The following is a 54,143-nucleotide window of genomic DNA, read 5'->3' as shown; positions in this document are numbered from 1 at the left end:
CTTTTGCAACTGGCGCGCGCCAGGCCAGGGCAGCCGAGCAAGGGCCGCCCCGCAGCGAGGGCTGCGTCCCCCTTCCCGAATCGCGCCTGCGATTCGAGAGAAGGGGGAAGGCACGCAGTGCCTCAGGGGGATGTACCTTATCTCGGTGCCAGGATCGCCATCGTCAGCCGCGACACGCAGGTCAGCTCACCCGCTTCGTTGTGCATATCGATGTGCCACACATGCGTGGTGCGGCCAATGTGCACGGGCCGTGCCGTCCCGGTCACCCAGCCGCTGGTGGCAGAGCGCAGGTGGTTGGCGTTGATGTCCAGGCCCACGGCGCGGTAGCCCTCGGGCAGGGTGTAGTAGGCGCCGGTGGAGCCCAGCGACTCGGCCAGCACCACGCTGACCCCGCCGTGCAGCAGGCGAAAGGGTTGCACGGTGCGGTGGTCCACGGGCACCCGTGCACGCAGAAAATCGTCACCCACCTCGACAAATTCAATGCCCAGGTGCTCTACGGCGGTGTTGCGGTTGGCGGCCTCCAGCAGGGCCAGGTCGATGGGTTTTTTCCAGATGGGCATGGTGTTCAACGGGCGTCAGAGCCGGGTCAGTACGAGCCGCGATTGTGCCTATGGCCCGCGGTGAGCAGGTGGAGCTTCCTATGTACGCTCTCAGCTTTGCTGTATGCCCTCTGTCAGTGCGCTCACTACGCAAGCGGCGTTACCAGGGGCGGCCGATGACAAAACGCACGGGTTGGCGCACGGTCTCCATGTCTTCGTACAGCTCGGCCTGCAGTTCGCCGCGGGTAAAGGCTGTGTCGATATTCCACGTTTGCTGGTGTTCGTTGTTCATACGCGCCCATGCGCCGCGCTCGGCTTGCACCACTTGGCCGGAGGAGAGCTTGAAGGACAGTGTCTTGATGCGCAGCAGCGTGTCATTGCCCTGGAACTGGACGCTCTTTCCCTCCACCTTGAACTGCTTGATGTCTACCCCGCCCAGCTTGATGGGGCCTGGGCGGTCCGGGTCGAAAGCCTGGGCCGTTTTTGTGGTCCGCTTGGCCACGCTGAGGGGGACCGTCCCTTCGAAGATCAGTCCGGTCACCGCCTTGTCGGGCAGCCGGTTGAGGGTCAGTGCGAAGCTGCGTGAGCGAGCGTCGGTTGAAAATTTCGGAAAGCTGGCGATGTCCGCCTGACCCAGGCTCTGGGTGTTTTTGTCGGGGAACACCGCCGTCACTCGCACGTCGCCTTTGTCAAAGAACGAGTTCGTCCACTCGGTGAAAAGACCGGAGCGCGTGGTGGCAATAGCGTTGACCTCCACCTTTTCCATGTCGCCGGTGGCAGCAAACGGAACCAGATTTTTGTCTCTGCCAGGAGGGGCCTCGATAAAAGTCACGCCCAGGATTTTTACGTCAATGGGAGTCTGCGCATACGCCTGAAAGCTGCACGCCACCAGGGCGGCCCCAATCATCCGAGGCAAGGTCAACAATGCGAGATTTTTCATGCAATCGATCACTGAAGATGGTCGTGGCCTCGGCGGTGACACACCACAGAGGCTTGTGTGGAGCCGAAGTTTCTCCCTCTCTTCGGCCGGGGCATTGTGCAGTATGCGCAGCGGATAGATGCTGTGCATGCAGAAGCAATTGCCAGACAACAACCCTCTATAGTCGGTCCAAGGAAAGGGCGTTACAGACGCCTAGCACAGCTGACACGGCATGGTTCGGACGATCAATCCTCAGCCCACAAACTTGCCGTTGGCGCCCATCACCCCCAGGTCCAGAAAGCGCGAGCCCACATACGGCGCGCCGCCGGCGTAGTCGATGGACAGGCCACCCAGGTCGCTGCTGCGGATACCGGCCAGTGCGCTGCGCAACTTGGCGCGGGTGAGCTCACGTCCGGCGCGTTCCAGGCCTTCGGTGAGCACGCGGGCATTCACATAGCCTTCAAAGCTGCGGGCCGAAAACTCCTGGTAGCCCAGCGCGCGCATGGCCTTCTGGTAGTCGCGCACCACGGCCACACTCGTGCGGGCCGCGTCGGGCAGCACCATCGACAGCGCAATGCCCGAGGCCTTGCCGCCCAGCTGGCGCAGGTTGTCGCCCGACAGCGCCACGCTGGTGGCGGCCAGCGGCGTGCTGGACGACACCTTCTTGAACTCGTTGACCAGTGTGGCGGTAACGTCACCTGCGGTTCCGAGAAGCACAGCGGCGGCCTTGGCGGCCACGGCCTTGCCCACCACATCGGGCACCTGCGCGCCCTGTGCATCCAGCTTGAAAGCCTTGGGTGCTGGTTGCTTGGCGGCGGCCATGGCCTTGTTCACGTCCGCCAGAAACTCGCGGCCAAACGCCGTGTCTTGGTACACGATGGCCAGGTCGTTCATGCCCATGGACACCAGCTTTTGCGTCAGGCGCTGGGCTTCGTCGGCGTAGCTGGCGCGCACGTGGAACACCGAGCGGTACTCGGCCTTGCGCAGCGACGTGGCACCGCTCTGTGGGGCCACATAGGGGATCTGCGCCTCGTCCACCAGCGGCAGGATGCGCTGGTTGTTGGCCGTGCCCATGCAGGAGATCAGCGAGACCACGTTGGCGTCGGCAATCAGCTTTCGCACGTTGTCTTCGGAGCGCGCGGCGTCGTAGCCGTCGTCCAGTGCCAGCAGCTTGATCTCGCGGCCATGGATGCCCTTGGCGTTGGCCTGCGCAATGCCTGCGTCCAGCCCTTGTTTCAATTCCTTGCCCAGGCTGGCCAGTGCGCCGGTGGTGCCCAGCGAGCAGCCAATGGTCACGCTCTTGGCGTCCATGGGGTCCTGCACGCCCACGGCGCGCGAAGAGGTGGCAAGCAGCAGGCCGGTGCTTGCGGCCACAAGGGATTGGGTGAACTGACGGCGTTGCATGGTCAAAAAAACTCGCAGGCAAAAAAGCCACCAGCCCCGGATGGGGGCTGGTGGAGGGTGGACTGGGGGAGGTCGATAGACCTAGGGTTAACCCTGATTTTATCTGCCCAGGCTGGCAATTGGCTGTCAAAGGCCTGGCAGGCCTGGGGGTGTCCTCTTTACACCGTGCTGCCAGGGCCCGCTGGCGCGCGCATGCTGCCCGTCTCCACATACCGCTGGTGCCACGACAACGCCTCGTTCAGCAGGTGCGGTGTGTGCTGGCCCACGGCGCCCCGCTTGGCGCGGGCCACGTAGTCGTGCAGCGCAGGGCGGAAGTCGGGGTGCACGCAGCGGTCGATGATGATCTGCGCCCGTTGCGAGGGCGAGTGCCCACGCAGGTCGGCCAAACCCTGCTCGGTCACAAGGATCTGCACATCGTGCTCGGTGTGGTCCACATGCGAGGCCATGGGCACGATGCAGGAGATGCTGCCGTTCTTGGCCAGCGACGGCGTCATGAAGATCGACAGGTAGGCATTGCGCGCAAAGTCGCCCGAGCCGCCGATACCGTTCATGATGGCGGAGCCCATGATGTGGGTCGAGTTCACGTTGCCGTAGATGTCGGCCTCGATCATGCCGTTCATCGCGATCAGGCCCATGCGGCGGATCAGCTCGGGGTGGTTGCTGATCTCCTGCGGGCGCAGCACGATGCGCTGCTTGTAATAGTCGATGCGCTCGTTGAAGTCCTGCATGGCCGCAGGGCTCAGCGACAGCGCCGTGGCCGATGCGCTCGCCAGCGTGCCCGAGCGCAGCATGTCCAGCATGCCGTCCTGCAGCACCTCGGTGTAGGCCGTGAGGTTCTCGAACGGCCCGTTGTTCAGCCCCGCGAGCACCGCGTTGGCAATGTTGCCCACGCCCGACTGCAGCGGCAGCAGGTCTTTGGGCAGGCGGCCCTTCTTCACCTCGTGCTGCAGGAACTCGATGATGTGGCCTGCGATGCGGTTGGAGGTGTCGTCCGGCGCGGCATACACACTGTTGCGATCGGGCTGGTTGGTCATCACCACCGCGATCACCTTGGACGGGTCGCAGCGCAGGTAGGGTTCGCCGATGCGCTCGTCGGGCCGCGTCATGGGGATGGGCTTGCGGTGCGGCGGCACATCGGTGCCGTAGTAGATGTCGTGCATGCCCTCCAACCCCGGGTGGTGCCATGCGTTCACCTCCAGGATGATTTTGTCGGCCTGGTCCAGCCAGGTCTTGTTGTTGCCCACCGAAGACGAGGGGATCAGCCGCCCGTCGGGCAACACGCCCGCCACCTCGACCACGGCCACATCCAGCTTGCCCAGAAAACCGAACCACACAAACTGCGCCACGTGCGACAGGTGGATGTCCACATACTGCATTTGCCCCGCATTGATCTGGCGGCGCACCGTCGGGTCGGACTGGTAGGGCAGGCGCATCTCGATGCCGTCCACCTGGGCCAGCGCGCCGTCCAGCTCAGGCGCGGTGCTGGCCCCCGTCCACAGACCGATCTTGAAGCCATGGCCCTGCGCGTTCAGGCTTTCGATGCGGCGGGCCAGCGCGCCCGGCACAGCCTTGGGGTAGCCCGCGCCGGTGAATCCGCTCATGCCCACATGGGCGCCGGCAGGGATCAGGGCGGCCGCTTCATCGGCGGACATGGTGCGGGAGAGAAAGTCGGGGTACAGCACCCGATCGGCCAGGGACATGAACAAACTCCGCAAAAAGAAAAAGGCCACCCGCCCGGTGAGCGGATGGCCCTGTGGACAAAACCCAGGATGCTAGCCTTCGTTCCTTACAATTTAAGGGTTAACCCTTACAAATGCGGTCTGACGTCCCCATACCCGCAGATTACGCCGCTTTGCGGTTGAGCAGCGCGTACAGCAGGATCGCCCCGAACGTGGCGGTGCCGATGCCGCCCAGCGCAAACTGGCCGAACTTGAGCGTGAAGTCGCCCGTGCCCAGGATGAGGGTGATGGCCGCCACGATGAGGTTCTTGTTCTGCGAAAAGTCCACCTTGTTGTCCACCCAGATCTTGGCGCCCGCCACCGCGATCAGGCCAAACACCACGATGGACACGCCGCCCATCACCGGCAGCGGAATGGTCTGGATCAGCGCGCCGAACTTGGGGGAAAAGCCCAGCACCAGCGCAAACACGCCCGCCAGCAAGAACACGGCGGTGGAATAGATCTTGGTGGCGGCCATCACACCAATGTTTTCGGCGTAGGTGGTCACGCCTGTGCCGCCTGCAGCGCCGCTCACCATGGTGGCTACGCCGTCGCCAATGAACGCGCGGCCCATGTAGCGGTCCAGGTCCTGGCCCGTCATGGCCGTCACGGCCTTGATGTGGCCCAGGTTCTCGGCCACCAGGATGATGGCCACGGGCGCAATCAGCAGCATGGCATTGGCTTCGAACACCGGCGCAGCAAAGTTGGGCAAACCAAACCATGCGGCGTTGGCCAGTGCGGACAGGTCCATGGGCTTGCCCAGCCCCAGGCCGTTGGTCAGCACCGCGTAGATGATGCTCGCCACGATCAAGCCCACCAGAATCAGCAGGCGCTGCACCATGCCGCGCGTGAGCACGGCCACCAGGCCCACGCTCACAAAGGTCACCACCTGCATCCAGCTGTCAAAGTTGCTGGCCGCCATGTTCTTGATGGGAATGCCCGCGAGGTTCAGCCCGATCACCGCCACCACCGAGCCCGTGACCACGGGCGGCATGAAGCGCTCGATCCAGCCCGTGCCAATGGCCTGCACCAGCGCGCCGATGAGCGTGTAGACCAGGCCACACGCAATGATGCCGCCCAGCGCCACGGCAATGTTGGCGTTGGCCCCTTTGCCCGCGTAGCCCGTGGCCGCAATCACCACGCCAATGAACGCAAAGCTCGACCCCAGGTAGCTGGGCACCTTGCCGCCCGTGACCAGGAAGAAGATCAGCGTGCCCACGCCGCTCATCAAAATCGCCACGTTCGGGTCAAAGCCCATCAGGATGGGCGCCAGCACCGTGGCCCCAAACATCGCAATCACGTGCTGCACCCCCATCACCGCCGTCTGCGGCCAGGGCAGCCGCTCATCGGGCCCAATCACCCCACCTTGTTGCAGCACCTCAGCGCTTTTTGTGCGCCAGTTCATGAATCCCATCTTGTCGGTTCCTTGTTGTTGAGGCGCGAATGCTAGTGGATGGGTGAGGCAATGCCGCGAAGCTGCAACTCTTTCGCCGGGCGCCCGCCGTGCCCCGGGTTAGCATTTGGGCCTACCCCGCTCTGCCCCTTGTGGGCACCGCCGCCATGCACTCTCAGCCGTCCTGCCCCAACTGCCGCCAGCCCATGCAGGCCCACCGGTTCACCAGCAACCAGGGGCACTCGCTGGAGCTGGACATCTGTTTTGCCTGCCAGGGCCTGTGGTTTGACAGGCACGAAAACCTCAAGCTCGCGCCCCAGTCGGTGGTCGAGCTGTTCCGCCTGCTGCACGAACACCGCACCGACCAGCACCAGCCCCTGGCAGAACGCATGGCCTGCCCGCGCTGCAACACCAGCCTGGCCAAAGGTTTTGACGTGGTGCGCAGCGGCCGCTACATGATCTACCGCTGCGCCCGCCTGCATGGCCGCTTCAGCACCTTCTCGTCCTTCATGGTCGAAAAAGGCTTTGTGCGCCACATGACGCGCCCCGAGATCGACGACTTGGCCAAACGCGTGGGCGCCATCTACTGCACCAGCTGCGGCGCCCCCGTGGACATCCGCAAGGACCACGCCTGCCCCTACTGCCGCGCCGCGTTCTCCCTCATCGACCCCGACGCCGTGGTGCGCGCCATGGAAGGCTACGCCAAGGCCAGCAGCGAGCGCACCACCCACGCCACCCCCTCGGTGGACATCGGCGACGCCCTGGTGGCCCTGGAGCGCGACCGCAGCCGCGCCGAGCGCGAGCGGCAAAAGCGCGCGTTCACCAGCGCCAGTGATGCGAGCGACAGCTCATTCACGGGCGACCTGCTGACGGCCGGGGTGGAGTTGGTGTGGGCCTTGATCAACACCAGAAGCCATCACTGAGGGCTTCCAAGGTGGAGCATGACAACGCCTCCCACCACGCACACCAGACCCACTACTTTGATGACACCCACTGGCTCGCCAAACAGCGCCATCCCCACCACGGCTGCGGCCGCCGTGCCGCTGGCCGCCCAGACTGCATAGGTGAGGCCCATGTCGAGCTGGCGCATGGCCACGGCCATGAGCCAGATGGCGAGTGCGTAGCACGCAGCTGCCATGCCTGACGGGAGGAGTCTGGAGAAGCCATCGGAGTACTTGAGCGCGACGGTTCCGGCAACTTCTGCAATGACGCTGGCTGCGACGAGCAGCCAGGCCGATAGGTTTGGATTCATGGGGCACCTTGGCCGAACATGCCCGTTTGTCACTTGTACCGAGTGACACGGGCAGTACGATGAAGCGGTACCCAGATGGTGAAGGGCCGCAGTGTAGCCACGCCCTTGCGATCCATCAAGAACACCCCACGCAGGCTCTGGCGGCCACTTGCGTTTGCGCGGATCATGGAGCGTTGACACAGCGGCAGCGCCGGATGGAGGGCGTGATGGTGTCCCTTCACGCACCCAGCCCATCCCCCGCACCACACTCCAACCCGTTCACAATGGCGCAGGCCTGTGTTCTGGTGGGCCCCGTCGCAAACAACCAACCAGCCGTGGCACCCGGTGGCCACAGGAGGAGAGGACCTTGCAGCCGCATCCGCCCCCAACCCGACGCCGTGCCCGCACCGCCGCCGCCCCGGCGCAGCGCAACCCTGAGAACGCGGGGGATGGCGCCGCCGCCTCCGACTCCGCTACCCCCTGCCTGCTGCAGCGCGCCCACCTGCGGGCCGTGCCCAGCACCCTCCTGATCCCGCTGGCCGCGCGCGCGCGCGGGAGCCGTTACTTTCCCTGGCAGGCCTGCAACGACGTGGTGGCCACCAGCCTGGTGGAGCGCCTGGGTGCCGATGTGGAACCGTGCCTGGACGACTTGCCCACGGTGCTCAACGTACTGTGGCGCACGCGCGCCATCAAGGATGCGGGCCGCAGTTTCTTCCTTGCGCACCCGAAGGCTGGCGGCGTGAGCCTGGGCTGTGGCCTGTCGCACCACTTTCAGTGGCTCGATACGGGCGCCAACCAGTGGCTCGATGCTGATCTGCCCGAGGTCATGGACCTGCGCCGCGAGCTGCTGCCGGTGCGCTGCCCGCGCACGCGCCATGCCACGGTGGACATCACGCAGCCTGGCTGGTGGCAGCGGCTGGGGCTGCCAAAGGAGGAAGGGGAGGGCGATGGCGCGGGCGTGCAGCCGGTGTTCATCGTCTGCGAAGGGGTGCTCATGTACCTGCAGCCCGCGCAGGTGCAGGCCGTGCTGCGCGAGTTTGCGCAGTGCGCGCCGGAAGGCTCGCGCCTGGTGATTGATGTCATGACGCACCGTGCCGTGGGCCGCGCGGCGCAGCACGCCAGCGTGGGACCCACGGGGGCGGAGTTCCACTGGGGCGTGGGCAGCATGGACGAGCTGACCGCCGCACACCCGCGCCTGGCGCTGCTGCGCCAGCAGAGCGTGTCGGAGTGTTATGGCTGGCCGGGTGTGGTGCTGGAGACCCTGTGGTGGCCGTGGCTGGGGGCGCCGCTGTATGGCATGGCGACCCTCGGCGTGGGAGACGGCTCCCCCTGAGCCGCGACCCCCTCGGTGTCACCGCCGGAGGCGGCAACTCTTCGATGCCGTCCAAGCCTGCGCAGGCAGGCTTGGAGCCGCGGCATCTCAGCCCCGGAGGGGGACGCCACCGGTGGCCTGGCAAAGCCAGTTCCACGGTGGCGCTGGCGTTGGGCGCGCCGGTTGCAAAGGTTGTGCTAATGCCTGGGCGCCAGTGCTGGCATCCATCGTGGCGCCTTGCCCGTCAGCTGGCCCACGATTGCGGCCTGCAGCGGCGGCAGCCGCCGCGCGCCCTGCAGCACCAGCTGCCGCAGCAGGCGCGGCACGGGGCGCGTGTCGGTATACAGCCGCACGATGGCATTGGTGCCCTCGTACATCGGCCATGCGTGGCGGTGGTGCGCCCGTGCATAGGTGGCCAGGGCTTCGCCATTGCCGATGTCGTGGCCCTGGCTGCGGGCCGCCACCACGGCGGCTGTCAGGCGTTCCACACCGGCCAGACCCAGGTTGTAGCCATGCGCCGTCACGGGGTGCATGCCCACGGCGGCGTCGCCCAGCAGCGCGCAGCGGTGGTCTGCAAAACGCTGTGCATACACGGCCACCAGCGGGTAGGCGTGGCGTTCGCCCTCCAGCTGCAAAGGCCCCAGGCGGTCGCCCAGCTGGGCCTGCACCGTAGCGGCGAAGGCCTGCGGGCTCTGGGCCATCAGCGCACCTGCGTCGGCAGTGCCCGCCGTGACCACCACCGAGCACAGCGCATGCCCCTCTTGGGGGTCATTGGGCAAGGGCAGCACAGCCAGCGTGCGTTCGTAGCCAAAACACTCGTGCGCGACGCCGCCATGGGGTTGGGCATGGCGCATGCGGCAGACGATCACGGTGCGGCCGAAGTCCGTCATGCGTGCGCCAATGCCCAGCTGCCGCCGCGTGGCCGAGAAGCGACTGTCCGCCGCCACCAGCAGCGGGGCCTGCAGGCGCTGTGGCGGTGCCGCAGCGCCATCGGCGGAAGGCTGCGGCAGGTACTCCAGCTCGGCATGGGCGGCTTGCGTGGCCACGCGCACCACCTGGGCGCCGGTCACGATGCGGACACCCGGTGTGCGTGCCGCCACGGCATAGGCCGTGCGGCGCAGTGCGTGGTTGGGCACGATGAAGCCCAGAGCCTCCAGCCCCGTACCTTGGGTGTCCAGCTGCAGGGCGCTGCGCTGGCCCAGCGGGCCGTCGTGCACCTGCGCTTCGCGGATGGTGCCCACCTCGTGTGGCGCCAGGCCGGCCCAGGTGCCTAGCCGCTGTAGCGTGGCCACGCTGGGGTGGGTGAGCGCGATCTCGCGGCCATCGGGCGCGGGGTGGGCCAACGTGGCCTCAGACTGCTGTTCGACCACGGTGGTGGTGAACCCGGCCTGCGCCAGGGAAATGGCCAGCGACAGGCCCGCAGGGCCCGCGCCGACGATGAGAACGTCGCTGTGTGAGGAGGAGGTCATGGCAAGAAGACCGGGCGAAGCAGCCCGGCATCCACCCTGCAACCGTGGGGTGGGGCTTGCCATTGTGGGCGGGCACTCCGCGCGGCGGTTTGCCCTGCATCAAGGCAGTGTGCCTGAATGCTATAAATTAAATAGCTAAAAAATGATACGGGATAAGCGCTAGGGCCTTAAAACATCAAAAATTATGGTGCGTTACGAGCGTGCCGGTTTGCGCGCGCCCTTGGCGGGCTTCTTGCGGGCGCCACCCGCTGGCTTCCCGCGCAGGTGCAGCCCCCAGGTGACCAGCACCCACAGGTACGCCGCCAGCACGCTGTAGGCCGCCATGGCGGCCAGCGACAGCGGTGGTGCGGCGATGGAGCGCGGGCTGGCCATGGTCTCCAGCAGCTGGCGTGTGCCCGTGCCCAGCACCGGCATGGCCGCGCTGCCCGAACGTGCCATGCGTGCCGCCATGAAGATGAAGAACTCCATCAGCAACGCACCGATGACCCAGCAGGCCAGCAGGGCCAGGAGCTGCGCAAACGCCCTGCGGTCGCCCTTGGCCAGGAAGTAGATGGCCGACACCAGCACCAGGGCGGGCAGCAGCAGGGCCAGGGCAGGCCAGGCGGACATGAGGAGATGCATCGGAAGAATGTGGGGGCGGATCGGAGAGTGTGTCGGGCAGCGCCAGGGCTGCGGACTGCGAATGATAGAGGAGGCTCCCGGCACCCAGTGCCGCCCCAGGGCAGGGTCTGCCCGTACGGTGGCTATGGGTGCGTGTCGCCGTGCTGTCCCTGGCGGAAGGTGTTCGGTGTGCAGCCCAGCAGCGTGCGGAACGAGGCGATGTACGCGGCGGGGCTCTCGAACTGCAGGGCGTGAGCGATGCCCTTGACCGGGCGGCCCGAGGCCAGCAGATCGAGCGAGGCAATGATGCGCGCACGCTGGCGCCAGGCGCGAAAGCTCAGGCCCGCTTCCGCCGTGAAGCGCCGGGTGAAGGTGCGGTCGGACATCGCGGCCTCGGCCGCGAGTTCGTGCAGCGAGAGCTGCCACTGGTGGGCCTGCAGCAACAGCGCGAGCGCGCGCCGCAGCCCTTCGCTGGCAGGCATCGGCAGGTGGGTGGGCAGGCAGGGCGTGTGCTGCAGCGTATGCAGCAGCAGGGACACCATCAGCTGCCGCGTGGGGTGGTCGAACCCGCCGTTGAAGAGCCCCAGCACCAGCTGCTGGATCAGCGGCGACGCGATCACTGCGTGCACCTCGTCCCGGCGCGCAAACGATGCGCACTGCGCCACCAGCGCCGGCTGGCAGTACACCGTGCGCAGGTCGGTGGCAGAGAGGATTTCGATCGCATGGGCGTGGTGCGGGGGCACCCACAGCGCCCGCTGCGGCGGCACGGTCCAGCGCGCGTGGGGTGTCTCCACCAGCATCACGCCCCGCGTGGCAAACACCAGCTGGCCGCTGCGGTGCTGGTGCGCTGGCAAAAGTGTGCCGGCCGCGTGCGTTTTTGCCAGCGTGGCCCACAGGCCAGCGTCTTGGCGCCCTGGCGATGTTTGTTGGCGTTCTGGTGCTGACATGCCGTCCTATTATGAAACCACCTCCTCCCCACTCCTTCCCCGAAACTCGCCCCCAGCCCATGCACACCACCACCTTCCTTGTCCATTCGGGCCGCCAGACGGCCCGCGCCGTCCAGGCCATCAACCCGCCGCTGGTGCGGGCCTCGACCGTCGTGTTCGACACCCTGGCTGCCTACAAACACGCGCACCACCAGACCGTGTTCGACTCGCCGCGCTACGGCCGCTCGGGCACCTCCACCACGTTTGAGCTGCAGCGCTGCATGGCCGCGTTGTCGGGCGCAGAAACCTGCCTGGCCACAGCCAGCGGACTGGCGGCCATCGTGGCCGTGCATAGAACCTCTTCTCGGTCTCCCAGGGGCCGCGCAGCGGTCTTGGCGGGATGGGATGCAAGGCGCGGTGCGCAGTGGATAGCTTGGCTATCCACAAGCGCCGCAACGCCGCAGACCGCCCGCCAGGACCGCTGCCCGAAGGGTTGGAGCGAAATCGGGCGATTGAACGCCTCGACTGCTTGCATGGGCATGAGCCCATGTGGCGCATCCGAAGCATCCACTCATCCCGATTTCGCTCCAACGCGATCCCCTGCGAGATCGAGAAAAGGTTCTTGGCCCATGCCGGGCCGGGCCGCCACCTGCTGCTGAACCAGGGTGTGTACGGGCCCACGCGCATCTTCTGCGACCAGGAGCTGGTGCCGCAGGGCACCACCGTCGAGTACTTTCCGGAAGGCGTCGACATCGCGCCCTACCTGCGGGACACCACCAGCCTGGTCTACATCGAGACCCCCGCGTCGCTGACCATGGAGATGCTGGACGTGCGCGCCGTGTGCGCGGCGGCACGCCAGCGCCACATCCCGGTGGCGGTGGATGCCACCTGGGGCACTCCGGTGTTTTTTGACGCCCACGCCCTGGGTGTGCACATCGCCATCCATTCGGCCACCAAATACATCAACGGGCACTCCGACCTCATGCTGGGGCTCATCACGGGGTCGCACGCAGACCTGGCCAGCACCCGGCGCTTTTGCGACCGCAGCGGCGCCCATGCGGCGCCCGATGTGTGCTGGCTGGCGCTGCGCGGCCTGCGCACCCTGGCGGTGCGGCTCGAACGGCACCAGCAGACCGCGCTGGCGACGGCCCAGTGGCTGCAAGAGCAGCCGCAGGTCCGGCGTGTGCTGTTCCCCGCGCTCCCCTCCGACCCGGGCCATGCGCTCTGGCGCGCGCAGTTTTCGGGCGCCGCGGGTCCGTTCACCTTTGAGCTGGCGCCCTGCAGTGAAGCCGCATTTGCGGCGTTCATCGACGCGCTTGCGCTCTTTAGCCTGGGCACCAGCTGGGGCGGGTACGAAAGCCTGGTGTTGCCCGCTGTGCCCTATGACCAGCGCCACTTGGCAACGCTGCCGGATGAGGGTCGCCTTGTCCGCCTGCATGTGGGGCTGGAAGACGCCCGCGACCTGCGCGCGGACTTGGCACAAGCGCTCAGCGGTCTGGGCTGACCGGCACCAAGTGTCCCGAGTTGGAAGTTCGTTGATGAAATAAAGAGGTCGAAATCGTCGTCAGGCAAGGCGCAAACCACAGCGATAGCCGGTGCTATCGCGAGGATTTGCAACGCAGCATGGCGGCGATTCTCGACGTCTTTATGAAACGAATTTCCAATTCGGGACACTAGCTCGCCACGAAGTCCACCACCGACTGCAGCACCTCTGCCTGCTGCAGGATCTTGCGGTGCCCCAGCCCCTCGGTGGCCAGCAGCGTGGCGCCCGGGATGTGGTCGCGGTAGGCCTCGCCATCGGCAAAGCGGTTGATGCGGTCGCCCCGGTCGTGCACCACCAGCGTGGGCAGCGCGATGCGTGGGCCCACAGCCGGGGGCTCGAACTGGCGCATCAGGATGCCTTCTCGGGCTTCGATGCGCCGCTGCAGGGCGGCACGCGTGCGCTCCGACAGGCCGAACACCTGGGCGAACAGGCGCGTGTATTCGTGCGGCGACGCGGGCGGTGCCAGCAGCACCAGCCGCTGGGTGGCCAGGCCCCGGCTGGCGGCGTGCGCCGCTGCGTTGGCGGCCAGCGAATGGGCCACCACGGCATGGGGCGCCGAGTCCTGCGCGTGCAGGCGGGCGGTGGCGTACTCGATGGCGCGGGCGAACTGGGGCAGGTTGCTCACGCGGCCCCGGCTGCCACCGTGCGCAGGCAGGTCCACCAGCACCGGGCGCAGGCCGCGGGCAGTCAGGGCGTCGGCCAGCGGCAGCATCTGGCGCGCATGCCCGCCCCAGCCGTGCAGCAGGAGCACCGCGGGGCCGTGCGGCTGGGCCTGGGGCAGGTACAGCGTGATCTCGGCGTCTTCAAACGGCCAGCGCTCTGTGCGCCAGTGGCCGGGCGGGACGGCTTGGCGGCCGGGTTTGCGCAGGGGCAGGGGCGTGCCAAACAGGCGCGAGGCCACGCGCACAGCCAGCGCGGGCCACAGGCGCTCGGTGGTGCCCAGCGCCAGGCGCACAAGGCGCATGGCGGGGTGCTCGCCGTAGAAGCTGGACGTGGCCCGCAGGGCGGTGGATGAAGAGGAGGTGTTCATGGTGGGGTTCCTGAAGGGACGGAGTGAGGCGCGCGGCGCGCACCTCAGAAAAAGACCCAGTCCCGGTTGCTGCGCGGGAGGCTGGTGAGTGTGCTGCGCAGCGACCGGATGGCGCCCACTGCGGCCGCAATGGCGGCAATGCCCAGGATGATCAACATGGTGTTTCCTTTCTTCGCACGGTTGTGCGAAATTGAGTGAAAAAAAGGAGCTATTTCTGAGCAATATCCAAAGTCAGCGACTCAATGCTGGGTGCGCGGCCTGCAAAACGGGCGCTGCTCAGGCGAGGGACGCCGCGCAAGGGCCGCCCCGCCGCGCTGGCGTCGTCCCCCTGCCCGCATTGCGCAGCAATGCGAGAGCGGGGGGAAGCGGCGAAGCCGCTCAGGGGGGTGATCCATTGGTGTAGCTCTTGACGAGGCGCGCCCAGGACGCCTCGGTGCGTGACACTGCCTGCGGATCGCGCAGGAAGCGGACGTCGTGCAACAAGCCCATGATCATGGAATAGATCTCGCCCACCAGCTGGTCGGGCGGGGTGTCGGCGGGCAGGTGCCCGGCCTCGATGGACTGGATCACCGTGCGGCGCAGTGCCGCGCGCCAGCGTGTGATCTCTGAATGCAGCAGGTCGCGCAGCTCGCCTTCGCGGTCGTCCAGCTCGAAGGCCCCTGCGGTGTAAATGCAGCCGGTGAAAGCCTCCACATCGCGCGTGCGGGCAATCCAGCGGCGCACGATTTCTTGGAGGCGCGGCAGGCCCTTGGGGTGCTGCATGGCGGGCACAAACACATCGGCCAGAAAGCGGCGGCCAAACTCCTCGATCACCGCCTTCTGCAGCGCCTCGCGCGAGCCGGCACGCGAGAACACGCCGCTCTTGGACAGGCCCACGCGGTCGGCCACGGCCTGCAGCGTGATCGACTCCAGCCCCTCGGCCGCAGCCAGGTCCAGCGCCGCGCCGACGATGGCGGCACGGGTGAGTTCTGCTTTCTGGGTCTTGGCATCCATGGGGCGGAATTTAGCACGAATGTGCGAAATATGCATTTCACCCTGCTGTCAACCGGGTGACGGGGGTGGCTGGCCTGCACCCCGTGCCACTGGTACGCTGCGTCGCCATGGAGACAACACACCAAACCCCGCCCTACATCCCCCAGATCCGCCTGTACCAGAACTGGCTGCGCGACCAGCGCGGGCTGCAGTTCGACAGCTACGACGCGCTGTGGCGCTGGTCCACCACCGAGCTGGATGCGTTCTGGCAAAGCGTGTGGGACTACTTCCAGATCGAATCGCCCACGCCCCACACCGCCGTGCTGGGCAAGAACACCATGCCCGGTGCGTTGTGGTTCCCCGGTGCGCAGGTCAACTACGCGCGCCAGGCGCTGCGGCATGTGGATGCCGCCCACGCCGCAGGCCTGCCCGCCATCATCAGCCGCAACGAAAAAGGCCAGCACCGCGAGCTGAGCTGGCCCGAGCTGCGCCGCCAGGTCGCGTCGCTGGCGCTGCACCTCAAGGCCCAGGGCATCCAGCCCGGCGACCGCGTGGCCGCCTACCTGCCCAACGTGCCCGAGGCCATGATCGCCTTTCTGGCCACGGTGAGCATCGGCGGCGTGTGGAGCATCTGCGCGCCCGACATGGGCACGCACGCAGTGCTCGACCGCTTCCGCCAGATCGAGCCCAAGGTGCTGATCGCCGTGGACGGCGTGACCTACGGCGGGCGCGACCACGACCGCACTGGCGTGCTGGCCGAGCTGCGCGCCGACCTGCCCAGCGTGCAGCATGCGGTGCTGCTGGGCAATCTGGATGCTTCTGTTTCGATAGCTGGTTGCGCAAGCTGGACAAGCGCTACGGCACAAAATGATGCGGAAACCGCAGCGTTTGAACCGATGTGGCTGCCGTTTGACCACCCGCTATGGATCGTCTATTCCAGCGGCACCACGGGGCTCCCGAAGCCCATCGTGCACGGCCATGGCGGCACGGTGCTGGTGGCGCTGCAGCTCAAGGTGTTGCACAACGACATCGGCTGCAGCTACGAACCCAACAGTTTGGGCGAGCGCTACCACTGGTACAGCTCCACCGGCTGGGTGATGTGGAACGCGCAGCTCAGTGGCCTGCTCTCGGGCACCACCTGCGTGATCTACGACGGCAACCCCGGCGGCAGCAAGGACCACCCCGATTGGGGCGTGCTGTGGCGCTTTGCGGCCGAGACGGGGGTGACCTTTTTCGGCGCGGGCGCGGCGTTTTTTGCCAACTGCATGAAGGCGGGCATCACGCTGGCCGACTATGGCGACCTGACGCGCGTCCGCGCGCTGGGCACCACCGGCTCGCCGCTGTCGCCCGAGGTGCAGCAGTGGGGCACGGCCCAGTTCGAGGCCATCGGCACGCACGACATCTGGTGGAACAACATCTCGGGCGGCACCGACTTCTGCGGCGCCTTCATCGGCGGCAACCGCGAGATGCCGCAGGTGCCCGGCGAGATGCAATGCCGCATGCTGGGCGCGGCCGTGGAGTCCTGGGACGCCGAGGGTCGCCCCGTGCAGGACGCGGTGGGCGAGCTGGTCTGCGCGCAGCCGATTCCGTCGATGCCCCTCTACCTGTGGGGCGACAAGGATGGTTCGCGTTACCTGTCGAGCTACTTCGACATGTACCCCGCAGGCCACGGCCGCCAGCCCGGCGGTGGCGACGGCCCCGCGAGCATGGGCGCGGTGTGGCGACATGGCGACTGGCTCAAGATCGGCGCTAACGGCGGCTGCGTGATCTATGGCCGCAGCGACGCCACCATCAACCGCCACGGCCTGCGCATGGGCACGAGCGAGATCTACAGCGCGGTGGAGGCCTTGCCCGAAGTGCTCGACAGCCTCGTGGTGGACCTGGAGTACCTGGGCCGCGAGAGCTACATGCCGCTGTTTGTGGTGCTGCGCCCGGGCTACGCGCTGGACGACGCCCTGCGCGCGCGCATCAACGGTGCCGTGCGCACGGCGCTGAGCCCGCGTTTTGTGCCCGACGACATCTTTGCCGTGGCCGAGGTGCCGCGCACCTTGAGCGGCAAGAAGCAGGAGCTGCCCATCAAGAAACTGCTGCTGGGCCAGCCCATCGAAAAGGTAGTGAACAAGGACGCGATGGCGAATCCTGGGTGCCTGGACTGGTATGTGGCGTTTGCGGCGCAGCGGGCGAAGTCGATGCAAAAAACATAGCTACCTGCGCTTTGGGGAAAAGCGCAGGAGCCTGTTTTTATTTGAAATTGTCCTATCCGTGGGGTGCCTGGCCGTCCTTGGTTCCAGCCGCCCTGTTTCTCCTGACTGCTCGCCTCAGGGCGTGACGCCATGCCAGTGCCGCCGCGCAAGGGCCGCCCCGCCGCGCTGGCGGCGTCCTCCTTCAGGGGGAAGGCGCGCAGCGCCTCAGGGGGTTAGTCAAGTTTCGCGCCGGACGCCTTGATCAAGCGCTCCCACACCGGCCGTTCCTTCGCAATCGCGGCGGAAAACAGCGCGGGCGAGCTGTTCTGCACATCAAAGCCCATTGCCGCAATACGCTGGGCCACATCGGGCAGCTGCGTGGTCTTGCGCACCTCGTCGGCAATGCGCTCCAGGATGGCGGGCGGCGTGCCTGCGGGGGCACCAAACGCCAGCCAGCCCGCCACGCGGTAGGCCTCGTCGTTCAGGCCCTGTTCGGCCAGGCTGGGCACATTGGGCAGGGTGCCCATGCGGCGCTCGCCGCTCACGCCAATGGCTTTGAGCTTGCCCGCCTCGATGTGGGGCTTGGCCTGCAGCGCGCTGGCAAACGCGATCTGGATCTGGCCGCCGAGCAGGTCCTGCACCATGGGCGCCTCGCCCCGGTAGGCCACGTGGCTCATGTCGGCGTTTTGCGTGAGGCTCATGTAGGCCCCGGCCAGGTGCGGATACGCGCCCGTGCCGTACGAGCCATAGGCCACCTTGCCCTTGTTGGCCACCACGTATTTGAGCAGTTCGGGCCCCGTGGATGCGGTCACGCTCGGGTGCGCCACCAGCACCAGCGGCGCGATGGCGATCTGGTAGATGGGCGCGATGTCCTTCTCGGGGCTGTAGGGCAGCTTGGTATAGAGGAACTGGTTGGTGAGCATGGAGTTGCTCAGGCCCAGCAGCAGCGTGTAGCCGTCGGGCGCCGCCTTGGCCACCGCGTCGGTGCCGATGATGCCGGCCGCGCCGGGCTTGTTGTCGATGACCATGGGCTGGCCCATGCCTACGGCCATCTTCTCGGCCAGCACACGCGCCAGCACGTCGGTGGCGCCGCCTGCGGCAAAGGGCACCACGATCTTGATGGGCTTGTTGGGGTAGGTCTGCGCGAAGGCGGTCGTGCCAGTGCAGGCGGCGGCCAGCGCAGCGGCGCCGAGCCAGGTGCGGCGGGACATCAGGGGGTGGAAGGGCATGGGTTTGTCTCCTGTCATGGTTATAAAAATTCACTCAGCGGGCTCCGCGTGCATGGTGGCGGGTTGGGGCCTGGCTGTCACGCCATGGGCTTATGCGTTTTGGGGGCTCCCTGCGGCGGGGGCGGTGGTGATGCGCACGGTGATTGGCAGGGGCGCGAGCACCTCGCGCAGGCGGGCGGCCAGTGCGTCTGCCTGTGCGCAGGGGGCCACAGCCACACGCACCGCGTTGTCGCCTTCGGGCTGCACCTGGGGACGGAGGCCGTTCGTGACGGGTCCGCACACCCCATCGACCAGCGCTTGCACCGTGTGGCAGGCCGCGCGCTGGCGCAGCTCGGGCTTGTAGATCTTGCCCACATTCGTCACGGGCATGGTCTCGATCACCTGCACCCAGCGCGGGCGGGCCACGGCCTCGTCCACGCGTTCGGCGGTGAAGGCCAGCAGTTCGGCCTCAGTCGCCTGTGCACCGGGCACCAGCGTGGCGTAGACCACGGGTAGCTCGCCCGCATAGGCGTCGGGCGCACCCACGGCGGCGCACAGCTGCACGGCGGGGTGGGCGCCCAGCGCGTCTTCGATCACCTTGGGGTCGATGTTGTGGCCGCTGCGGATGATGAGGTCCTTGGAACGACCGCTCAGGTGCAGGCGACCCTGGTCGTCCACAAAGCCCAGGTCGCCCGTGGCCAGCCAGCCATCGGGCGTGAACGCCTTGGCCGTGTCGGCTGCGTCCAGAAAGCCGGAGAACAGGTTGGGCGACTGGAACAGCACCATGCCCGGCTGGCCGGGCGGCAGGTCCTGGTCGGACGCATTGCCCTGCGCATCCAGCGCCACCACGCGCAGCTGGGTGTACGGCAGCCGCCAGCCCACGCAGCCTGCGGGCGCGTTGACGCCGGGCGGGGTGATGGTGGAGATGCCCGCCATCTCCGTCATGCCCAGGCTTTCGTGGATGTGCAGGCCAAACAGGCGCTCAAACCGCGCCGCCAGCTCGGGCGCGAGGATGGCCGCACCCGTGCGGCAGTAACGCAGGGTAGAAATGTCAGCCCCGTCCAGCGGCACATTGGCCAGCGCCGCCAGCACCGTGGGCACGGCCGACAGGTAGGTGCAGCGGTAGCGCTCCACCAGCCGCCAGTAGTTGGCGATCACCTCGCGGTTGCGGAACAGGCCGGTGGTGGGGATGATGGTCTCCACCCCCGCCGACAGCGCCGCGAGCGAGCCCGGCAGCACGCCTGCCACATGGAACAGCGGGTAACCGTTGATGCCCACGTCCTCGGGCCGTATGCCCTGCATCTGCACGCTGCCCCAGGCGGTGAACACCTGCGCGCCGTGGCTGTGGCGCGCGAGCTTGGGCGCGCCCGTGGTGCCGCCGGTGTGAAAGTAGGCCGCAATGTCGGAGGCAGCAATGTGGCGACCGCTCACCAGGTGGTCGCCGGGGTGCTGTTGGCGCGCAGCCAGATCCACCACGCCAGCGGGCAGGGCAGGCGCTGCTTCGGGGGCTTCATCGTGCGGGGCCACGCGCAGCACGGTGGTCAACGTGGGCACCAGGGCGCGCAGGCGCAGCGCCTTGCTCCAGTAGCCCACATCACCTTCGCCGCCATAGGCAATCAGCACCTTGGCACCCGCCAGGGTCATCATGGCCGCGATCTTCTCGTCGGTGAGCATGGGGTTGAGCGGTTGCACGATGCCCGCCGCCTCGCCGCCCCACAGGGCCAGGTGGTATTCCAGGCAGCCGGGCAGCAGCACGGCCACGGCATCCTGCGGGCCCACGTCAAGGTGGTGCAGCAGGTTGGCTGTCTGGTGGATGCCGGTGAGCAGCTGCGCATACGACCAGCGGATGGGTTCGGCGGCCGGGTCGGCCGTGGGCAAAAAAGTCAGCGCCGTCTTGTCGCCAAACGCCGCCGCCGAATTCACAAAGATTTCGTAGGTGCTTTGCACTGGCAGCGCTTCGGCCAGGGGGCGGGCTTCATGCCGTTCTACATCCTGCAGGCTGCGCACCGGAGCACCGGGTGAGAAAGGCGTGTGGAGCGGGGGCATCTGTGGGAGGCGCATGGCGGGTCTCGGGTCTGATGGGGCTGCGGGTCGGTCACCGGCGGGGGGCGGATGCGGCATCGTCCTACCCGCCTGCGCCCGCCGCGTGGCCACAGTCTGTCTGTGTGCCAGCGCAAAAGCAGTCACGCAGATGTCAGAGAGGGTTCAGGACCCCCTGCGAGACCGTCCGCAAGCTCTCAGCGCCGGGTGGTGCTGCGGCACACCCATAATGGACCTTGTTGATTGCCACTGCGCGCCCCGCCGCGCGCCTTCCCTCCATGAACACTCCGCAGCCGCCCAAACGTTTTTCGATGATCCGTGAGTTCCACCTCGCCGACTGGTTCACGCTGGGCAATGCGGTCTGCGGCGTGGGCGCGCTGTTCTCGGTCATGTCGTACCTGGAAACGAACGACGTGCTGCATGTGTACTTTGCGTGCGCCCTGGTGCTGGCCGCGCTGATCTTTGATGTGCTGGACGGCCGCATCGCGCGCTGGCGCCAGAAGAGTTCGGCCATGGGCCGCGAGCTGGATTCATTGGCCGACGTGATCTCCTTCGGCGTAGCGCCCGCCATCATTGCCTACGGCTGCGGCATGCAGGGCCTGTATGACCGCATCGTGCTGGCCTACTTCGTGGCCTGTGGCGTGTCGCGCCTGGCGCGCTACAACGTGACGGCCGAAACCCTGTCGGGCGAGGACGGCAAGGTCAAATACTTTGAAGGCACGCCGATTCCCACCTCGATCATGCTGGTGGCGTTGATGGCCCTGGCCGCCTACCTGGGCGCTGTGCGCGAGAGCCTGTGGTTTGGCAAGGTAATCATTGGCGGCTTTACGCTGCACCCGCTGGTGCTGCTGTTTGCGGTGTCGGGTTCGTTGATGATCAGCCGGATTCGCATTCCCAAGCTCTGAGCCACTCGACACTCGGCACGGCGCTGAGCCCCGCACTTTTCCATGGTGGCAATCCATGAAGCCGACTGCCAAAAGAGCCAAGCATGTCCCCAATCGTTTTCGCCGTGAGCACCTGGTACGGAATGCGGCGCTCGCGATGTGCCTTGTCGCATCGGGTGCGGCTGCGGTCTATTCCAACCAGCTGAAGCTTTCTGCAGGCCGAGGCAGATCGCTGGTTGTGCTGAGCGATGGCCCTATGTGGCTCGCACTAGGGGCCATGGTTTGTGGGGTGCTGGGGCTTCTGGCCGTCGTGGTGGACCATCTGGATCGTCGTGACAATGAGCGCGCGTACGAGGCGTTTCAGTGGATATCGTTGCGTTTGGGTGGGGTGTTATTGGCCTCTGCGCTCATTGTTCATTTTTGCGTCACGATGCTGCGCTGAGCGCTGTTGCAGCGGTTGGGCCGTTTGACAAATCCATCTTCTCCCTTGCTTCATCACCATGTCTCTTCAAAAAATCGCAGCGTTTTCCGACGGCGCGCAGGGCGGCAACCCCGCCGGTGTGTGGATCGGTGACGAGCTGCCCGCCCCCGCTGATATGCAGCGCATCGCTGCCGAGGTCGGCTTTTCTGAAACCGCGTTTGCCGCCCCACTGGGCGATGGCCGTTGGCGCGTGCGCTACTTTGCGCCCGAGAGCGAGGTGCCCTTTTGTGGCCACGCCACCATTGCCTTGGGCGCAGCACTGGCGCAGCGCGAGGGCGACGGCGTGTTTGCGCTGTCGCTGAGCCAGGCCGAGATCACGGTCGAAGGCCGCCGCCAGGGCGATCTGGTGCAGGCGGCGCTGCAGTCGCCCCCCACACGCAGCGGGCCTGTGCCTGCCATGTTGCTGGCCGACGCGCTCGCCCTGTTTGGCCTCAGCGCGGCCGATCTGGACCCGCGCATCCCGCCCGCGCTCATCCATGGCGGTGCCGACCACTTGGTGCTGGCCCTGCGCAGCCGTGCGGCGCTGGCGGCCATGCACTACGCGCTGGACGCCGGCCGCACGCTGATGGTGAACGCCAAGCTGGTGACCATCGTGCTGGTGTGGGTGGAGTCGGACCGGCTGCTGCACACCCGCAATGCCTTTGCCTCGGGCGGCGTGCTGGAAGACCCGGCCACGGGCGCCGCCAAGGCCGCACTGGCGGGCTACCTGCGCGACCTGGGCTGGCCGCATGGCGGCGCCATCGATGTGGTACAGGGCGAGGACATGGGCATGCGCTCGCGCCTGCGCGCCGAGATCGGGCCGGTGGCGGGCAGCTCCATCCGCGTGTCGGGCACGGCACGGTGGATGAGCGACGGCGAATAACGTTTTTTGCTACAAATAATATAGCTTTTAGCGCTTGATGGTAAAGCGCTAGGGCTTGTTTTGACTTGAATGTTGCGCTGTGCGCCCCGGCCCTGACGGCGGCAGCGCACCTGGCAGCGCGTCCATCTCTTGCCGAAGCCATTGCACCAGACACAGCGTCTCCGGCGACGGGTCAGGGGCCGTGCCGAAGTAGTGCCGCGTCAGCGGCAGCCGCAAGCTGGGCAGGGGCGACACCAGCCGCCCCGAGGCCAGGTCGTGGGTGATCAGCGACACCGGGGCCATCGCAAAGCCCAGCCCATCCACGGCCGCCTGCAGCACAAAGTGCAGGTGGTCAAACTGCAGGCAGCTGGCGGGCTGGAGCGTTGGCAGGTTCACCTGCTTCTTCCAGCTTTCCCAGTCCTTGCTGCGCGACTTGGACAGCAGCAGCACGTGGGACGACAACGCCTCGGGCCGCGTGACCGGGCGCTGGGCGAACAGCGTCGGCGACCCCACCACCAGCGCCTCGTCTTCCAGAAACGGGTGGACCTGCATGCCCGGCGGCCACCCGCGCGGGCCGCGCCGCAGGGCCAGGTCGAAGGCCTCGGCCGCGTGGTCGGGTGCCAGCGTGCTGGTGATGACCTGGGGCTCGATGTCCGGGTGCTGGGCCACAAAACCCGGCAGCCTGGGGATCAGCCAGCGCACCGCAAAGCTGGGCCGCACGTTGATCTTGACGCTGCGCAGCCCGGCATCGCCCCGCAGCGACTGGGCGGCGGCGCCGATCTGCGCGAGTGCAGGCCCGACCTGCGCGTGAAACTGATGCCCTGCCGCCGTGAGCAGCACCTGCCGCGTCTTGCGCTCGAACAGCTCCACACCCAGGTGCTCCTCCAGCGCCTTGATCTGGCGGCTGATGGCGCTGTGGGTGACGTGCAGCTCCAGCGCGGCGCGGGTAAAGCTCTGGTGGCGCGCCGCCGCTGCAAAGGCGCGGACGGCATTCAGCGGGGGCAGGCGGGGTGACATGCGTGCAATTTTGTCACGCATGGCGCGCAGCAATATCGTTTGTCGCGCCGGGCACCGCCGCGCACCATGCGGGCCATGCCACAGCCTTCAGCCACTCCCTCTGCCTCAGACCTCCACTCGCGCCGCGCCGCCTTGGCGCTGGGCCTGTCACTCCCCGGGGATACGGTGCTCTACCTGCTGCTGCCGATGTTTGCCCCGGCGTTTGGCGTCACCCTGTTTGAAGCGGGCATTCTGCTGGCCGCAAATCGCCTCGTGCGCATTGCGGGCTACGGGGCGGTGGCGCGGTTCTATGCCCGCCATGGCGAGCGCCTCACCTGCTCGCTGGCCGTGCTGGCCGCCGCCGGGTGCGCGCTGGGGTACGCCACTCTCAGCGGGTTCATCGCCCTGTTGGGCCTGCGGCTGTTGTGGGGCCTGGCCTTTGCGGCGCTGAACCTCGCGACGCAGGCGCTGGCCACAGCCGAGCCTCTGGGCGCAGCGCGACGCGCCGGGCAGTCGCGCGCCTTTGCAGCGCTGGGGCCCATGCTGGCCCTGCCCGCTGGCGGTGTCTGCGCGCTCTGGTGGGAGCCCCGGGCCATCTTCTTTGCATTTGCGGCTGTTGCGTTGTGCGCCTTGCTGGCCACGCGGCACTTGCCCGCCCAGCCGCATGCCCTGCCGCCACCGCCCAAGCGCTGGGGCAAGTTGCCGGGCCGCCTGGACCGCTTTTCGTTCGTTGAGGGGTTGGTGCTGGACGGCCTGTTCATCATCGGCCTGTCGTACCTGGGCCGCGATGTGCTGCCGGGCCATCCGGTAGTCGTGGCGGGGCTGTTGCTGTCGGTCCGCTACCTGGCCGAGATCGCGCTGAGTGTGGTGGGTGGCGACCTGGCCGAACGCTATGGCGCCGAAGTGCTGCTCGTGGGTTTCGCGGTGCTCACGTCGCTGGCCCTGGTGGGTTTTGGCCTGAGGTGGCTGTGGACCAGCGCACTGGCCATCGTGATTTTGCGAGCCCTGTTGCTGCCGCTGTTGCCGCCGCTGGTCGCGCGCCGCACACCGGGGCCGGGGCGCATCCAGGCGCTGGCGACGCGGTCGGTCTGGCGGGACCTGGGCGCCGGTGCGGGCCCGGTGCTGGCGGGTGTGCTGCTGCCCATTGCGCCGTCCGCCTGGGTGTATGGCGTCGCAGCCTTGCTGCTGTCGGCCACGGCCATCGCCTGCTGGGCGCCTCGCGGCGATGGATAAGCCACGCAGCGGCCACCGCCCCCTTTTCACAAACCTCTGCTTTGGAGAATTGCCCTTGAACATTCACACCACCCTGATCCGCTGTGCCGGTGGCACGGTCGACCTGCCCGCGCGGCCCATGAACCACCGCAGCGATGGCGGGCATGTGCTGGTCCACCCGCCGCGCCCCGTCTGGGAACGCAGCGAGCTGACGCCCGAAGAGCTGGCGCATTGGTCGTGTCTGGTGGCCGCAACGGGCAGGGCCATGCTCGACACCTTGCCGCAGCTTGCCGGTGGCTGCCTGAACTATTGGGAGGCGGGCAACAACGCGCTGAACCCACTGGCCCACCCCCAGGGGCCCAAAACCCCCGCGCTGCACCGCAAGATGCACCTGCATGTGTTTGGCCGAAGCCCCCGGGCCACCCACCCGGACTGGCTGTGGGGCGAACCACCCCGGTTCCCGAATTTTGCGCAGTCTGAGGCTTGGACCCAGCAGTTCACACGGCTGGAGGACGATGAAGGCGCCGCGCTGGGTGCGCGCATTCAGGTGTTGCTGGATACGCGGTACGCACTGAGTCTGGTGGGCTGACGACACCCGCCTGCAAAAGAATTGCTATAAAAATAGTAGCTTTAAGTGCTTGTTAATAAAGCGCTAGGCCGTATTTTTATGCAAACCCTTTTGTCACGGGTACTACGCCACCGCAGGCCGCCGGTTCACCAGCACGATGCCCGCCGCCACCAGCACCAGTGCCGCCACCAGCCCCGGCGTGACCGGTTCGCCCAGCCACAGCGCGCCAAACAGCAGCGCAAACACGGGTGTGAGAAACACAAACACCGAGATCTTGGTCGCCGGGTAGTGCGCCAGCATCCACATCCAGGCCAGGTAGCTCACAAATGCGCCCACCAGGGCCTGCACCAGCAGCGAGCCCCAGGCAAACGCGCTGAACTGCCAGACCCAGGCCTCGCCCAGGCCCAGCGACAGCACCGGCAGCACCGCCGTGCTCACGCTCACCTGGTAGAACAGTTGCTTGGCCGGGGCCACGCGCGCCAGCGGTGTGGTGCGGATGACCACCGTGGTCAGCGCCCACAAAAGGCCCGCGGCCAGCCCGAGCAGATCGCCCAGCCATGCCTGGGGCAGGGCGGCATTGGCAGGGCCCAGCAACCCGTCCCCCAGCGCCAGCCCCACGCCCACAAACGCGGCAGCCAGGCCCAGCCACTGCCAGCCCTGCAGCCGCTCGCCGGGGATGAAGCGCGGCAGCAGCAACGCCACCCAGAACGGCGAGGCATACAAAAACACCGTGAGCCGAGAGGCGGTGGTGTACTGCAGGCCCAGGTAGATACACGCAAACTCGCCCGCAAACAGCGCCCCGGCCAACAGCCCGGCGCGGGCAGCCCCGGCGGGCTCGGCCGCTGCCGACAGCCGCACGCCGCGCCACAGGCACCAGGCCGCCACCGCCACCGTGGCCAGTGCAAAGCGCACAAAGGCCTGGAACACGGGCGCCACCTCGGCCACTGTGGCCTTGACCAGCACCTGCTGGAAGCCCCAGAACATGCAACACGCGAGCAGCAGGGAGATGGCGAGGGAGTCGAGGTGGGGCTTGCGAGAGAGGGCCATGGCGCGGTGGGTCGTTGGGGTCGCGGTCAGGGGCAGGGCCAGGCGCCGCCGCTGCGCGTGAACATCGCGCCCCCTAAGAACAGCGCATTGCCGTCGCTGGCCAGGGCCCAGGGCGTCCAGGGCAGTGCGCGGGGCATGACCGCCTGCCCTTGGAGTTGCCATGTGCCGCCTGCGCGCGACAGCAGCGCAATGCGCTGGGTTTCGGTGCTGCCCGGCCCTGCGGCGCCGCACACCCCCTGCCCCGCCACGTTGGCGGTGTTGACGGCGAGGGTGCTGCCGTCGCTGGACAGCGCCATGGCCCCGTACTCGGGTCCTCCCGAGATGGGCGGCGAGTAGATGGACAGGGTGGCTGGAATTCGCCCCTGCTGGGTCCAGGCGCCACCGCCATTTTGCGAAAACACCAGCACCAGGGGCGTGGCGGAAGTTCGCAGCAAATCGCGGTCGGTCACGGCCAGGGTGCTGCCGTCTCCTGACAGGGCCAGCGACGCAATAAAGGTGCCTTCCGCATTCAGGGCGGCCTGTGGCGCCCAGGTGGTCCTGGTGCGGGCGTAGGTGAACACGGCGCTGGACGCAGAGGCACCACCGCCGCTGCCTGCGGCGGGGATGACCGCCGAGACGGCCAGCAGGTTGCCATCGGTCGACAGCGCCATGTGATCGGCGATTTCGGCCTGGCAGGGTTGCGGGCAGCCCGCCGGCGCACCGGCCGCGTCCAGGCGGGCTTGCTGGCTCCAGGCACCCGCGCTGCGCTGGTAGACGTAGACCGCATCGGCGACGACGCGGGAGCCCAGATCGCCCCAGACCTGCTTCATGGACCGAACCGCCAGAGTGCCGCCGTCAGCCGACAGCAGCATTTGGTCGACGAAATAGGTGCCGGACTGCAACGACGCCTGCTGCTGCCAGGGGTGGCTGGTGCTGCTGCGTGCGAAGACGAGCGTGGTGGTGGTCGCGCCCAAACTCGCGCCGCGCAGCGCCAGGGTGAGCCCATCCCTGGACACCATCGCGTAGCGTCCGTAGGCGCTGGCCGAGGTGAGGAGCGGTGCGCGCCCGGAGGGGAACTCGTAGCTGATGCCCTTGGCGATGTCAAAGGGCGTGGCATCCGTGAACCCACCGCATCCGCCGGCATTGCACGCGCGCAGGCGGTAGATGGCGTTGAGGCGCGCCGATACGGGGACGGGGGTGTTTGCCAGAGCACCGACGAAATTTTGCGATGTGTCTTGCTGGTAACGGAAGCCAGCCCGGGACGTCTCGTTGTAATCGTCCACCTTCGCTTCGGGCAGGGGGCCTTGTCCGTCCGGGTCTTCATGCAGTTCGTAGCGGGTCGCCCCCGGCGTGGGGCTCCAGCGGAACTGGGGGCTGCCATATTCCACCGCGATCGCGAAGTTCGCGGGCGCTGCCACGGGGGCGGAGGGAGGAGGGGGCGGTGTGGTGTCGTCGGAGCCTCCGCCGCAGCCAACCAGGGCCATCGTGGCGCAGCCCAGTAACCAAGCGGTTTGCAGAGGATTCATGGCGCGGAATAGTCCAGGAAAGTTCCTGGAGGCTGGGGACGTATCAAACATTCGGCTCTCCATTTCAAACGAGGGCGCGCGCGGTGTGACGGGCTGGGCTGGAGATCGTCGACAGGCTCTTACAGCGCTGCGATTACACCATCCAGTTGCGGATCTGATGTGTCATCGTTGTCCTACAACAGCCAGGGTGGGGCGGCTGGCGGCGTCCGGGCGCCATGCAACGCCCTTTAGAGCACTGCCGCGCTGGGGTTGCTGATGGTGTGGCCGCCGCCGACAGCCGCACTCCGCGCCACAGGCATCAGACCGCCACGGCAACGGTGGCCAGCGCAAAGCGCACAAAGGCCTGCAACACGGGCGCCACCTCGGCCACCGTGGCTTTCACCAGCACCTGCTGGAATCCCCAGAAAATGCAGCGCGCGGGCAGCAGCGAGATGGCGAGGGCGTCGATATGGGTTTTGCGGGTAGACAGGGACATCGGTCGATTCTGAAAGGCAAGCCTTGCGCTTCAGGTCGCCTGTGTGCCGTGACCTTCTGGCCCTGCGCAGCGCCGCGGCGACGACAGGAAACGCTAAGCGTGGGTAGTTGGTCCTACAGCGGTTGCGCTTTTGGCGGACGCTGCCAGGCGGGTGATCTGGTTAGTGTGTGGCTTTCGGGTACGCACCAACTCTGCACCACCCTGCGGCGAAAGCCCTTGCCTTTGCCCTTCAAAGATCCAACATGAACGTATCCCACACAGATCCGGACCGCGCCGAGCCAAGGAGCGAAGGGCAAAGGCATGGACGGCACAAGGACCGGCTGCTGTCCGGCGCTGCACTGCTGGTTTTGGTTGTCCTGCTGCTGGGGTTTATGCGGCTGTGGCCAGCGATGCAGCAGCCATCGCAGACCACAGCAGCGCTGTTCTTGGGCGCCGGCTTGGCGAACCCTGTAGACACATCACCCGCGAAGGTCGCGTCGCCAGCGCCGGAGCCAACCCAGGTGCCGCGCAGGGCACAGTTCGGTAAGGAGCCCGCCTCGGCCGAAGCCCGCCAGATCGCGGCGTGGGCCTTGCACTCGGGTGACAACCAGAACCGCGCGGTCGTGGTGGTCGACAAAATGCACGCAAAGGTCTATGTGTTTGACCGCGACGGTGCGCTCCAGGGCGCGGCCCCGGCGCTGATGGGGTCGGCCATCGGCGACCACACCGTTCCCGGCGTGGGGGACAAGCCCGTCGGCCAGGTACTGCCCGAAGAGCGCACCACCCCCGCAGGCCGGTTCGTTGCCGAAACCGGTTTGAACGCCAATGGCGAAGACGTGGTTTGGGTGGACTACGACGCGGCGGTCTCCATGCACCGAGTGCGGGCCAACGTCAAAGCCGAGCGTCGGTTGGAGCGGCTGGCCTCCAGCACCGCCGCAGACAACCGTATCTCCTTCGGTTGCATCAACCTTCCCGTCTCTTTCTACGAAAAAGTGCTGAGCCCCCTGGTGCGTGGCACGGGCGCTGTGGTGTACGTGCTGCCCGAGACACAACCGGCCGCCGCACTTTTTGGCGCCTATGACCTGCCTGCGCAGTGATGCCCATTGACCCACGGTGTGTGCGGGCTTGTTGAACAGGGTGTTTTCGGAGTGCGATGGCAAGACCCACACCGTGCAGGCCCGTCCCTGTCCGACATGCGCTCCGGTCTCAAGCTGACGTGGCGCCAGCCGCAAACAACTAGTCTGGGTACAGCTGGCGATGTTGCTGGCGATTTCCAAATTCACCACACACCAAGGAGTCTCCACATGACTGCATCGAACACACTCAAGACATTGCTCGCGGGCCTGGCTACCGTCGCCGTTGTTGGCACCGCTATGGCGCAGGGCACACCACCCACCACCGCAAGCCCCAACGCTGCCACGGGCGCCGGCCAGCAAAGCTCGCAAGGCACGCCGATGGGCACCACGGGCGTTGGCGGTGGGGGCGCCGCGACGGCGACCACGCAAGCCGCTCCAGCACCTGCCGCTGCAGCCCCCGTAACCACAGACAGGACCATGTCGGGCTCCGGCGGTGCGACAACCCGCCCCATGCGCGCTGACCGCAACTAAGCCGGGGAACCCTGGCAATAGCAAGAATGCCGGGTACGCCCGGCTTTTTTGTGGGTGAGGGCGCGCGAACAGTGCAAACACGCCGTGAACAAGCGCTTACGTGGCCCCACGGTACACTTTGCGCCTTCTGAAACGGTTCCCGCGCTCCTTTCCACACCCCATTCATGGCCCTTACGACGGCGGCGCAGTCCCGCACCAGCTTTGACCTCAAGAGCGCCTCGCTGCCCGTGGTGGCCGTGGTGCTCAAGACCACCGACGCCGCGCAGTTCGCCGCCGACCTGGCCGAGCGCGTGGCCGACGCCCCGGGCTTTTTTGACAACGACCCCGTGCTGATCGACCTGGTTGCCGTGCGCGAGGCCGAGGCACCCATCGACTTTGCCGCCATCGTGGCCGAGCTGCGCAGCCGCAGCACCCTGCCCGTGGCCGTGCGCGGCGGCAACCCCGCCCAGATGGACGCTGCGCGCGCCGCAGGGCTGGCGGTAGCGCCCGATGCACCGCCTGCCCGTGCGGAGGCCCTCGCCCCCGAGGTGCGCGAGGTCATCCGCGAAGTCGTGCGCGAGGTGGAGGTCGTTCGCGAAGTGCCCCTGCCAGGCCCCGGCACCGTGGTGGTGGACAAGCCCCTGCGCTCCGGCCAGCAGGTGTATGCGCGCGGCGCCGACCTGGTGGTGATGGCCGTGGTGAGTTTTGGCGCCGAGGTCATTGCCGACGGCAACATCCACGTCTATGCCCCGCTGCGCGGCCGTGCGATTGCCGGCGCGCGGGGCAACACCGAAGCACGTATTTTTTCGACCTGCCTGGAGCCGCAGCTGGTCTCCATCGCGGGCATCTACCGCACCACCGAGACCGAGTTGCCCGCCGATGTGCGTGGCAAGCCCGCCCAGGTGCGGCTCGACGGCGAGAAGCTCATCATCGAGCCGCTGGCCTGAGTTCCCATTTCATTCGTACCAACCCCACAGAGAATCAGCAACACATGGCCAAAATCGTCGTCGTGACCTCCGGCAAGGGTGGCGTGGGCAAGACCACCACCAGTGCCAGCTTTGCCACCGGCCTCGCCCTGCGCGGCCACAAGACCGCTGTGATCGACTTTGACGTCGGCCTGCGCAACCTCGACCTCATCATGGGCTGCGAACGCCGCGTGGTGTATGACCTCATCAACGTGATCCACGGTGAGGCCAACCTGAACCAGGCGCTCATCAAGGACAAGCAGTGCGACAACCTGTTCGTGCTGGCCGCCAGCCAGACCCGCGACAAGGATGCGCTCACGCAAGACGGCGTGGAAAAGGTGCTCAAGGACCTGGCCGAGATGGGCTTTGAGTACATCGTCTGCGATTCGCCTGCCGGCATCGAAAGCGGCGCGCTCATGGCCATGCACTTTGCCGACGAGGCGCTGCTGGTGACCAACCCCGAAGTCTCGTCGGTGCGCGACTCTGACCGCATCCTGGGCATGCTGGGCAGCAAGACCAAGCGTGCGATTGAAGGCGGTGAGCCCATCAAGGAGCACCTGCTCATCACGCGCTACAACCCCAGCCGCGTGCAGGACGGCCAGATGCTGAGCCTGGAAGACATCCAGGACATCCTGCGCATCAAGCTGATCGGCGTGATCCCCGAGTCGGAAGTGGTGCTGCAGTCGTCCAACCAGGGCACGCCCGCCATCCATGCCCAGGGCACTGATGTGTCCGAGGCCTACAAGGATGTGATCGACCGCTTCCTGGGTGCCACCGACAAGCCGCTGCGTTTCATCGATGCGGAAAAGCCAGGCTTCTTCAAACGCCTGTTCGGGAGCAAATAAGCCATGGCTTCTTTCCTGTCCTTCCTGCTCGGCGAGAAGAAGAAAACCGCCAGCGTCGCCAAAGAGCGCCTGCAGATCATCCTGGCGCACGAGCGCAACGGCCGCAATGCCGCCGAGCCCGACTACCTGCCCGCGCTGCAGCGCGAGCTGGTGGCCGTGATCTCCAAGTACGTCAAGATCAACCCCGAAGACCTCAAGGTGCACCTGGAGCGCCAGGACAACCTGGAAGTCCTGGAAGTCAAGATCGAGCTGCCCGACACGGTGCGTTGAAGGCTCGGTTTCGAGCCAAATTGGGCTCTGGCGCTTATCTGGTAAGCGTCAGCAGCTATCAAAATTGATGAATCCAGTGGGGCCTGGCTAGCGCGCGTGTTTTGCCCACTTGCCCGCCAGCGCCTGGGCGATGCTCAGCCCGCGCTGCCCGGGCACCAGCGTGGCGGTCTCTCCGGCGGCGATGGTGCCGGGCTGGTCCACCGCAAGGTAGTAGCCGCAGCATCCGGCCAGGGCCATGGTGCGGCCCGCCTGCGCAAAACCCATGACGGCGTTGAACTTGAAGCATGGCTCGCGCGGTGCACTCACCCGCAGCACGCAGTGGGGGAAATGCCATTCATCGCCCACAAACACATCCGCTTCCAGCGGCCCGTCGATCGTGAGGTTCTCGCCCATGAAACCCGGCGGCAGCGTTTCATCGAACAGGCTCACGCCCCGTTCGCGGCGTTGGGCCTGCCAGAACGCGTAGTGGGCGGCGGGGTAGGCGTATACGGCCTTGCCCAGGCCGCCATGCACGCTCGGGTCGGCCTGCTCGTCGCCTGCCAGCCCTAGCGGGCCCACAGCCACGGGGCCGGTGACGGGGGCCTTGCCGATGGCAGTGAGCACCGAGCGCTCGCCCACCTTCAGGCGCCGGGCCAGGCCGATGTTCACGTGGCGCACGACCACGGTGGGGGTCGTCACAGCGGGTGCTCGGTGTAGAACTTGCCGCCGTGGTACAGCAGGGGCGAGATGCCTTCGCGGTGCTCGCAGCGCTCGACCTCGCCCACAAAGATGGTGTGGTCGCCCTCCTTGTACTGGCTGCGGTTGAAGCACTCGAACGTGGCGGCTGCCCCGGCCAGCAGCGGGGCGCCGCTGATGCCGGGCCGGTGTTCCAGGCCTGCCCAGCGGTCGATGCCGCGCGTGGCAAAACGCTCGGCCAGCGCCTTCTGGTCTGCGGCCAGCACGTGGATGGCGTAGTGCGAGCCATCGGCAAAGGTGGGCAAGGTGCTGGCGCCGTGCGACAGGCTCCACAGCACCAGCGGGGGTGCCAGCGACACCGAATTGAAGGAACTGGCCGTGAGCCCCACCAGGTCGCCCGCAGCCGTGCGGGCCGTGACGATGGTCACGCCCGTGGCAAACATGCCCAGCGCATCGCGAAACTCGCGCGTGGAGAAGCTCGGTGGCAGGGCGAGGGTGGGGCGGGGGAGCGAAGGGTTCACAAAAGCGGTGCCAGCGGTGGCAGCATGGGGGAGCAACTATTATCAGGCGCCACCCACCACCGCGCTGTTGCGGGGTTTACTGGTTTTTCCACCGCATGGCCGTCCTACCTACCTTCACCACCCTGGGCTCCGGCCCCACCGTGCTCCTGCTGCACGGCGCCGATGGCGACCACCTCACCTTTGCCCCCCAGGTGGAAACGCTGGCCACGGCCGGTTACCGCGCCGTGGCCTGGAACATGCCGGGCTATGGCCGCAGCGCGCCCGTGGAGCCGTACACCTTCAAGGCGCTGGCGCAGAGCTGCCTGGCCTTGATCGATGCCCTGCAGGGAGGCCCCGTGACCCTGGTGGGGCATGGCATGGGCGCCATGGTGGCGCTGGAGGCCGCCGTGCGCAGCCCGTCGCAGGTGCGCCGCCTGCTGCTCTGTGCAGGTGGGCCAGCGCTGGATGCGCAGGCCATGGACGACTGGGTGGCGCCCCGCTTGGGTGCCCTGAAGGCGCTGGACGCCGGTGGCAACATGGAGCAGCTGGCGCAGACGCTGGTGCCCCAGTTCATCGGCACCGGTGCGTTGCCCGAAGGCGTGCGGCTGGCCAGCCACGCGCTGGGCCAGGTGTATCCAGGGGCCTACCGGCGCGCGCTGGAGGCCTTGTCCACGTTTGATCGCGGAGCCTCTGCCTTGGCGCAGCTGGCCATACCCGCGCTGCTGGTGGGGGGCGAGCTCGACCGCTGCACACCGCCGGCTGCCCTGGAGGCCCTGGCCCAGGTGATGCCCGATGCGCAGACGGTGTTGTTGCCCCACATCGGGCACTGGCCGCAACTGGAGGACCCGGAGGGTTTCGATGCCGCGCTGCTGGACTTTCTGGCGCAGCGGCGGGTGCTGCACTGAGTTTGCCCCACCCGGCGTAGCCGATTTTTCGGCCCTTCAAACGATTCTTTTTCCCTGCCATGCCCTGGCGCCACCGGGCGGGTTCGCGCGGGTCTGATTGCTCCTCTTGTTTTATGTGGTTTGCCCTGAAAAAAATACTGTCTGCGCTGCTGCTGCCCCCGGTGTCCAGCATCCTGCTGGCGCTGGTGGGGCTGTGGATCGCGCGCTACCACCGCCGCACGGGCATCACGGTGGTGGTACTGTCATTGCTGTCGGTGCTGGTGCTGTCCTGGCCGCCGGTGTCGGACGCGCTGGTGCGCAGCCTGGAGCGCTATCCGGCGGTCGTCCCCAAGGACTTGCCTTCGTCAAAGGTGCAGGCCATCGTCGTGCTGGGCGGCGGCGCCGACACGGTGGCGCCTGAATACGGCGTGGACGTGCTCAGCCGGGGCGCGCGTGAGCGGGTGCGCTACGCCGTATACCTGCAGCAGCAGACCGGGCTTCCCATCCTGGCCACGGGGGGCTCCACTGGCGGCACGCGGGCCGAAGCGCTGGTGATGAAAGATGTGGTGGAGCGTGAGTTCAGGGGCCGGGTGCGGTGGACCGAGGTGGAATCCCTTGACACCCGCAGCAACGCCGAAAGATCTGCCGTGTTGCTCAAGGCCGCTGGCATCGAGCGCATTGCGCTCGTCACCCACGGCTGGCACATGGTGCGCGCGGCCAAGACCTTCGAGCGCGCCGGTCTGCAGGTGCTGCCCGCGCCCATGGGCTTCAAGGGCGGCCAGGCGCGCAAGCTGTACCGGGTGTTGCCGCGCGCCTCCGCGCTGGCCGACAGCAGCCTGGCGCTGCATGAATGGCTGGGCATCCTGGCCCAGCACGGGTCGCTGGATCGCTAAGCCGTCAAGCTGCGGCCGGTGTCAGCAGAAAACGGCTGGCTGCCTCCATCGCCTGCGCATCGGCCTGCACCGCGCCCGGTGGCCCGCCCTTGCCCCACAGGGCGCCGCCCCAGGTCATCGACAGGAACTGCGCGCACAGCGCCACGGAATCGATCATGGGCTGGGCCTTGGTGCGGTCGCCGCTGGTGGTGACAAGCGCCAGCGTCTTGGAGGCCATCGGCTCCTTGAAGGCCAGGCCGGGGACGCGCATCCACGCGCTCCAGTGGTCCAGGTAGGTCTTGAGCGGCGAGGGAATGCTGTACCAGTAAACCGGCGCCACAAAGACGATGTGCGTGGCTGCCAGCGTGGCGTCGAGCAAGGTCTTCATGTCGCCTTCGGGCGGTGCATAGGTACCCGAGGTGTGGCGCTGGTCCACGAAGGGCGACAAGTTCATGCGGGCCAGGTGGTGCCAGGTTTGCGCAGTACCGGCAGGGAGTGCGGCGGCGGCCTGGCGCGCCAGCCATTCGGTATTGCCGGTGTGGCCTGGTTCGCGGGTGGAGGTGGTGAGGAAGAGGTAGTGCGGTGCGGTGGGCGTGGTCATGATGCCATCGTAGCGCCGCCCCCCAGACCCGCGCCGGGTGCCAGGGTTGCGATGCAGAGCTCCACCAGCGCCTGCTCGAATTCGGGGCTGTCCAGCAAGGGCGACTGTTCCAGCGATGCCGCCCGCACCGCGCCCATGAAGGCGCGGGTGAGCACAAACAGCTGGGTTGCCGAGGGTGCGGGCATCTGCTGCTCTTGCGCCACACGCTGCAGGTGCAGGGCCAGCCGCTCGCTGGCGCCGCGCACCGAGATCAGCACGGACGCGCGGTAGTCGAGCTTCCACGACAGGCGGGCAAGTGCGCGCCCTTCCTGGGGGCCGCCGCCAAAGGCCTGCAGGTAGTGGCGCACATACCCGCGCACCTGCTGCTCGGGCGTCCAGCCTTCGGTGCGGGCCTGGGCGAGCAGGGCGTCCAGCTCCAGCATCACCCGGTCGCAGTGCTGGTCGAGCATGGCCAGGAGGATGGCTTCCTTGCTGGGAAAGTACTGGTAGAGCGAGCCCACGGAAACACCCGCAACCTCGGCGATGCGGTTGGTGGTGAGCGCGTCCTCGCCCTGGGTGGCCACGATGCGTGCGACGGCTCCGAAGATGGCATCGACCGTGAACTGCGAGCGTTCCTGGCGGGGCGAACGGCGGGGGGCGGAGGAGGCAGGGGACATGGAAAACCTGAGCGCAATGCGAGTAGGCGAAGACGGCGCTGCTGCCTATTCTGCCGCCAGTCCCTTGCAACATCCGGAGAAAACCTTCATGCACGCAACCAGCCAACTCGCCCTGGGAGCCGCCGCCGTCGGCCTGGCTGGCACCTGGGCATGGCGCCAGCGCCTTGCACTGCGGCCCGTGCACCGCGCCAGTGCCATCGCGCTGGCATCGTTCCTGGCGGCCCACTTGCTGGGCCACCTGGCGGGGCTGGCCGGAGCGGCAGCGCACCAATCCGTGCTGCAAGCCCTGCGCCTGATCTATCGCCAGCCGTTGGTCGAAGGCGTGCTGCTTGGCTGTCTGCTGTTCCAGATGGGCAGCGGCCTCACCTTGCTGTGGCGCGGGCGGGGCCGGCGCCGTGGGGGCGTGGCGTGGATGCAGGCCATCTCGGGGGGCTACCTGGCGCTGTTCCTGTTGATCCATGTGACGGCCGTCTTGGCGGGCCGGTTTCAGGGCGTGGACACGAACCTGCAGTTTGCAGCGGCGGGCATGCACACACCGCCCTGGCAGTGGTTCTTTGGCCCGTACTACTTTTTCGCAGTATTCGCGCTGGGCACGCACGTGGGCTGCGCTTTGTACTGGAACCTGCCAGAGCCTCTGCGGGCGCGAGCGTTGGTGGGATCCATGCTGGCGGGCTGGATGCTGGCCGTTGGTTTGGTGGTGCTGCTGGCGGGCGGATTCCATGAGCTGGAGATTCCGGCTAGTTACCTGGCCCCCCTGGCCGGGCTCGCAGGTCGGGGTTGAAGGGGGCCAGAGCATCCGCGCTGCGTGCGGTCTTTGCGGTTTATGCGCCGGCCTGGCTTCGCAGCCAAGCTCTCACGCCCGCGACGACCTCCGGTGCACGTTGCTTGCGCGGAGCCACCAGGTAGTAGCCGGCGCCCGTGTGTGCTTCTTCCTCAAACACCTTGGCCAGCCGACCGGCGGACAGGTCCTGCGCCACAAAATCTTTCTGCACCAGCGCGAGTCCCTGGCCGGTCAGGGCCGCGTCTATCGCGAGTGTCGTCTGGTTGAACCAGATGGCCTGCGGTGTGGGATCTGAAGCCCCGGGAGCGGGCGGCGTGTGCTGCGCAAGGTAGTCGGCCCATGGAGACTGGGAGTCGTGCAGCAGCACGTAGCGGCCGATGTCACCCGCGGTGCCGGGTGGCCCCGAGCGGCGCAGCAACAGCGGGCTGCCCACCGCCACCAGGCACTCTTCGAACAGGAGATCGGCCGTGAGCCCCGGGCCGAATGGAGGGCGGCCGTACCGCACCGCCAGGTCCACCGCCTCGGTCTGAAAGTGCGACAGGTGCTCGGTCGCCAGGATCCGCAGATCAACCCCAGGGTGAAGGCGCGTGTAGTCCGCCAGCCGTGGGATGAGCCACTTGGTGGCGAAGGTCGGAGTGACGCTGACCGTCACATGCAGGGGCTCGGGCCGCAGGCCCTGCGTGGCATCGGCGAGCATCTCGAACGCACGCCGCACGCTGGTGGCATAGCGCTGGCCGTTGTGGGTCAACACGAGGGTGCGCGGGTGCCGCTCGAACAGCTTGAGGCCCAGCTCCGCCTCCAGCGCACGAATCTGCTGCGCCACGGCGCCCTGGGTTACGCCCAGCTCCAGCCCGGCCAGCCGAAAGTTGAGATGGCGGCTGGCGGCCTCGAATGCTCGCAGCGCATTGAGAGAGGGCGTGGGCCCCAACGGGGAAGTCATGGGTGTAGATTTTCTACTGGATTGAAGCACAGCGGTTGCTCCATCTGGTCGTCCAACACGCAAAGAATACGGAACAATTGCCAGATGCCGGTGTGCGGCATCCAAGGACGATCATGGCAGTAGAAAAAGTAGCGCTCATCACCGCGGGCGGCACCGGCGTTGCCGCTGCCACCGCCCGCCGCTTGGCAGAGGATGGTTTTCAGGTCGGCATTCTTTCGTCGTCGGGCAAAGGCGAGGCCTTGGCCCAGGAACTCGGAGGCGTTGGCGTCACGGGGTCCAGCCAGTGCCTGGCGGATCTGGGCCGCCTGGTGGATCTGGCGCAAGCCCGCTGGGGCCGGGTCGATGTGCTCATCAACAGCACCGGCCATGAACCGCGCGCGCCTTTGTTGTCTCTGGCGGATGAGCGGTGGCTGCAGGGGACGGACACCTATCTGCAGAGCGTGATCCGGCCCACGCGGCTGGTGGCCCCCTTGATGCAGGCGCAGCGTGGTGGCGTGATCGTGAATCTGTCGTCAGCCTGGGCGGTGGACCCGAGCGCGCTGTTTCCGACATCGGCGCTGGTGCGCGCCGGGCTGGCTTCGTTCACACGGATCTTTATCGACAGCCATTCGCGGCACAACATCCGCATGAACAACGTGTTGCCGGGCTGGATCGACACCTTGCCCGTGTGGGAAGAGCGCCGCTCCGCAGTGCCGCTGCAGCGGTATGGGCAGGCCGCCGAAGTGGCCGCGACCATCGCGTTCCTGGCTTCGGAAGGGGCGGGCTATATCAACGGGCAGAACCTGCGGGTGGACGGCGGACTCGCGCTGGCTACCTGAGTGCGCGCGCAATGAGCGGGTTAGTGTGATGGACCCACCCCAACCGGGGCAGGCTGTGTGGGTGCTCTCAGGCGGCCAGCGCCGTGGCCGAGGCGCGCCGTGCAGATCCTTGGTGGCCCAGGAAGCCGAAGTTCATCGCGGGCTGTTCGCCGCTGATCAGCTCGGCCAGCGCCTTGCCCGAACCTGCACCGTGTGTCCAGCCCAGCGTGCCGTGGCCCGCGTTCACCCAGAGCTTGCCCACGCGGGTCTGCCCGATGAACGGGATGTTGGTGGGGGTGGCCGGGCGCAGGCCGGTCCAGTACTGCGGGTCGCCGCCTTGTTCGGGCGTGCGGGTGTCGCACACGCCGGGCAGGATGGCCTCGATGCGGCGCGAGAGCATGTGGCAGCGTGCGCGCGCCAGGGAGCTGTCGAGCGTCAGGTCCCAGCCATTGAGTTCGATGGTGCCCGCCACGCGCAGGTAGTTGCCCAGGCGGCTCATGGCGATCTTCTTGCCGTCGTCGATGGTGGAGACCATGGGCGCGCCCTCGGGCTTGAGCAGCGGGAACGTGGCGCTGTAGCCCTTGCCAGGGTAGATCGGCAGGTCCACGCCCACGCTGCGCAGCAACGGTGCGCTGTACGAGCCGCAGGCGACGACGACGGCGTCGGCCTTCAATATGAAGTCTTTTTTGCCGCCAGCGCTTGTCTGTTTTGGCATGACAGCTACTGAATCAATAGCATTGCCGATTTTGTTCAGGCGCAGCACATCGTGGCCGTAGAGGAACTGCGCCCCGCGTGCCATGCAGCGGCGGGCCAGCTCCTGGGTGAACACGCGGGCGTCGCCGCTTTCGTCGGTGCTGGTGTAGGTGCCGCCGGTGATCTTGTCGCCGTAGGCCTTGAAGGCGGGCTCGATCTTGAGCAGTTCGTCGCGGCTGACCAGGCGGCGCTGCACGCCGTGCTTGCGCATGAGCTCCACCGCGTGGCCGGCGGCGTCAAAGGATTTCTGGTCGGTGTAGAAGTGGGCAATGCCGCGTTCGAGCCGGTTGTATTCGATGCCCGTGGTGCTGACCAGGTCCTTGAGCGCGGCATGGCTGTAGGCGCCCAGCGCCACGATCTGCTGCACATTGCGCTCGAACGCGGCGTCGTTGCACTGCGCCAGGAACTGTAGGCCCCAGCGCCACTGCTGCCAGTCCATCTGCGGGCGAAACAGCAGCGGGGCTTCCTTGTCGAACATCCACTTGAGCGCCTTGAGCGGCGCCTCGCGGTTGGCCCAGGGCTCGCAGTAGCTCACCGAGATCTGTGCTGCATTGGCAAAACTGGTTTCGAGCGCAGCATCGGGCTGGCGGTCGACCACGATGACCTCGTGACCGCGTTCAAGCAGGTGCCACGCCGTGCTGATGCCGATGATGCCGGCGCCGAGAACAATGGTTTTCATATGCGGAATGCCTTGTGAGCCTTTGCGTGCCACCCGCCCCAGTGCGGGACACGATGGGGCGCAGTGTGCGCGACATTGCATTCAACTAAAAGCAAAATTAAACTTACTCCAAAAACATCAGCGCACCTAATAAACGGTGCGGTAGAGACAACCCTCTTTTGTTCGAGCCCGAGACCATGAGCACCTACGATCCCGCCGCCCTGGAATGCCTTGCCGCCATCGTTGAAGAGGGCGGCTTCGAGCGCGCTGCGCAGCGCCTGAACGTCACACAGTCGGCCGTCTCACAGCGCCTGCGCGCGCTGGAGGCGCAGGTGGGCTCGGTGCTCATCGTGCGCAGCCGCCCGCTGCGGCCCACGTCGGCCGGGCAGCTGCTGCTCAAGCACACCAAGCAGATGCGCCTGCTGCGCGCGGACCTGGAGCGCGACCTGCACGAGCTGGCGCCCAGCGCCCCGGGCGGCACGCGCGAGGATGAGCGCATCTCGATTGCCATCAACGCCGACAGCATCGCCACCTGGGCGATGGGCGCGTTGCACGAGCTGGTGCGCCAGCGCCTGCCGCTGGAAATCATCGTGGACGATCAGGATTTCACGCAGGAATGGCTGCGCTCTGGTCAGGTGCTGGGCTGCGTGACCACGCTCAAGCAGGCACTCCGTGGGTGCAAGATGGTGCCGCTGGGCGCTATGCACTACGTGGCCGTGGCGTCGGCCAGCTATGCGGAGCAGTACCTGCCCCAGGGGCTCACGCCGCACAACTTTCGCGAGGTGTCGTTCCTGTCGTTCAACCGCAAGGACGACATGGCTGCCGAGTTTGTGGCGCGTGCATTCGGGCTCAAGCGCGTGGCACTCAATCACCTGTTCGTGCCGGGTTCCGAGGCGCAGATGCGCGCCGTGGCCGCAGGCTGGGCCGTGGGTGTGATGCCCGAGCTGATGGCGCGCGAGGCGCTGGCGGACGGCAGCATGGTGAATCTGGCACCGGGCCGCTCTCTGCCCATCCAGCTGTACTGGCACTGCTGGAACCTGGAATCGGCCGTGCTGGACGCCCTGACTGCAGCCCTGACCGCCACCGCAGCACGGACGCTGGAGGCGCCTGCGGCATGATTCCTGCAGGGTAAAACGTGAACGACGTAGTTGTATTGCAACTTAGTCATTTATTTTTTTACTGCAATGTATAAAATACAAGCCATGCAAACGCCGCAACCCAAAGTTTCGTTCAAAGAGCAGATGCACCAGGCGCGCGAGGATGCCATCCTCCAGTCCACCTGCCAGCTCCTGGGCGAAAAGGCCTTCGATGCCATGACCATGGACGACGTGGCCAATGCCGTGGGCATTGCCAAAGCCAGTCTGTACAAGCACTTCTGCAGCAAGGAAGAGCTGTGCAGCGCCGCCATGGTGCAGATTCTGGGCCGTGTGCAGGCCTACCTGGCAGATCTGCCCACCGAGATGCCCCCGCTTGAAAAGCTCCATGCGCTGGTGCGCTGGTCGCTGGAGCGGCTGCTGAGCAACGAAATGCCGCTGCTGCCCAGCCGCAACTCCACGCTGCGCGCGGTGCTGATGGCCAACAAGGACTACCTCAACGGCCTCGTGGCCGTGAGCGACCAGATTGGTGAATGGATCACCCAGGCCCAGGCACAGGGCGTGATCAGCCCCACCTTGCCGCCGCTGGTGGTGCTCTACACGTTGTATGCGCGCGCCTGCGACCCGGTGGTGAGTTTTCTCAAGGAAGGCGGCCAGTATTCCGATGCGGAAATCGTGGATCTGGTGGTGCGCACCTGTTTCGACGGGCTGGCAGCGCGGTAGTCGCGTCTCCTTTCCAGCGTTTCGTACGCACCCAAAAAAGAAAGCCCGGCATGCCGGGCTTTCTTGCGTGGGGCTCACGGGGCTCACAGCCACCGGCTTACTTGGGCAGGATCACCTTGTCCACGACATGGATCACACCGTTGCTGGTGAACACGTCGGCCATGGTGATGTTGCTGGTGCGCAGGTTCTGGTCGGTGATCACGAGGCTTGCGTTCACCGTGAAGGTTTGTCCCTGGACAGTGGCAATGGCGGTATTGATAGGGACCTCGGCCTTGAGCACGCGCGCGGGTACCACGTGGTAGGTCAGTACCGTGGTCAGCAGCGCAGTGTCCGCCAGCAGGGTTTCCTTGGTCACCCCGAGCTCGGCCAGCAGCGCTGCAAACGCGGCGTTGGTCGGCGCAAACACCGTGAACGGGCCGGCTCCCTGCAAGGTGGTGGCCAAGCCGGCCGCCACCACGGCTTCCACCAGGATGCTGAAGTCCGGCAGCGCCGAGGCGGTGGCGACGATGTCCTTGTTGGCTGGCAGCAGCACGCGGTCCACCAGATGCACCACGCCGTTGCTGGCCTGGATGTCCGTGGCCGTGATGGTGGAAACGCGGTTGCGACCATCGGTGATCTTCAGGCCGTTGGCCGACTCGATCTTGAAGAAGCCGCCTGACACGGGCGTGATGGCCTTGCCCAGGGGGACGTCTGCACGCGGGACCCTGCTGCCGAGCACGTGGTAGGTCAGTACCGCTGTCAGCAGGGGCTTGTCGGCCAGCAGGGCCTCCTTGGTCACGCCCAGCTCGCTGAGCAACGCTGCAAAGGCGGCGTTGGTCGGGGCGAAAACCGTGAGCATGCCGGTGCTCAGAGTGGGCGCCAGACCGGCGGCGACCACTGCTTCGACGAGGATGCTGAGGTCAGGATTGTTCTGGGCGACTTCGACGATGTTGCGCTGGGGCTCATCGTCGCCGCCGCCACAGGCCTGCAACAAGGTGGCGCTGGCGCCCACGGCGGCGGCCAGCAAGACGGTACGGCGGTTGAATGCGGTGTTCATGGGGCTTCTCCTCGCTAGTGGATGGTGGTGGAAGGGACGAGCGGTTGGTCCGCGGGCTTACTTGGGCATCAGAACGGTGTCGATGGCGTGGATCACGCCATTGCTGGCAGCCACATCGGTCGCGATGACCTTGGACTGGTCCACCATCACGCCCATGCTGGTGGACACGGTGATCTCCTGGCCCTGCACGGTCTTGACCTTTCCGGCCTTGACGTCCTTGGCCATCACCTTGCCGGGGACCACGTGGTAGGTCAGCACCTTGGTCAGTGCGGCCTTGTCAGCCAGGAGGCCGTCCAGGGTGGCCTTGGGGATCTTGGCGAAAGCCTCGTCGGTGGGCGCAAACACCGTGAAGGGGCCGGGACCCTTGAGGGTGTCCACCAGGCCCGCAGCCTGCACGGCCGCCACCAGGGTCTTGAAATTACCCGCCTTCACGGCGGTATCGACAATGTCCTGGGCCATCACGGTGAAGGTGGCGCCTGCGGTCAGGGCCAATGCGATCAGGGTTTTTTTCATGGGTCGTTCCTCGGTTTCGATGGAAATGACACGCCAGGATGGGCGCAGCGAGAATGTATAACCAATTGGTCGTTAAGTAAACCAACAAGTTATGTTGTAACCGATCGGTTTCATTTGGGCAAAAAAAAGCCCTGCCGGAGCAGGGCTTTGGTGGTGGGCCGGGCTGTTTGTGGTTCGGCTTAGCGAACGATCAGCAATGGCACCTTGCAATGGGCCAACACCTGTGTGGTGACCGAGCCCATGACCAAGGTAGCCAAGGCTCCATGGCCGTGGGAGCCCATCACCAGCAGGTCGAACTTGCCGCTGTCAGCCACCTTGGCGATGTTCTCACCCACGGCGCCCACCTTGACGACGCGCTTGGCGTCCACACCCTGTACGCGCGGGGCTCGACCCGGAGTGTGCATCCTCAAGGAGCGCGGCGAGTACACCGACGCCGAGATCGTGGAGCTGGTGGTGTGTACCTGCTTCAACAGGCTGGCAGCGTGTTGAACCAGTCCTAAGGCCGCACTTGCGTCGGCGCCACGCCGTAGCGCTGGCGGAACGTGCGGTTGAAGGTGGTGATGTCGGCAAACCCGCAGTCGAACGCGATCTCCAGCACCCGGCGCCGGCTGTGGCGCGGGTCGGCCAGCATGGCGTGGGCGCGCTGCAGCCGGGCATCGCGCAGGTAGTCTGAAAAGCACGTCCCCTCCTGCGCGAACAGCCGCTGCACCTGGCGCGGCGTGAGGTGGTGCAGCCGCGCGATCTGCGCCAGGCTCAGGTCGGGCTGCTGCAGCCGGGCCTCGATGTTGCGCCGGATCAGCGCCAGGCGCGGGGCCTGCGCGGCGGCGTGGGCCTGCGCATCCAGTGCGGCGCGCCATTCGGGCGAAAGCACGCCTGCCAGCAGCACGTGCAGGTGGTCGAGTGCCGCTGCGTGCTGGCTGGGCGACAGCGCCGGCCCCTGCGCCAAGAGCTGCGCGTAGCCCAGAGCCAGCGCGGCGCCGGGGGCGTCGGGCGGCAGGTGGTGCAGGGGCGCTTCTTCCAGGCGCGGCACCAGGCGGGCCAGCGCCGCGCGGGGCACCAGGATGCACGAGGTCACCCCGCCCCAAGGGGACAGGGCCTCGTGCACGCGGGCCTTCGACATCACGTACATGCCGCCGGGCGCCATGAAATGCTCGTGCCCCGGCGCGCGGATCAGCATGCGCCGCCGGCTGGTGCACAGGTAGATGTCGTCGCAGCCGTCGTGCGTGAGCGCGGGCGAGCGCCACATGTGTGTGGGGCTGTGCTCGCTGTAGGCGTATATCGTCTGCGGGCCCAGGGTGGCCACGCTGGTGTTGAACTCCATTGCGTGGGGGTCCGAGTCGCCGTGCGCCCACAAGTCGATGCGCATCAGCTCGCGGCCGAACAGTTCGCGCAGCGCGGCGGCCTTGTTGGGCCCGTCCAGGTCGCGCGAGCTGACGTGCGCAACGTCGATGGCGGGGGGCGCGGCAGTGGAAGAAGACGAGGACGGCATGGCGGCCATGGTATCCAGGGCGGTGCCGTTTTCTACCCCCGGCGCTTGCGTGCAGCGGTGCGCGCGGCCACCGGCAGCAGCAGCGCGAGCAGCGCCAGCCCCGCCGCGTCCAGCGTGGGCACGCTGACGGCCCCGTTGCCGGGGCCGGGCGGCACCACGACGGGGGCTGCTGGCCCCTCGTGAGCGCCAATGTCGCATGCCGGGCCGATGGGCCGCGCCACGCCGCGCTGGTCGGCGGCAGGGCAGCCGCTGCCCGCGTCGATGGCCGGGCTGCCCGCATTCAGCGCCAGGGTCTGGCTGAAGCCGCCGTTGTCGGCCAGCGGCGCAAGCAGGGGGTTCAGCTCGGGGATGCCGGCCCCGCAGGACTGCGCCACGCTGCCGCCGAACTGCAGGTTGTTGCCGCCGTCGGCGATCGTGGCCGTGTTCTGGGTGGCGCAGTTGGGCTGGCCCGCCGTACTGGCGACGATGGTGTTGCGCAGCGTGATCGCGGTGGCGCCATAGGCCCTGATCGCTTCGGCCCCGGAGTGGTTGGCAAAGGTGCTGGAATAGATGTCGCCGCCCACGGCATTGAGCGCGCGGATGGCGCTGCCGGTGGCGCCGCTGGCGACCGTGTTGCCGTGGAAGGTGCTGTTGGTGATGGTGAAGTTGGTGCCGCCCGCGGGCTGCACCTCGATGGCGCCGCCGCCGAGTCCACCGGCGCTGTTGCCCGTGAACAGGCTGTTGTCGATGAGCATGGTGCCGCCACGGTGGTAAATGGCGCCCCCCTCGCTGGCGGCCTGGTTGCCGCTGGCCACGAACTGGTTCAGCGTGATGGTGTCGTTGCTGTTGAAGGTGAAGATCGCGCCGCCCCGGATACCTGCCCGGTTGCCGGTGGCCCGCACGCGGGTCAGGTTCAGCGCCACGCCGTTGAGGGCCGCGATGGCGCCGCCGTTCTGCTGGGCCTCGTTGTCGGTCAGGTTCACGTCGGTCAGCGTCAGCGCGCCGGGGCCGACCGCGTAGATCGACCCGCCTTGGGTGGCCGGTACATAGCCCCTGGTCAGCGTCAGCCCGCTCAGCGTGATGTCGAGCGCGCTGTTCATGTAGAAATGCCGGAAGGCTTGGTTGCCGTCCAGCGTGATGAGCCCCCCGCCGTCCACGGAGGTGTCCTGGTTCAGGGCCAGGTGCGACGTCAGCACGATGGTGTGCGGCGCCGCGCCGCAGTTGAACGTGACCGCACCGCCGCCTGCCAGCGCCGCGACCAGCGCGGTATAGGTGCAACTGGCGGGCGTGCCCGTGCCCACCACCCCCGCAGCATGCGCAGGTAGGGCGCACGCCAGGGCCAGCGCGGCGGCAGAGCGTAAGGAAAGTGAGGGAAGGGGGGTGGAGAGAAACATGGGGCGCGCGGGTGTAACGGAGTGCCCCGATTTTTGGGTAGGCCCCGTGGCGCGTCTTCGCAGCGGGCGACAATCGCTTCGCAGTCGGCGACATGGGGTCCCTAGAACCCCAGGAATTTAAGCAAAAATAGCCGCAAGCGCTTATCTGGTAAGCGCAAGCAGCTATCAAAAAGAGAGTAATTGTGGCGTCAGCGCACGATGAGCAATGGCACCTTGCAATGGGCCAACACCTGTGTGGTGACCGAGCCCATGACCAAGGTAGCCAAGGCTCCATGGCCGTGGGAGCCCATCACCAGCAGGTCGAACTTGCCGCTGTCAGCCACCTTGGCGATGTTCTCACCCACGGCGCCCACCTTGACGACGCGCTTGGCGTCCACACCATGGCGCGCCAGGAATTTGCAAACGGGCGACAGGATTTTTTCTGCCTCTTCGGCGTGGTAGCTGTCCACCACTTCCTTGCCCAGAGCGGCGCGCGCGCGTGTCGGCAGCGGGGCCTGCACGGTGAGCGCGGTGTACTGGTGGTTGCCACCGAGCAGCTCCTCGTGGGTAGCCAGATAGGCCAGCATTTTTTTGGTGTAGGCGCTGCCATCGACAGCAAGCAGGATGTTCATGGTGTTCTCCGGAATAGGGTTGGGTCAGACTACCGTGCGCGGACTTCTGTTGTCTTGACCTGGGTCATGTTTTTCTTCTGCGCTGCGGGGCGGCAGAGCCCCGTCTCTTGATCATACGGGGATGCAGCATTGCGCCTTGAAAGCCGCCTGTTCGCCTTTGCGCGCATAGCCCAGGGGGTTGGCCACCACGCGGCACTGCCAGGGGGTGCCGTCGCCGTGAAAACCTTGCACCGTGTAGTCGCTCGGGGCGTGCAGATGGCCGTGCAGCCACAGCTGCGCGTGGGGCAACAAGCTGTCCAGGGCGTTGCAGAACCCCGCAGTGCCGGGCACCAGTCCGTAGCGTGGATCGGCACTGCGCAGGCTGGGTGCAAAGTGGGTTACGGCCACCGTGGGGCCCTCAAAAGGCACCGCAAGTGCTTGCACCAGCCACTGCTGGCAGACCAGTGCGTGGTCGCGCATGGCTTCGGCCAGAAAGGGCTCTGCGTGGCGGGTGCCGCCCGTCTTGCGCAGGTAGAAGTTCGCTGCGCGAAAGGCCTTGTCGCGCAGTTTCAGCCGCCTGCCAAGGTCGGTGCTGCCTTCATGGTCTGCGAGTGCATCGAAATCGCTCCAGAGTGTGGTGCCCACGAAGCGCACACCTTGAAGCTCGACGGTCTCGCGCTCCAGCCAGGTGATTCCCAGGCGGTCACAGGTGCGGCGCAGCCGCTCGTGGGCAGCGTCGAAATCCTGTGCATCGTATTCGTGGTTGCCGGGCACAAAAAGCACGGGGGTGGGCCAGCCTGCGCCCCCGGGCAATGGTGAAAACCGGGCCAGGCCAAAGTCTTCGTCGCCCAGCTGCGAGCCTTCCTGGTAGGAACCCACGTCGCCGGCAAGCACCAGCACATCGGCGCCAGGAGCCGGTTCGGGGACGAAGTGGGGATGCGCCTCAAGGTGCAGATCGGACAAAAGCTGGATATTCATGCTGGGCGCAGTCTACGGGTTCAGGCTGGGCGCCTCACTCCTCGGGGAAAGTCCGGCGCGCCGAGCGCGCCAGGGCGTGCAGCAGCCAGGTCATCGCGGCCTGCTGAGGCCCGCGCCGGCGCCAGAGTGCGTCCACATGCACGGGCGGCACGTCCAGCGGCAGGGCCCGCTGCACCAGCGCGTCGGCAATGCCGGTCACGGGAACAAAGTGGCGGGGCAGCACGGTCAGCAGGTCCGAGCCTGACACCACGCGCCCGGCGGTGAAGAACTGGTTGACCGTGATCACCACTTTGCGCTCGCGGCCCAGGGATGCCAGGGCCTCGTCGATGAAGCCAAAGGGGCGCCCTGAGAAGCTCACGAGCATGTGGCGTGCGGCGCAATAGGTGTCCAGCGTCAGGGGCGCATCGGCCAGAGGGTGGCCTTGCCGCATCACGCACACGTATTCGCCGTCGTACAGGCGGCGGCTCTCAAAGGCCACTGCGCCCCCGGATTGCGCGCGGGCGGTCAGGTCCGCCAGCACCGCAGGGAAGTAGCCCACCGCCATGTCGGCCGCCTCTTCGTCCAGCAGGCGCCGGGGGTCGCGCGTGGTCAGGGGCAATACCCGGATCGAAATGCCGGGAGCCTCCCGCTCGATGATTTCGACCAAGGCCGGTACCAGGGTGGCGGCCGTGGCATCGGCCATGGCCAGCACAAAGGTGGATTCGGCCGTAGCGGGCTCAAAGTGTCCCGGCGCCAGGGATTCCTGCAGGTGGGCCAGGGCTTCGCGCACAGGGGGCCACAGGGCCAGCGCACGCGCAGTGGGCTCCACGCCCTGGCCGCTGCGGACCACCAACTCATCCCCCAGCACATCGCGCAGGCGCCGCATGGCGTTGCTCACGGCAGGCTGGGTGACGGACAGCTTGTGCGCTGCGCGTGTGAGGCTGCGCTCGGCCATGACCTCGTCAAAAACACGCAGCAGGTTCAGGTCCAAGGAGCGGAAGTTCAAGGGCGTCATGGTCAATTCATCATCATTATGAATATCAATGATTCAAAATATAAACTTGAACATGCAAAGGGTAAACCCTAATATCACCCCATCGCCCGGCAATCTCGCCACAAGCGTTAGAAAAGGGAAACCGAAATGACCAGCTTTGCACACGTTGAGTACCCCACCGAACACCCCGGCGTTGTCCGCGCCGAAAACGCCGCTGCCGCCCTCAAGAGCGTAGCCGCCAACTTTGATGGCGCCCGTGGCGCTGCCACCCTTCTGCTCGCGGCCGTGGTATCGGCCTTGCTGGTAGTGGCCAACCAGGTCATCGACACCTGGAGCGAAGGCCACCTGCTCGCGGCTTGGATGGTGCTGTGGCTGGTCGCGTTTGCGGCCCTGGCTTTGCTGACCGCCCCCGCACGCCGTGCCGGTGCTGCCCTCCGTGTGGCCGCCCTCGGCTGGGCCGAAGCCCGCCGCCGCGCTGCGGATGACGAGCGTACCTGGCAAGTTGCTGTGAAGGACCCCCGCATCATGGCCGAACTGAACCACGCCATGGGCATTGCCACCGTGGAAGACATCCGCAAGTACTACTGAGAAGATGATGCACGGTCCACCGTGCAGTGATCGGATTTTTTGAAGCCGTGGCGAGTGTTCGCCACGGCTTTTTTCATGGCCGCGGGACAGATCGCGCTGATCCAGTATCCGCATCCACAAGCGCAAAAAAACCGCCCCTCCTTTTCAGAAGGGGCGGTTGTCAGGACTGAGAAGATCCGGGAATCAGCTTGCCAGGCGCTTTTCGAGCGCAGCCTTGGTGGCGAGCAAAGCCGGGGGCAGGTGGTAAGCCAGCTGCTCAAAGTGGGCATCGTGCAGCTTGAACTCATCGGCCCAGGCTGCCTTGTCGATGCTGGTCACGGCAGCAAACTGCTGGGTATTGAAATCCAGCCCCGTCCAGTTGATTTCGGCGTACTGCGGAGCCACGCCGAACATGGTTTCCTGGCCGGCGGCCTGGCCTTCGATGCGGTCGATCATCCACTTGAGCACGCGCATGTTGTCGCCATAACCCGGCCAGACGAACTTGCCGGCTTCGTCCTTGCGGAACCAGTTTACGCAGAACACCTTGGGCAGCGCCTTGCCGGTGGCGGCGATTTGGCCTTCCATGTTCAGCCAGTGCTGGAAGTAGTCGCTCATGTTGTAGCCGCAGAACGGCAGCATGGCGAAGGGGTCGCGGCGCACCACGCCTTGGGCGCCAAAGGCGGCAGCGGTGGTTTCAGAGCCCATGGTGGCAGCCATGTACACGCCTTCCGTCCAGGTGCGGGCTTCGGTCACCAGCGGCACGGTGGTGGAGCGGCGGCCGCCGAAGATGAAGGCATCAATTGGCACGCCATTGGCATCGTCCCACTGGGGGTCGAGCGCAGGGTTGTTGGTGGCAGCCACCGTGAAGCGCGAGTTGGGATGCGCGGCCTTGGCGCCGGTTTCCTTGGCGATCTGGGGCGTCCAGTCCTTGCCTTGCCAGTCGATCAGGTGGTCCGGCAGCTTGCCGGTGTCCTTTTCCATGCCTTCCCACCACACGTCGCCGTCGTCCGTCAGGGCCACGTTGGTGAAGATCACGTCCTTGTCCAGGCTGCGCATGCAGTTGGGGTTGGTGTGCATGTTGGTGCCGGGAGCCACGCCGAAGTAGCCGGCCTCAGGGTTGATGGCGTACATCTTGCCATCGGCATGGGGCTTGATCCAGGCGATATCGTCACCGATGGTGGTGACCTTCCAGCCAGCAAAGCCCGCCTCGGGAGGCACCAGCATCGAGAAGTTGGTCTTGCCGCAGGCGCTGGGGAAGGCCGCTGCCACGTGGTACTTCTTGCCGGCGGGGTTGGTCACACCCAGGATGAGCATGTGCTCGGCCAGCCAGCCCTGATCGCGGCCCATGGTGGAAGCGATGCGCAGAGCCAGGCACTTCTTGCCCAGCAGCGCGTTGCCACCGTAGCCCGAGCCGTAGGACCAGATCTCGCGTGTTTCGGGGTAGTGCACGATGTACTTGACCTTGGGGTTGCAAGGCCAGCTGGTCGTGTCCTTCTCGCCGTCGGCCAGGGGCGCGCCCACCGTGTGCATGCAAGGCACGAACTCGCCTTCCACGCCCAGCACGTCGTACACGGCCTTGCCCATGCGGGTCATCAGGCGCTGGTTCACGGCCACATAGGCGCTGTCTGTGAGTTCCACGCCGATGTGGGCGATGTGGCTGCCCAGCGGGCCCATGCTGAAGGGCACCACGTACATGGTGCGGCCCTTCATGCAGCCGTCAAACAGGGGCTGCAGCGTGGCGCGCATTTCGGCGGGAGCCATCCAGTTGTTGGTGGGGCCAGCGTCTTCCTTGGCGGCCGAGCAGATGTAGGTGCGGTCTTCCACGCGGGCCACGTCCGATGGATCGGACCAGGCCAGGAAGCTGCCAGGGCGCTTGGCGGGGTTGAGCTTCTTGAAGGTGCCGGCATCGACCAGCTGCTGGCACAGGCGGTCGTACTCTTCCTTGGAGCCATCGCACCAGTAAATGGTGTCGGGTTTGCACAGGGCGGCCATGTCGGCCACCCAGGCAAGCAGCCGGGCGTTTTTGACGTAAGCGGGGGCGTTGAGGTTCAGGCCCTGCATCGTGGGTGCGTTCATCGGGGAGCTTCCTAAGTTGAAAAACGTTTTTTCAAAGGAAGCGGACCGGGCGGGTCACGGCGAGGCCTGGCGCAGTTGCGGTGCTGAGCGCTGCCTTTGAAAAAACGGCTTTCGTGCTCAGTCGGCGGGCGGGAGCGTGTGTCAGCCCCACGGGTGGAGGCTAGTTCCACGGATTCCGCGGGTCGGCTGGGATGTCAATTTTATGAACCTGCCGCCCTTTTGTCTGTCAGACAGGGGTCAAAACCATGCAAAAAAAACATGAGGTTATGCATGGCTGTGTCCGCTCCCTCGCCTCAAACGCTGGCCGAACCGCCCTTCCACCGTTCGTAGCCGCTCCTGCGCAGCGCGCAGGCCGGGCACGTGCCACAGCCGTATCCCCAGGCATGCAGCGTGTCGCGCACACCGTGGTAGCAGGTGTGCGAGTCGTTCACGATCAGATCGACCAGCGCTTGTCCGCCCAGGGACCGGGCCAGTTCCCAGGTCTCGGCCTTGTCCAGCCACATCAGCGGGGTGTCGAAGGTGAAACGCTGGCCCATGCCCAGGGACACGGCCACCTGAAGGGCCTTGAGCGTGTCGTCACGGCAGTCGGGGTAGCCCGAAAAATCGGTTTCGCACATGCCGCCCACCAGGGTGTGCAGGCCACGCCGGTAGCCCACGGCGGCAGCCAGCTGGAAGAACAGCAGGTTGCGCCCCGGCACAAAGGTGTTGGGCAGGCCGGCAGCGGTCATCTGGATTTCGGTGTCGCTGGTCAGCGCCGTGTCACTGATGTGGCCCAGCACCGCCAGGTCGAGCATGTGGTCTTCCCCCAGCTTGGCCGCCCAGTGCGGGAACTGTGCACGCAGCGAGGACAGCACCGTCTGGCGTGCCTGCAGCTCGATGTGGTGGCGCTGGCCGTAGTCAAAGCCGATGGTTTCCACGTGGGCAAAGTTTTCCAGCGCCCAGGCCAGGCAGGTCGTGGAGTCCTGACCGCCGGAAAATAAAACGAGTGCGTGTCCGGGTCTCATGGGGTTCTCCAGGTCAGACGGGATAAGGGGGTGGTGCAGGACGAAAAAAAGCCCCGCGCTGCGGGGCTGTGGGTGACGGCCGCAGAAGCGTTCAGGCCATCGTCACGGCAATAAAGGCCAGTAGGAACATCATGATGCCACCCACCACAGGCAGCACCACGGGGACCAGGTGAACCACGTTTTCCACGGGGTCGTTCGATGGTGTTGCGGGGGCGTGCGAGGTGTTGTGGTCGGACATGGTGGGCTCCAGATGCTTAAAACTTGCGCAATTCTAGCTGCGACTGTCCCTTCAGGGCGCAAAACCCTGCTTCTCCTCAGATCAGATCGGCCTGCATGCCCGCCGTACGCAACTGCCCCAGCACCTCATCCACATGGGTCTTGCCCCGGGTTTGCAGCACCAGTTCGATCTCCACGTTCTGCGCGGCCAGCATGGTGAAGGCGCGCTGGTGGTGCACCTCCTCGATGTTGGCACCCGCGTCGGCCACGGTGGCGGTGATGCGCGCCAGCACGCCGGGCACATCGCGCGCGCTGACCTTGATGCGCGCCAGGCGTCCCGAGCGCACCATGCCGCGTTCGATGATCGCCGCCAGCAGCAGCGGGTCGATGTTGCCACCGCACAGCACCAGGCCTACGCGCTTGCCCTTGAAGCGCTCGGGGTAGCGCACCAGCGCAGCCAGGCCCGCAGCACCAGCGCCCTCGACCAGGGTCTTTTCGATCTCCAGCAGCATCAGCACTGCCTGCTCGATGTCGCCCTCGTCCACCAGCACCAGATCGTCCACCAGGCGCTTGACGATCTCCTGCGTGATCTTGCCCGGCGTGCCCACGGCAATGCCCTCGGCGATGGTGGATGTGCCCTGTGGATGGCTTGTTCCTTTGACGGCATTCACCATGGCCGGGAAGCGCATGGTCTGCACGCCGATGACCTCGATGCCTGGCTTGAGTGCCTTGGCCGCCGTGGCCACGCCCGAGATCAGCCCGCCGCCGCCCACGGCGATCACCAGGGTGTCCAGGTCGGGCACGGCTTGCAGCATCTCCAGGCCCAGCGTGCCCTGGCCAGCGGCCACGCCTTCATCGTCATACGGGTGCACAAAGGTCAAGCCCTGCGCATCGGCCAGTGCGTAGGCGTGGGCGCGGGCTTCTTCCAGCGTGTCGCCATGCAGCACCACCTCGGCGCCAAAACCGCGCGTGCGCTCCACTTTCACGCCGGGGGTAAAACGCGGCATCACGATCACGGCGCGCAGGCCCAGTCGCTGCGCGTGGTAGGCCACGCCCTGCGCATGGTTGCCCGCACTCATGGCCACCACGCCGCGTGCGCGCTCAGCGTCCGTCAGCAGCGTGAGCCGGTTGCAGGCGCCGCGTTCCTTGAACGAGGCGGTGAATTGCAGGTTCTCGAACTTGAGAAACACCTGCGCGCCCACGATTTGCGAAAGCGTTTTGGATTCAACGCACGGAGTGTCCAGCACGTGGCC

The 54,143-nt window shown here is 66.6% G+C and carries 55 protein-coding genes and 2 pseudogenes (1 of these 57 cut by a window edge); 22 read left to right on the top strand and 35 right to left on the bottom strand.

The features are described from left to right. Positions 1 to 137: 137 nt before the first annotated feature. The 5 genes from C8C93_RS19530 to C8C93_RS19510 form a co-directional block, all read right to left on the bottom strand. Positions 138 to 560, bottom strand: a complete 423-nt coding sequence (locus C8C93_RS19530) for a hotdog fold thioesterase (protein ID WP_055396185.1) — start codon at positions 558 to 560, stop codon at positions 138 to 140. 139 nt (positions 561 to 699) lie between these two features. Then, on the bottom strand, positions 700 to 1,608 hold the full coding sequence (locus C8C93_RS19525; RefSeq protein WP_147433791.1) for a hypothetical protein: 909 nt from the start codon (positions 1,606 to 1,608) through the stop codon (positions 700 to 702). A gap of 102 nt (positions 1,609 to 1,710) precedes the next feature. Beyond that, positions 1,711 to 2,862, bottom strand: coding sequence for an ABC transporter substrate-binding protein (locus tag C8C93_RS19520; RefSeq protein ID WP_055396212.1), 1,152 nt, complete (start codon positions 2,860 to 2,862; stop codon positions 1,711 to 1,713). 158 nt (positions 2,863 to 3,020) lie between these two features. Continuing rightward, positions 3,021 to 4,562 (bottom strand): acetyl-CoA hydrolase/transferase family protein, encoded by a 1,542-nt coding sequence (locus C8C93_RS19515; protein ID WP_121508888.1) that lies wholly within the window; start codon positions 4,560 to 4,562, stop codon positions 3,021 to 3,023. Positions 4,563 to 4,704: 142 nt separating this feature from the next. Then, positions 4,705 to 5,994 (bottom strand): solute carrier family 23 protein, encoded by a 1,290-nt coding sequence (locus C8C93_RS19510; protein WP_055396189.1) that lies wholly within the window; start codon positions 5,992 to 5,994, stop codon positions 4,705 to 4,707. 146 nt (positions 5,995 to 6,140) lie between these two features. Between C8C93_RS19510 and C8C93_RS19505 the strand changes: the two genes are divergently transcribed. Next, complete coding sequence (locus C8C93_RS19505; RefSeq protein WP_121508887.1) at positions 6,141 to 6,896, top strand: zf-TFIIB domain-containing protein; 756 nt, start codon at positions 6,141 to 6,143, stop codon at positions 6,894 to 6,896. Here the strand turns inward: C8C93_RS19505 and C8C93_RS19500 are convergent. Beyond that, entirely contained in the window at positions 6,890 to 7,225 is a 336-nt protein-coding gene (locus C8C93_RS19500; protein ID WP_121421825.1) for a multidrug efflux SMR transporter, read from the bottom strand. The genes C8C93_RS19505 and C8C93_RS19500 overlap by 7 nt on opposite strands. A 346-nt stretch (positions 7,226 to 7,571) precedes the next feature. Between C8C93_RS19500 and C8C93_RS19495 the strand changes: the two genes are divergently transcribed. Continuing rightward, the gene (locus C8C93_RS19495) at positions 7,572 to 8,537 is read left to right on the top strand and encodes a class I SAM-dependent methyltransferase (protein ID WP_233559515.1); all 966 of its coding nucleotides are present in this window, start codon (positions 7,572 to 7,574) and stop codon (positions 8,535 to 8,537) included. 176 nt (positions 8,538 to 8,713) lie between these two features. On the opposite strand, the gene ubiM is transcribed toward C8C93_RS19495, so the two are convergent. The 3 genes from ubiM to C8C93_RS19480 form a co-directional block, all read right to left on the bottom strand. Continuing rightward, positions 8,714 to 9,985: a 5-demethoxyubiquinol-8 5-hydroxylase UbiM gene (gene ubiM / locus C8C93_RS19490; protein ID WP_121507972.1), complete on the bottom strand. Its 1,272-nt coding sequence runs from the start codon at positions 9,983 to 9,985 to the stop codon at positions 8,714 to 8,716. A gap of 192 nt (positions 9,986 to 10,177) precedes the next feature. Further along, complete coding sequence (locus tag C8C93_RS19485) at positions 10,178 to 10,594, bottom strand: hypothetical protein (protein ID WP_082437353.1); 417 nt, start codon at positions 10,592 to 10,594, stop codon at positions 10,178 to 10,180. Positions 10,595 to 10,728: 134 nt separating this feature from the next. Then, positions 10,729 to 11,532 carry a helix-turn-helix transcriptional regulator gene (locus C8C93_RS19480; protein ID WP_121507971.1) on the bottom strand — a complete coding sequence of 268 codons (804 nt, stop codon included), beginning with the start codon at positions 11,530 to 11,532 and terminating at the stop codon, positions 10,729 to 10,731. Between the two features lie 59 nt (positions 11,533 to 11,591). Between C8C93_RS19480 and C8C93_RS25460 the strand changes: the two genes are divergently transcribed. Further along, positions 11,592 to 12,170: a PLP-dependent transferase gene (locus tag C8C93_RS25460; protein WP_233559514.1), complete on the top strand. Its 579-nt coding sequence runs from the start codon at positions 11,592 to 11,594 to the stop codon at positions 12,168 to 12,170. Next, positions 12,134 to 13,015, top strand: a complete 882-nt coding sequence (locus tag C8C93_RS19465; protein WP_233559513.1) for a PLP-dependent aspartate aminotransferase family protein — start codon at positions 12,134 to 12,136, stop codon at positions 13,013 to 13,015. The genes C8C93_RS25460 and C8C93_RS19465 overlap by 37 nt, the downstream gene beginning before the upstream one ends. 169 nt (positions 13,016 to 13,184) lie before the next feature. Here the strand turns inward: C8C93_RS19465 and C8C93_RS19460 are convergent, their stop codons facing one another. Continuing rightward, entirely contained in the window at positions 13,185 to 14,084 is a 900-nt protein-coding gene (locus tag C8C93_RS19460; protein ID WP_121507970.1) for an alpha/beta fold hydrolase, read from the bottom strand. Positions 14,085 to 14,462: 378 nt separating this feature from the next. Continuing rightward, positions 14,463 to 15,077: a TetR/AcrR family transcriptional regulator gene (locus C8C93_RS19450; protein ID WP_121507969.1), complete on the bottom strand. Its 615-nt coding sequence runs from the start codon at positions 15,075 to 15,077 to the stop codon at positions 14,463 to 14,465. Between the two features lie 107 nt (positions 15,078 to 15,184). Between C8C93_RS19450 and C8C93_RS19445 the strand changes: the two genes are divergently transcribed. Then, positions 15,185 to 17,260: an acetoacetate--CoA ligase gene (locus C8C93_RS19445; RefSeq protein ID WP_121508885.1), complete on the top strand. Its 2,076-nt coding sequence runs from the start codon at positions 15,185 to 15,187 to the stop codon at positions 17,258 to 17,260. Positions 17,261 to 17,472: 212 nt separating this feature from the next. On the opposite strand, the gene C8C93_RS19440 is transcribed toward C8C93_RS19445, so the two are convergent. Together C8C93_RS19440 and C8C93_RS19435 are read right to left on the bottom strand one after the other, a co-directional pair. After that, positions 17,473 to 18,468, bottom strand: coding sequence for a tripartite tricarboxylate transporter substrate binding protein (locus tag C8C93_RS19440; protein WP_121507968.1), 996 nt, complete (start codon positions 18,466 to 18,468; stop codon positions 17,473 to 17,475). A 90-nt stretch (positions 18,469 to 18,558) separates the two neighbouring features. After that, on the bottom strand, positions 18,559 to 20,508 hold the full coding sequence (locus C8C93_RS19435) for an acyl-CoA synthetase (RefSeq protein ID WP_121507967.1): 1,950 nt from the start codon (positions 20,506 to 20,508) through the stop codon (positions 18,559 to 18,561). Between the two features lie 257 nt (positions 20,509 to 20,765). Between C8C93_RS19435 and pssA the strand changes: the two genes are divergently transcribed. Genes pssA through C8C93_RS19420 form a run of 3 tightly spaced genes read left to right on the top strand, consistent with a single transcriptional unit; the run spans position 20,766 to position 22,714 of the window. Beyond that, complete coding sequence (gene pssA, locus C8C93_RS19430) at positions 20,766 to 21,392, top strand: CDP-diacylglycerol--serine O-phosphatidyltransferase (RefSeq protein ID WP_121507966.1); 627 nt, start codon at positions 20,766 to 20,768, stop codon at positions 21,390 to 21,392. A 55-nt stretch (positions 21,393 to 21,447) separates the two neighbouring features. Further along, positions 21,448 to 21,813: a hypothetical protein gene (locus C8C93_RS25075; protein ID WP_147433790.1), complete on the top strand. Its 366-nt coding sequence runs from the start codon at positions 21,448 to 21,450 to the stop codon at positions 21,811 to 21,813. Between the two features lie 58 nt (positions 21,814 to 21,871). After that, entirely contained in the window at positions 21,872 to 22,714 is an 843-nt protein-coding gene (locus tag C8C93_RS19420) for a PhzF family phenazine biosynthesis protein (RefSeq protein WP_121507964.1), read from the top strand. A 48-nt stretch (positions 22,715 to 22,762) separates the two neighbouring features. Here C8C93_RS19420 and C8C93_RS19415 read toward each other — a convergent pair whose 3' ends face one another. Next, positions 22,763 to 23,710: a LysR substrate-binding domain-containing protein gene (locus C8C93_RS19415; RefSeq protein WP_233559604.1), complete on the bottom strand. Its 948-nt coding sequence runs from the start codon at positions 23,708 to 23,710 to the stop codon at positions 22,763 to 22,765. A 66-nt stretch (positions 23,711 to 23,776) separates the two neighbouring features. Here C8C93_RS19415 and C8C93_RS19410 point away from each other — a divergent pair, with 66 nt between their 5' ends. Together C8C93_RS19410 and C8C93_RS19405 are read left to right on the top strand one after the other, a co-directional pair. Continuing rightward, entirely contained in the window at positions 23,777 to 24,922 is a 1,146-nt protein-coding gene (locus tag C8C93_RS19410) for an MFS transporter (protein WP_370110051.1), read from the top strand. Between the two features lie 55 nt (positions 24,923 to 24,977). Next, positions 24,978 to 25,490 carry a hypothetical protein gene (locus C8C93_RS19405; RefSeq protein ID WP_121507963.1) on the top strand — a complete coding sequence of 171 codons (513 nt, stop codon included), beginning with the start codon at positions 24,978 to 24,980 and terminating at the stop codon, positions 25,488 to 25,490. Between the two features lie 102 nt (positions 25,491 to 25,592). Here the strand turns inward: C8C93_RS19405 and C8C93_RS19400 are convergent, their stop codons facing one another. The 3 genes and pseudogenes from C8C93_RS19400 to C8C93_RS19390 all read right to left on the bottom strand — a co-directional run. Further along, positions 25,593 to 26,516, bottom strand: coding sequence for a DMT family transporter (locus C8C93_RS19400; RefSeq protein ID WP_121507962.1), 924 nt, complete (start codon positions 26,514 to 26,516; stop codon positions 25,593 to 25,595). A gap of 26 nt (positions 26,517 to 26,542) precedes the next feature. Beyond that, entirely contained in the window at positions 26,543 to 28,021 is a 1,479-nt protein-coding gene (locus tag C8C93_RS19395; RefSeq protein WP_147433789.1) for a hypothetical protein, read from the bottom strand. A 301-nt stretch (positions 28,022 to 28,322) separates the two neighbouring features. After that, a pseudogene (locus C8C93_RS19390) lies at positions 28,323 to 28,496 on the bottom strand (EamA/RhaT family transporter); the annotation flags it as partial. Positions 28,497 to 28,738: 242 nt separating this feature from the next. Between C8C93_RS19390 and C8C93_RS19385 the strand changes: the two are divergent. The 5 genes from C8C93_RS19385 to minE all read left to right on the top strand — a co-directional run bounded on the left by C8C93_RS19385 (position 28,739) and on the right by minE (position 32,141). Beyond that, positions 28,739 to 29,572: a hypothetical protein gene (locus tag C8C93_RS19385; RefSeq protein ID WP_233559512.1), complete on the top strand. Its 834-nt coding sequence runs from the start codon at positions 28,739 to 28,741 to the stop codon at positions 29,570 to 29,572. 207 nt (positions 29,573 to 29,779) lie between these two features. Beyond that, entirely contained in the window at positions 29,780 to 30,082 is a 303-nt protein-coding gene (locus tag C8C93_RS19380; RefSeq protein WP_055397269.1) for a hypothetical protein, read from the top strand. Positions 30,083 to 30,246: 164 nt separating this feature from the next. Further along, on the top strand, positions 30,247 to 31,008 hold the full coding sequence (gene minC / locus C8C93_RS19375; protein ID WP_121507960.1) for a septum site-determining protein MinC: 762 nt from the start codon (positions 30,247 to 30,249) through the stop codon (positions 31,006 to 31,008). A gap of 44 nt (positions 31,009 to 31,052) precedes the next feature. After that, positions 31,053 to 31,871, top strand: a complete 819-nt coding sequence (gene minD / locus C8C93_RS19370; protein WP_055397265.1) for a septum site-determining protein MinD — start codon at positions 31,053 to 31,055, stop codon at positions 31,869 to 31,871. A 3-nt stretch (positions 31,872 to 31,874) separates the two neighbouring features. Beyond that, positions 31,875 to 32,141: a cell division topological specificity factor MinE gene (minE, locus tag C8C93_RS19365; RefSeq protein WP_010465263.1), complete on the top strand. Its 267-nt coding sequence runs from the start codon at positions 31,875 to 31,877 to the stop codon at positions 32,139 to 32,141. Between the two features lie 87 nt (positions 32,142 to 32,228). On the opposite strand, the gene C8C93_RS19360 is transcribed toward minE, so the two are convergent. Further along, entirely contained in the window at positions 32,229 to 32,819 is a 591-nt protein-coding gene (locus C8C93_RS19360; protein WP_055397263.1) for an MOSC domain-containing protein, read from the bottom strand. Then, entirely contained in the window at positions 32,816 to 33,337 is a 522-nt protein-coding gene (locus C8C93_RS19355) for a flavin reductase family protein (protein ID WP_055397294.1), read from the bottom strand. The genes C8C93_RS19360 and C8C93_RS19355 overlap by 4 nt, the downstream gene beginning before the upstream one ends. Before the next feature lie 95 nt (positions 33,338 to 33,432). On the opposite strand from C8C93_RS19355, the gene C8C93_RS19350 reads away from it, so the two are divergent. Both C8C93_RS19350 and C8C93_RS19345 read left to right on the top strand, forming a co-directional pair. Beyond that, positions 33,433 to 34,221: an alpha/beta fold hydrolase gene (locus C8C93_RS19350; protein ID WP_121507959.1), complete on the top strand. Its 789-nt coding sequence runs from the start codon at positions 33,433 to 33,435 to the stop codon at positions 34,219 to 34,221. A 113-nt stretch (positions 34,222 to 34,334) separates the two neighbouring features. Further along, positions 34,335 to 35,093, top strand: coding sequence for a YdcF family protein (locus C8C93_RS19345; protein WP_055397259.1), 759 nt, complete (start codon positions 34,335 to 34,337; stop codon positions 35,091 to 35,093). Positions 35,094 to 35,097: 4 nt separating this feature from the next. Here the strand turns inward: C8C93_RS19345 and C8C93_RS19340 are convergent, their stop codons facing one another. Both C8C93_RS19340 and C8C93_RS19335 read right to left on the bottom strand, forming a co-directional pair. Beyond that, positions 35,098 to 35,673, bottom strand: coding sequence for a flavodoxin family protein (locus C8C93_RS19340; RefSeq protein ID WP_121507958.1), 576 nt, complete (start codon positions 35,671 to 35,673; stop codon positions 35,098 to 35,100). After that, positions 35,670 to 36,329 carry a TetR/AcrR family transcriptional regulator gene (locus C8C93_RS19335; protein WP_121507957.1) on the bottom strand — a complete coding sequence of 220 codons (660 nt, stop codon included), beginning with the start codon at positions 36,327 to 36,329 and terminating at the stop codon, positions 35,670 to 35,672. Before C8C93_RS19335 ends, C8C93_RS19340 begins: the two co-directional genes overlap by 4 nt. Before the next feature lie 88 nt (positions 36,330 to 36,417). Between C8C93_RS19335 and C8C93_RS19330 the strand changes: the two genes are divergently transcribed. Beyond that, positions 36,418 to 37,110: a hypothetical protein gene (locus C8C93_RS19330; protein WP_121508882.1), complete on the top strand. Its 693-nt coding sequence runs from the start codon at positions 36,418 to 36,420 to the stop codon at positions 37,108 to 37,110. A gap of 40 nt (positions 37,111 to 37,150) precedes the next feature. Here the strand turns inward: C8C93_RS19330 and C8C93_RS19325 are convergent, their stop codons facing one another. Then, positions 37,151 to 38,050: a LysR substrate-binding domain-containing protein gene (locus C8C93_RS19325; RefSeq protein ID WP_121507956.1), complete on the bottom strand. Its 900-nt coding sequence runs from the start codon at positions 38,048 to 38,050 to the stop codon at positions 37,151 to 37,153. 113 nt (positions 38,051 to 38,163) lie between these two features. Here C8C93_RS19325 and C8C93_RS19320 point away from each other — a divergent pair, with 113 nt between their 5' ends. Beyond that, positions 38,164 to 38,868 carry an SDR family oxidoreductase gene (locus C8C93_RS19320; protein WP_121507955.1) on the top strand — a complete coding sequence of 235 codons (705 nt, stop codon included), beginning with the start codon at positions 38,164 to 38,166 and terminating at the stop codon, positions 38,866 to 38,868. Positions 38,869 to 38,935: 67 nt separating this feature from the next. On the opposite strand, the gene C8C93_RS19315 is transcribed toward C8C93_RS19320, so the two are convergent. Continuing rightward, positions 38,936 to 40,279 carry a D-amino acid dehydrogenase gene (locus C8C93_RS19315; RefSeq protein ID WP_121507954.1) on the bottom strand — a complete coding sequence of 448 codons (1,344 nt, stop codon included), beginning with the start codon at positions 40,277 to 40,279 and terminating at the stop codon, positions 38,936 to 38,938. Positions 40,280 to 40,455: 176 nt separating this feature from the next. On the opposite strand from C8C93_RS19315, the gene C8C93_RS19310 reads away from it, so the two are divergent. Both C8C93_RS19310 and C8C93_RS19305 read left to right on the top strand, forming a co-directional pair. Next, the gene (locus C8C93_RS19310) at positions 40,456 to 41,376 is read left to right on the top strand and encodes a LysR family transcriptional regulator ArgP (RefSeq protein WP_055397292.1); all 921 of its coding nucleotides are present in this window, start codon (positions 40,456 to 40,458) and stop codon (positions 41,374 to 41,376) included. A gap of 84 nt (positions 41,377 to 41,460) precedes the next feature. Continuing rightward, entirely contained in the window at positions 41,461 to 42,075 is a 615-nt protein-coding gene (locus C8C93_RS19305) for a TetR/AcrR family transcriptional regulator (RefSeq protein ID WP_055397245.1), read from the top strand. A gap of 97 nt (positions 42,076 to 42,172) precedes the next feature. Here C8C93_RS19305 and C8C93_RS19300 read toward each other — a convergent pair whose 3' ends face one another. The 8 genes and pseudogenes from C8C93_RS19300 to C8C93_RS19270 all read right to left on the bottom strand — a co-directional run bounded on the left by C8C93_RS19300 (position 42,173) and on the right by C8C93_RS19270 (position 49,048). Next, positions 42,173 to 43,111 carry a fasciclin domain-containing protein gene (locus C8C93_RS19300; RefSeq protein ID WP_121507953.1) on the bottom strand — a complete coding sequence of 313 codons (939 nt, stop codon included), beginning with the start codon at positions 43,109 to 43,111 and terminating at the stop codon, positions 42,173 to 42,175. 57 nt (positions 43,112 to 43,168) lie between these two features. After that, positions 43,169 to 43,624, bottom strand: a complete 456-nt coding sequence (locus tag C8C93_RS19295) for a fasciclin domain-containing protein (protein WP_121421847.1) — start codon at positions 43,622 to 43,624, stop codon at positions 43,169 to 43,171. Between the two features lie 179 nt (positions 43,625 to 43,803). Next, a pseudogene (locus C8C93_RS19290) lies at positions 43,804 to 43,998 on the bottom strand (universal stress protein); the annotation flags it as partial. A 122-nt stretch (positions 43,999 to 44,120) separates the two neighbouring features. Beyond that, the gene (locus C8C93_RS25155; protein ID WP_158603281.1) at positions 44,121 to 45,113 is read right to left on the bottom strand and encodes an AraC family transcriptional regulator; all 993 of its coding nucleotides are present in this window, start codon (positions 45,111 to 45,113) and stop codon (positions 44,121 to 44,123) included. A 32-nt stretch (positions 45,114 to 45,145) separates the two neighbouring features. Next, positions 45,146 to 46,486: a choice-of-anchor Q domain-containing protein gene (locus C8C93_RS25150; RefSeq protein ID WP_158603280.1), complete on the bottom strand. Its 1,341-nt coding sequence runs from the start codon at positions 46,484 to 46,486 to the stop codon at positions 45,146 to 45,148. Between the two features lie 188 nt (positions 46,487 to 46,674). Further along, positions 46,675 to 47,097: a universal stress protein gene (locus tag C8C93_RS19280; protein ID WP_055397239.1), complete on the bottom strand. Its 423-nt coding sequence runs from the start codon at positions 47,095 to 47,097 to the stop codon at positions 46,675 to 46,677. A 111-nt stretch (positions 47,098 to 47,208) separates the two neighbouring features. Further along, positions 47,209 to 48,054, bottom strand: coding sequence for a metallophosphoesterase (locus C8C93_RS19275; protein WP_121507952.1), 846 nt, complete (start codon positions 48,052 to 48,054; stop codon positions 47,209 to 47,211). 34 nt (positions 48,055 to 48,088) lie between these two features. After that, positions 48,089 to 49,048: a LysR family transcriptional regulator gene (locus C8C93_RS19270; RefSeq protein WP_055397236.1), complete on the bottom strand. Its 960-nt coding sequence runs from the start codon at positions 49,046 to 49,048 to the stop codon at positions 48,089 to 48,091. A 126-nt stretch (positions 49,049 to 49,174) separates the two neighbouring features. Here C8C93_RS19270 and C8C93_RS19265 point away from each other — a divergent pair, with 126 nt between their 5' ends. Beyond that, complete coding sequence (locus C8C93_RS19265) at positions 49,175 to 49,615, top strand: hypothetical protein (protein WP_055397233.1); 441 nt, start codon at positions 49,175 to 49,177, stop codon at positions 49,613 to 49,615. Positions 49,616 to 49,798: 183 nt separating this feature from the next. Here C8C93_RS19265 and C8C93_RS19260 read toward each other — a convergent pair whose 3' ends face one another. From C8C93_RS19260 to C8C93_RS19250, 4 genes are all read right to left on the bottom strand, one after another. Continuing rightward, on the bottom strand, positions 49,799 to 51,670 hold the full coding sequence (locus C8C93_RS19260) for a phosphoenolpyruvate carboxykinase (GTP) (RefSeq protein ID WP_121507951.1): 1,872 nt from the start codon (positions 51,668 to 51,670) through the stop codon (positions 49,799 to 49,801). A 293-nt stretch (positions 51,671 to 51,963) separates the two neighbouring features. Next, on the bottom strand, positions 51,964 to 52,674 hold the full coding sequence (queC, locus tag C8C93_RS19255) for a 7-cyano-7-deazaguanine synthase QueC (RefSeq protein ID WP_121507950.1): 711 nt from the start codon (positions 52,672 to 52,674) through the stop codon (positions 51,964 to 51,966). 91 nt (positions 52,675 to 52,765) lie between these two features. Further along, positions 52,766 to 52,912, bottom strand: coding sequence for a hypothetical protein (locus tag C8C93_RS25265; protein WP_199727054.1), 147 nt, complete (start codon positions 52,910 to 52,912; stop codon positions 52,766 to 52,768). Between the two features lie 76 nt (positions 52,913 to 52,988). Then, on the bottom strand, positions 52,989 to 54,143 hold the 3' portion of the coding sequence (locus C8C93_RS19250) for a threonine ammonia-lyase (RefSeq protein ID WP_121507949.1). It continues 45 nt past the right edge of the window; 1,155 of the gene's 1,200 nt are visible here — the last part of the coding sequence; the start codon falls outside the window, past its right edge — the gene reads right to left on this strand; the stop codon is at positions 52,989 to 52,991.

Source organism: Acidovorax sp. 93 (genome assembly GCF_003633835.1).
Classification (GTDB): Bacteria; Pseudomonadota; Gammaproteobacteria; order Burkholderiales; family Burkholderiaceae_C; genus Acidovorax; species Acidovorax facilis.
This window is presented reverse-complemented; position numbering and strand designations above follow the sequence as displayed.

Excerpts from the sequence above, each read along its gene's own strand:
- C8C93_RS19530 (WP_055396185.1), bottom strand. The coding sequence starts at position 560 with ATGCCCATCTGGAAAAAACCCATCGACCTGGCCCTGCTGGAGGCCGCC.
- C8C93_RS19525 (WP_147433791.1), bottom strand. The coding sequence starts at position 1,608 with ATGCACAGCATCTATCCGCTGCGCATACTGCACAATGCCCCGGCCGAA.
- C8C93_RS19520 (WP_055396212.1), bottom strand. The coding sequence starts at position 2,862 with ATGCAACGCCGTCAGTTCACCCAATCCCTTGTGGCCGCAAGCACCGGC.
- C8C93_RS19515 (WP_121508888.1), bottom strand. The coding sequence starts at position 4,562 with ATGTCCCTGGCCGATCGGGTGCTGTACCCCGACTTTCTCTCCCGCACC.
- C8C93_RS19510 (WP_055396189.1), bottom strand. The coding sequence starts at position 5,994 with ATGGGATTCATGAACTGGCGCACAAAAAGCGCTGAGGTGCTGCAACAA.
- C8C93_RS19505 (WP_121508887.1), top strand. The coding sequence starts at position 6,141 with ATGCACTCTCAGCCGTCCTGCCCCAACTGCCGCCAGCCCATGCAGGCC.
- C8C93_RS19500 (WP_121421825.1), bottom strand. The coding sequence starts at position 7,225 with ATGAATCCAAACCTATCGGCCTGGCTGCTCGTCGCAGCCAGCGTCATT.
- ubiM (WP_121507972.1), bottom strand. The coding sequence starts at position 9,985 with ATGACCTCCTCCTCACACAGCGACGTTCTCATCGTCGGCGCGGGCCCT.
- C8C93_RS19485 (WP_082437353.1), bottom strand. The coding sequence starts at position 10,594 with ATGTCCGCCTGGCCTGCCCTGGCCCTGCTGCTGCCCGCCCTGGTGCTG.
- C8C93_RS19480 (WP_121507971.1), bottom strand. The coding sequence starts at position 11,532 with ATGTCAGCACCAGAACGCCAACAAACATCGCCAGGGCGCCAAGACGCT.
- C8C93_RS25460 (WP_233559514.1), top strand. The coding sequence starts at position 11,592 with ATGCACACCACCACCTTCCTTGTCCATTCGGGCCGCCAGACGGCCCGC.
- C8C93_RS19460 (WP_121507970.1), bottom strand. The coding sequence starts at position 14,084 with ATGAACACCTCCTCTTCATCCACCGCCCTGCGGGCCACGTCCAGCTTC.
- C8C93_RS19450 (WP_121507969.1), bottom strand. The coding sequence starts at position 15,077 with ATGGATGCCAAGACCCAGAAAGCAGAACTCACCCGTGCCGCCATCGTC.
- C8C93_RS19445 (WP_121508885.1), top strand. The coding sequence starts at position 15,185 with ATGGAGACAACACACCAAACCCCGCCCTACATCCCCCAGATCCGCCTG.
- C8C93_RS19440 (WP_121507968.1), bottom strand. The coding sequence starts at position 18,468 with ATGCCCTTCCACCCCCTGATGTCCCGCCGCACCTGGCTCGGCGCCGCT.
- C8C93_RS19435 (WP_121507967.1), bottom strand. The coding sequence starts at position 20,508 with ATGCGCCTCCCACAGATGCCCCCGCTCCACACGCCTTTCTCACCCGGT.
- pssA (WP_121507966.1), top strand. The coding sequence starts at position 20,766 with ATGAACACTCCGCAGCCGCCCAAACGTTTTTCGATGATCCGTGAGTTC.
- C8C93_RS25075 (WP_147433790.1), top strand. The coding sequence starts at position 21,448 with ATGAAGCCGACTGCCAAAAGAGCCAAGCATGTCCCCAATCGTTTTCGC.
- C8C93_RS19420 (WP_121507964.1), top strand. The coding sequence starts at position 21,872 with ATGTCTCTTCAAAAAATCGCAGCGTTTTCCGACGGCGCGCAGGGCGGC.
- C8C93_RS19415 (WP_233559604.1), bottom strand. The coding sequence starts at position 23,710 with ATGTCACCCCGCCTGCCCCCGCTGAATGCCGTCCGCGCCTTTGCAGCG.
- C8C93_RS19410 (WP_370110051.1), top strand. The coding sequence starts at position 23,777 with ATGCGGGCCATGCCACAGCCTTCAGCCACTCCCTCTGCCTCAGACCTC.
- C8C93_RS19400 (WP_121507962.1), bottom strand. The coding sequence starts at position 26,516 with ATGGCCCTCTCTCGCAAGCCCCACCTCGACTCCCTCGCCATCTCCCTG.
- C8C93_RS19395 (WP_147433789.1), bottom strand. The coding sequence starts at position 28,021 with ATGAATCCTCTGCAAACCGCTTGGTTACTGGGCTGCGCCACGATGGCC.
- C8C93_RS19385 (WP_233559512.1), top strand. The coding sequence starts at position 28,739 with ATGAACGTATCCCACACAGATCCGGACCGCGCCGAGCCAAGGAGCGAA.
- C8C93_RS19380 (WP_055397269.1), top strand. The coding sequence starts at position 29,780 with ATGACTGCATCGAACACACTCAAGACATTGCTCGCGGGCCTGGCTACC.
- minC (WP_121507960.1), top strand. The coding sequence starts at position 30,247 with ATGGCCCTTACGACGGCGGCGCAGTCCCGCACCAGCTTTGACCTCAAG.
- minD (WP_055397265.1), top strand. The coding sequence starts at position 31,053 with ATGGCCAAAATCGTCGTCGTGACCTCCGGCAAGGGTGGCGTGGGCAAG.
- minE (WP_010465263.1), top strand. The coding sequence starts at position 31,875 with ATGGCTTCTTTCCTGTCCTTCCTGCTCGGCGAGAAGAAGAAAACCGCC.
- C8C93_RS19350 (WP_121507959.1), top strand. The coding sequence starts at position 33,433 with ATGGCCGTCCTACCTACCTTCACCACCCTGGGCTCCGGCCCCACCGTG.
- C8C93_RS19345 (WP_055397259.1), top strand. The coding sequence starts at position 34,335 with ATGTGGTTTGCCCTGAAAAAAATACTGTCTGCGCTGCTGCTGCCCCCG.
- C8C93_RS19340 (WP_121507958.1), bottom strand. The coding sequence starts at position 35,673 with ATGACCACGCCCACCGCACCGCACTACCTCTTCCTCACCACCTCCACC.
- C8C93_RS19335 (WP_121507957.1), bottom strand. The coding sequence starts at position 36,329 with ATGTCCCCTGCCTCCTCCGCCCCCCGCCGTTCGCCCCGCCAGGAACGC.
- C8C93_RS19330 (WP_121508882.1), top strand. The coding sequence starts at position 36,418 with ATGCACGCAACCAGCCAACTCGCCCTGGGAGCCGCCGCCGTCGGCCTG.
- C8C93_RS19325 (WP_121507956.1), bottom strand. The coding sequence starts at position 38,050 with ATGACTTCCCCGTTGGGGCCCACGCCCTCTCTCAATGCGCTGCGAGCA.
- C8C93_RS19320 (WP_121507955.1), top strand. The coding sequence starts at position 38,164 with ATGGCAGTAGAAAAAGTAGCGCTCATCACCGCGGGCGGCACCGGCGTT.
- C8C93_RS19315 (WP_121507954.1), bottom strand. The coding sequence starts at position 40,279 with ATGAAAACCATTGTTCTCGGCGCCGGCATCATCGGCATCAGCACGGCG.
- C8C93_RS19310 (WP_055397292.1), top strand. The coding sequence starts at position 40,456 with ATGAGCACCTACGATCCCGCCGCCCTGGAATGCCTTGCCGCCATCGTT.
- C8C93_RS19305 (WP_055397245.1), top strand. The coding sequence starts at position 41,461 with ATGCAAACGCCGCAACCCAAAGTTTCGTTCAAAGAGCAGATGCACCAG.
- C8C93_RS19300 (WP_121507953.1), bottom strand. The coding sequence starts at position 43,111 with ATGAACACCGCATTCAACCGCCGTACCGTCTTGCTGGCCGCCGCCGTG.
- C8C93_RS19295 (WP_121421847.1), bottom strand. The coding sequence starts at position 43,624 with ATGAAAAAAACCCTGATCGCATTGGCCCTGACCGCAGGCGCCACCTTC.
- C8C93_RS25155 (WP_158603281.1), bottom strand. The coding sequence starts at position 45,113 with ATGCCGTCCTCGTCTTCTTCCACTGCCGCGCCCCCCGCCATCGACGTT.
- C8C93_RS25150 (WP_158603280.1), bottom strand. The coding sequence starts at position 46,486 with ATGTTTCTCTCCACCCCCCTTCCCTCACTTTCCTTACGCTCTGCCGCC.
- C8C93_RS19280 (WP_055397239.1), bottom strand. The coding sequence starts at position 47,097 with ATGAACATCCTGCTTGCTGTCGATGGCAGCGCCTACACCAAAAAAATG.
- C8C93_RS19275 (WP_121507952.1), bottom strand. The coding sequence starts at position 48,054 with ATGAATATCCAGCTTTTGTCCGATCTGCACCTTGAGGCGCATCCCCAC.
- C8C93_RS19270 (WP_055397236.1), bottom strand. The coding sequence starts at position 49,048 with ATGACGCCCTTGAACTTCCGCTCCTTGGACCTGAACCTGCTGCGTGTT.
- C8C93_RS19265 (WP_055397233.1), top strand. The coding sequence starts at position 49,175 with ATGACCAGCTTTGCACACGTTGAGTACCCCACCGAACACCCCGGCGTT.
- C8C93_RS19260 (WP_121507951.1), bottom strand. The coding sequence starts at position 51,670 with ATGAACGCACCCACGATGCAGGGCCTGAACCTCAACGCCCCCGCTTAC.
- queC (WP_121507950.1), bottom strand. The coding sequence starts at position 52,674 with ATGAGACCCGGACACGCACTCGTTTTATTTTCCGGCGGTCAGGACTCC.
- C8C93_RS25265 (WP_199727054.1), bottom strand. The coding sequence starts at position 52,912 with ATGTCCGACCACAACACCTCGCACGCCCCCGCAACACCATCGAACGAC.